General features: G+C 71.7%; 56 protein-coding genes, 1 rRNA gene and 1 riboswitch (1 of these 58 only partly in view). Of the genes, 23 read left to right on the top strand and 34 right to left on the bottom strand.

Annotation, left to right across the window (positions count from 1 at the left end):
• On the top strand, positions 1-144 hold the final stretch of the coding sequence (gene lnt, locus ACFWWU_RS06350) for an apolipoprotein N-acyltransferase (RefSeq protein WP_384139738.1). 1,590 nt of this gene lie to the left of the window's left edge; 144 of the gene's 1,734 nt are visible here — the last part of the coding sequence; its start codon lies off the left edge, out of view; the stop codon is at positions 142-144.
• Here the strand turns inward: lnt and ACFWWU_RS06345 are convergent.
• On the bottom strand, positions 68-973 hold the full coding sequence (locus ACFWWU_RS06345) for a Gfo/Idh/MocA family protein (RefSeq protein ID WP_384139735.1): 906 nt from the start codon (positions 971-973) through the stop codon (positions 68-70). The genes lnt and ACFWWU_RS06345 overlap by 77 nt on opposite strands.
• Before the next feature lie 68 nt (positions 974-1,041).
• A complete protein-coding gene (locus ACFWWU_RS06340; protein WP_384139732.1) occupies positions 1,042-2,229 on the bottom strand; it encodes an FAD-dependent monooxygenase in 1,188 nt (395 codons plus the stop codon).
• A gap of 100 nt (positions 2,230-2,329) precedes the next feature.
• Here ACFWWU_RS06340 and ACFWWU_RS06335 point away from each other — a divergent pair, with 100 nt between their 5' ends.
• From ACFWWU_RS06335 to ACFWWU_RS06325, 3 genes are all read left to right on the top strand, one after another.
• Entirely contained in the window at positions 2,330-3,022 is a 693-nt protein-coding gene (locus ACFWWU_RS06335) for a TetR/AcrR family transcriptional regulator (protein WP_384139730.1), read from the top strand.
• 74 nt (positions 3,023-3,096) lie between these two features.
• On the top strand, positions 3,097-3,624 hold the full coding sequence (locus tag ACFWWU_RS06330; RefSeq protein ID WP_384139727.1) for a DinB family protein: 528 nt from the start codon (positions 3,097-3,099) through the stop codon (positions 3,622-3,624).
• A 105-nt stretch (positions 3,625-3,729) separates the two neighbouring features.
• A complete protein-coding gene (locus tag ACFWWU_RS06325) occupies positions 3,730-4,248 on the top strand; it encodes a hypothetical protein (protein WP_384139724.1) in 519 nt (172 codons plus the stop codon).
• 109 nt (positions 4,249-4,357) lie between these two features.
• On the opposite strand, the gene ACFWWU_RS06320 is transcribed toward ACFWWU_RS06325, so the two are convergent.
• The 7 genes from ACFWWU_RS06320 to ACFWWU_RS06290 all read right to left on the bottom strand — a co-directional run bounded on the left by ACFWWU_RS06320 (position 4,358) and on the right by ACFWWU_RS06290 (position 10,378).
• Positions 4,358-4,831: a hypothetical protein gene (locus tag ACFWWU_RS06320; RefSeq protein ID WP_384139721.1), complete on the bottom strand. Its 474-nt coding sequence runs from the start codon at positions 4,829-4,831 to the stop codon at positions 4,358-4,360.
• A gap of 70 nt (positions 4,832-4,901) precedes the next feature.
• Positions 4,902-5,585 carry a uracil-DNA glycosylase gene (gene ung, locus ACFWWU_RS06315; RefSeq protein ID WP_384139719.1) on the bottom strand — a complete coding sequence of 228 codons (684 nt, stop codon included), beginning with the start codon at positions 5,583-5,585 and terminating at the stop codon, positions 4,902-4,904.
• An 80-nt stretch (positions 5,586-5,665) separates the two neighbouring features.
• Positions 5,666-7,243 (bottom strand): ABC transporter substrate-binding protein, encoded by a 1,578-nt coding sequence (locus ACFWWU_RS06310; RefSeq protein WP_384139716.1) that lies wholly within the window; start codon positions 7,241-7,243, stop codon positions 5,666-5,668.
• 148 nt (positions 7,244-7,391) lie between these two features.
• Positions 7,392-8,159, bottom strand: coding sequence for an SDR family oxidoreductase (locus ACFWWU_RS06305; RefSeq protein ID WP_384139713.1), 768 nt, complete (start codon positions 8,157-8,159; stop codon positions 7,392-7,394).
• Between the two features lie 29 nt (positions 8,160-8,188).
• The gene (fabG, locus tag ACFWWU_RS06300; protein WP_024760885.1) at positions 8,189-8,950 is read right to left on the bottom strand and encodes a 3-oxoacyl-ACP reductase FabG; all 762 of its coding nucleotides are present in this window, start codon (positions 8,948-8,950) and stop codon (positions 8,189-8,191) included.
• A gap of 202 nt (positions 8,951-9,152) precedes the next feature.
• On the bottom strand, positions 9,153-9,536 hold the full coding sequence (locus tag ACFWWU_RS06295; protein WP_317593663.1) for a DUF3037 domain-containing protein: 384 nt from the start codon (positions 9,534-9,536) through the stop codon (positions 9,153-9,155).
• Positions 9,533-10,378, bottom strand: coding sequence for a HipA family kinase (locus ACFWWU_RS06290; RefSeq protein ID WP_384139710.1), 846 nt, complete (start codon positions 10,376-10,378; stop codon positions 9,533-9,535). The genes ACFWWU_RS06295 and ACFWWU_RS06290 overlap by 4 nt, the downstream gene beginning before the upstream one ends.
• A 301-nt stretch (positions 10,379-10,679) precedes the next feature.
• Here ACFWWU_RS06290 and ACFWWU_RS06285 point away from each other — a divergent pair, with 301 nt between their 5' ends.
• From ACFWWU_RS06285 to ACFWWU_RS06275, 3 genes are read left to right on the top strand one after another with little or no spacing between them, the layout of a single operon-like run.
• Entirely contained in the window at positions 10,680-11,774 is a 1,095-nt protein-coding gene (locus ACFWWU_RS06285; RefSeq protein ID WP_384139707.1) for a chemotaxis protein, read from the top strand.
• A 37-nt stretch (positions 11,775-11,811) separates the two neighbouring features.
• Positions 11,812-12,453: an FxLYD domain-containing protein gene (locus ACFWWU_RS06280; protein WP_384139704.1), complete on the top strand. Its 642-nt coding sequence runs from the start codon at positions 11,812-11,814 to the stop codon at positions 12,451-12,453.
• A 47-nt stretch (positions 12,454-12,500) separates the two neighbouring features.
• Positions 12,501-13,007 (top strand): DUF1269 domain-containing protein, encoded by a 507-nt coding sequence (locus tag ACFWWU_RS06275; protein WP_384139701.1) that lies wholly within the window; start codon positions 12,501-12,503, stop codon positions 13,005-13,007.
• Between the two features lie 92 nt (positions 13,008-13,099).
• On the opposite strand, the gene ACFWWU_RS06270 is transcribed toward ACFWWU_RS06275, so the two are convergent.
• Positions 13,100-14,368 (bottom strand): arginine deiminase, encoded by a 1,269-nt coding sequence (locus ACFWWU_RS06270; protein WP_384139698.1) that lies wholly within the window; start codon positions 14,366-14,368, stop codon positions 13,100-13,102.
• Between the two features lie 60 nt (positions 14,369-14,428).
• Positions 14,429-15,889, bottom strand: a complete 1,461-nt coding sequence (locus tag ACFWWU_RS06265; RefSeq protein ID WP_384139695.1) for a basic amino acid/polyamine antiporter — start codon at positions 15,887-15,889, stop codon at positions 14,429-14,431.
• A 512-nt stretch (positions 15,890-16,401) separates the two neighbouring features.
• On the opposite strand from ACFWWU_RS06265, the gene ACFWWU_RS06260 reads away from it, so the two are divergent.
• Together ACFWWU_RS06260 and ACFWWU_RS06255 are read left to right on the top strand one after the other, a co-directional pair.
• Complete coding sequence (locus ACFWWU_RS06260) at positions 16,402-18,657, top strand: alpha-N-acetylglucosaminidase (RefSeq protein WP_384139692.1); 2,256 nt, start codon at positions 16,402-16,404, stop codon at positions 18,655-18,657.
• A 28-nt stretch (positions 18,658-18,685) separates the two neighbouring features.
• Complete coding sequence (locus ACFWWU_RS06255; RefSeq protein ID WP_384139689.1) at positions 18,686-19,405, top strand: adenosylcobinamide amidohydrolase; 720 nt, start codon at positions 18,686-18,688, stop codon at positions 19,403-19,405.
• 31 nt (positions 19,406-19,436) lie between these two features.
• On the opposite strand, the gene ACFWWU_RS06250 is transcribed toward ACFWWU_RS06255, so the two are convergent.
• Positions 19,437-20,093: an alpha/beta fold hydrolase gene (locus tag ACFWWU_RS06250; protein WP_384139686.1), complete on the bottom strand. Its 657-nt coding sequence runs from the start codon at positions 20,091-20,093 to the stop codon at positions 19,437-19,439.
• Positions 20,094-20,379: 286 nt separating this feature from the next.
• On the opposite strand from ACFWWU_RS06250, the gene ACFWWU_RS06245 reads away from it, so the two are divergent.
• From ACFWWU_RS06245 to ACFWWU_RS06235, 3 genes are all read left to right on the top strand, one after another.
• Positions 20,380-21,672, top strand: a complete 1,293-nt coding sequence (locus ACFWWU_RS06245; protein WP_384139684.1) for an NAD(P)/FAD-dependent oxidoreductase — start codon at positions 20,380-20,382, stop codon at positions 21,670-21,672.
• Positions 21,669-22,574: an RNA polymerase sigma-70 factor gene (locus ACFWWU_RS06240; protein WP_384139680.1), complete on the top strand. Its 906-nt coding sequence runs from the start codon at positions 21,669-21,671 to the stop codon at positions 22,572-22,574. The genes ACFWWU_RS06245 and ACFWWU_RS06240 overlap by 4 nt, the downstream gene beginning before the upstream one ends.
• 116 nt (positions 22,575-22,690) lie before the next feature.
• Positions 22,691-23,095 (top strand): Rieske (2Fe-2S) protein, encoded by a 405-nt coding sequence (locus tag ACFWWU_RS06235; RefSeq protein WP_384139677.1) that lies wholly within the window; start codon positions 22,691-22,693, stop codon positions 23,093-23,095.
• Here ACFWWU_RS06235 and ACFWWU_RS06230 read toward each other — a convergent pair.
• Positions 23,082-23,762: a cysteine hydrolase gene (locus tag ACFWWU_RS06230; RefSeq protein ID WP_384139675.1), complete on the bottom strand. Its 681-nt coding sequence runs from the start codon at positions 23,760-23,762 to the stop codon at positions 23,082-23,084. The two genes, ACFWWU_RS06235 and ACFWWU_RS06230, sit on opposite strands and share 14 nt — an antisense overlap.
• Before the next feature lie 76 nt (positions 23,763-23,838).
• On the opposite strand from ACFWWU_RS06230, the gene ACFWWU_RS06225 reads away from it, so the two are divergent.
• Entirely contained in the window at positions 23,839-24,297 is a 459-nt protein-coding gene (locus tag ACFWWU_RS06225; RefSeq protein WP_384139672.1) for a pyridoxamine 5'-phosphate oxidase family protein, read from the top strand.
• 29 nt (positions 24,298-24,326) lie between these two features.
• On the opposite strand, the gene ACFWWU_RS06220 is transcribed toward ACFWWU_RS06225, so the two are convergent.
• Positions 24,327-25,229 carry a LysR family transcriptional regulator gene (locus ACFWWU_RS06220; protein WP_384139669.1) on the bottom strand — a complete coding sequence of 301 codons (903 nt, stop codon included), beginning with the start codon at positions 25,227-25,229 and terminating at the stop codon, positions 24,327-24,329.
• A 73-nt stretch (positions 25,230-25,302) separates the two neighbouring features.
• On the opposite strand from ACFWWU_RS06220, the gene ACFWWU_RS06215 reads away from it, so the two are divergent.
• Entirely contained in the window at positions 25,303-26,391 is a 1,089-nt protein-coding gene (locus ACFWWU_RS06215; RefSeq protein WP_384139665.1) for a DMT family transporter, read from the top strand.
• A 67-nt stretch (positions 26,392-26,458) separates the two neighbouring features.
• On the opposite strand, the gene ACFWWU_RS06210 is transcribed toward ACFWWU_RS06215, so the two are convergent.
• Positions 26,459-27,793, bottom strand: a complete 1,335-nt coding sequence (locus ACFWWU_RS06210; RefSeq protein ID WP_384139662.1) for an aminotransferase class I/II-fold pyridoxal phosphate-dependent enzyme — start codon at positions 27,791-27,793, stop codon at positions 26,459-26,461.
• 35 nt (positions 27,794-27,828) lie between these two features.
• On the opposite strand from ACFWWU_RS06210, the gene ACFWWU_RS06205 reads away from it, so the two are divergent.
• The gene (locus ACFWWU_RS06205; protein WP_384139660.1) at positions 27,829-28,560 is read left to right on the top strand and encodes a pyridoxamine 5'-phosphate oxidase family protein; all 732 of its coding nucleotides are present in this window, start codon (positions 27,829-27,831) and stop codon (positions 28,558-28,560) included.
• Positions 28,561-28,577: 17 nt separating this feature from the next.
• Positions 28,578-29,222, top strand: coding sequence for an FMN-binding negative transcriptional regulator (locus tag ACFWWU_RS06200; RefSeq protein ID WP_384139657.1), 645 nt, complete (start codon positions 28,578-28,580; stop codon positions 29,220-29,222).
• Between the two features lie 18 nt (positions 29,223-29,240).
• Here ACFWWU_RS06200 and ACFWWU_RS06195 read toward each other — a convergent pair whose 3' ends face one another.
• The 3 genes from ACFWWU_RS06195 to ACFWWU_RS06185 all read right to left on the bottom strand — a co-directional run bounded on the left by ACFWWU_RS06195 (position 29,241) and on the right by ACFWWU_RS06185 (position 32,153).
• Complete coding sequence (locus ACFWWU_RS06195) at positions 29,241-30,233, bottom strand: DMT family transporter (RefSeq protein ID WP_384139654.1); 993 nt, start codon at positions 30,231-30,233, stop codon at positions 29,241-29,243.
• A 178-nt stretch (positions 30,234-30,411) separates the two neighbouring features.
• Positions 30,412-31,500, bottom strand: a complete 1,089-nt coding sequence (locus ACFWWU_RS06190) for a DMT family transporter (RefSeq protein ID WP_384139651.1) — start codon at positions 31,498-31,500, stop codon at positions 30,412-30,414.
• Positions 31,501-31,541: 41 nt separating this feature from the next.
• Positions 31,542-32,153, bottom strand: coding sequence for a Clp protease N-terminal domain-containing protein (locus tag ACFWWU_RS06185; protein ID WP_384139648.1), 612 nt, complete (start codon positions 32,151-32,153; stop codon positions 31,542-31,544).
• Between the two features lie 195 nt (positions 32,154-32,348).
• Here ACFWWU_RS06185 and ACFWWU_RS06180 point away from each other — a divergent pair, with 195 nt between their 5' ends.
• Together ACFWWU_RS06180 and ACFWWU_RS06175 are read left to right on the top strand one after the other, a co-directional pair.
• Entirely contained in the window at positions 32,349-32,573 is a 225-nt protein-coding gene (locus tag ACFWWU_RS06180; RefSeq protein WP_359680157.1) for a hypothetical protein, read from the top strand.
• A gap of 68 nt (positions 32,574-32,641) precedes the next feature.
• Entirely contained in the window at positions 32,642-33,070 is a 429-nt protein-coding gene (locus ACFWWU_RS06175) for an SRPBCC family protein (protein WP_384139645.1), read from the top strand.
• Between the two features lie 113 nt (positions 33,071-33,183).
• Here ACFWWU_RS06175 and ACFWWU_RS06170 read toward each other — a convergent pair whose 3' ends face one another.
• On the bottom strand, positions 33,184-33,810 hold the full coding sequence (locus ACFWWU_RS06170) for a PadR family transcriptional regulator (protein ID WP_384139642.1): 627 nt from the start codon (positions 33,808-33,810) through the stop codon (positions 33,184-33,186).
• A gap of 335 nt (positions 33,811-34,145) precedes the next feature.
• On the opposite strand from ACFWWU_RS06170, the gene ACFWWU_RS06165 reads away from it, so the two are divergent.
• The gene (locus ACFWWU_RS06165; protein ID WP_384139639.1) at positions 34,146-34,703 is read left to right on the top strand and encodes a GNAT family N-acetyltransferase; all 558 of its coding nucleotides are present in this window, start codon (positions 34,146-34,148) and stop codon (positions 34,701-34,703) included.
• Here the strand turns inward: ACFWWU_RS06165 and ACFWWU_RS06160 are convergent.
• Positions 34,681-35,055 (bottom strand): hypothetical protein, encoded by a 375-nt coding sequence (locus tag ACFWWU_RS06160; RefSeq protein WP_384139636.1) that lies wholly within the window; start codon positions 35,053-35,055, stop codon positions 34,681-34,683. The genes ACFWWU_RS06165 and ACFWWU_RS06160 overlap by 23 nt on opposite strands.
• 148 nt (positions 35,056-35,203) lie before the next feature.
• Here ACFWWU_RS06160 and ACFWWU_RS06155 point away from each other — a divergent pair, with 148 nt between their 5' ends.
• Positions 35,204-36,013: a PhzF family phenazine biosynthesis protein gene (locus ACFWWU_RS06155; protein WP_384139633.1), complete on the top strand. Its 810-nt coding sequence runs from the start codon at positions 35,204-35,206 to the stop codon at positions 36,011-36,013.
• 79 nt (positions 36,014-36,092) lie between these two features.
• On the opposite strand, the gene ACFWWU_RS06150 is transcribed toward ACFWWU_RS06155, so the two are convergent.
• Positions 36,093-36,875, bottom strand: a complete 783-nt coding sequence (locus ACFWWU_RS06150) for a CPBP family intramembrane glutamic endopeptidase (protein WP_384139630.1) — start codon at positions 36,873-36,875, stop codon at positions 36,093-36,095.
• A gap of 149 nt (positions 36,876-37,024) precedes the next feature.
• Positions 37,025-38,524, bottom strand: coding sequence for a glutamate--cysteine ligase (locus tag ACFWWU_RS06145; protein ID WP_384140622.1), 1,500 nt, complete (start codon positions 38,522-38,524; stop codon positions 37,025-37,027).
• 482 nt (positions 38,525-39,006) lie between these two features.
• On the opposite strand from ACFWWU_RS06145, the gene ACFWWU_RS06140 reads away from it, so the two are divergent.
• Both ACFWWU_RS06140 and ACFWWU_RS06135 read left to right on the top strand, forming a co-directional pair.
• Positions 39,007-39,597 (top strand): hypothetical protein, encoded by a 591-nt coding sequence (locus tag ACFWWU_RS06140; protein ID WP_384139628.1) that lies wholly within the window; start codon positions 39,007-39,009, stop codon positions 39,595-39,597.
• 333 nt (positions 39,598-39,930) lie between these two features.
• Positions 39,931-40,137, top strand: a complete 207-nt coding sequence (locus ACFWWU_RS06135) for a DUF5999 family protein (protein ID WP_384139625.1) — start codon at positions 39,931-39,933, stop codon at positions 40,135-40,137.
• A gap of 105 nt (positions 40,138-40,242) precedes the next feature.
• On the opposite strand, the gene gcvP is transcribed toward ACFWWU_RS06135, so the two are convergent.
• Positions 40,243-43,128 (bottom strand): aminomethyl-transferring glycine dehydrogenase, encoded by a 2,886-nt coding sequence (gene gcvP, locus ACFWWU_RS06130; protein ID WP_384139622.1) that lies wholly within the window; start codon positions 43,126-43,128, stop codon positions 40,243-40,245.
• A gap of 176 nt (positions 43,129-43,304) precedes the next feature.
• Positions 43,305-43,404, bottom strand: a riboswitch (glycine riboswitch).
• Positions 43,405-43,517: 113 nt separating this feature from the next.
• Here gcvP and ACFWWU_RS06125 point away from each other — a divergent pair.
• Positions 43,518-43,892 (top strand): PRC-barrel domain-containing protein, encoded by a 375-nt coding sequence (locus ACFWWU_RS06125; protein ID WP_384139620.1) that lies wholly within the window; start codon positions 43,518-43,520, stop codon positions 43,890-43,892.
• 162 nt (positions 43,893-44,054) lie between these two features.
• Here ACFWWU_RS06125 and ACFWWU_RS06120 read toward each other — a convergent pair whose 3' ends face one another.
• From ACFWWU_RS06120 to rrf, 11 genes are all read right to left on the bottom strand, one after another.
• Entirely contained in the window at positions 44,055-45,446 is a 1,392-nt protein-coding gene (locus ACFWWU_RS06120; protein WP_384139617.1) for a DNA polymerase IV, read from the bottom strand.
• A 165-nt stretch (positions 45,447-45,611) separates the two neighbouring features.
• Positions 45,612-46,229, bottom strand: a complete 618-nt coding sequence (locus tag ACFWWU_RS06115) for a MerR family transcriptional regulator (RefSeq protein WP_384139614.1) — start codon at positions 46,227-46,229, stop codon at positions 45,612-45,614.
• 211 nt (positions 46,230-46,440) lie between these two features.
• Positions 46,441-46,914 carry a bifunctional nuclease family protein gene (locus ACFWWU_RS06110; RefSeq protein WP_015032172.1) on the bottom strand — a complete coding sequence of 158 codons (474 nt, stop codon included), beginning with the start codon at positions 46,912-46,914 and terminating at the stop codon, positions 46,441-46,443.
• Between the two features lie 53 nt (positions 46,915-46,967).
• The gene (locus ACFWWU_RS06105; RefSeq protein ID WP_384139611.1) at positions 46,968-47,711 is read right to left on the bottom strand and encodes a MerR family transcriptional regulator; all 744 of its coding nucleotides are present in this window, start codon (positions 47,709-47,711) and stop codon (positions 46,968-46,970) included.
• A 29-nt stretch (positions 47,712-47,740) separates the two neighbouring features.
• On the bottom strand, positions 47,741-48,682 hold the full coding sequence (locus tag ACFWWU_RS06100) for an FHA domain-containing protein (RefSeq protein ID WP_384140619.1): 942 nt from the start codon (positions 48,680-48,682) through the stop codon (positions 47,741-47,743).
• An 81-nt stretch (positions 48,683-48,763) separates the two neighbouring features.
• Entirely contained in the window at positions 48,764-49,780 is a 1,017-nt protein-coding gene (locus tag ACFWWU_RS06095) for a DUF881 domain-containing protein (RefSeq protein ID WP_384139609.1), read from the bottom strand.
• A 23-nt stretch (positions 49,781-49,803) separates the two neighbouring features.
• Positions 49,804-50,136, bottom strand: a complete 333-nt coding sequence (locus ACFWWU_RS06090; protein WP_015032176.1) for a small basic family protein — start codon at positions 50,134-50,136, stop codon at positions 49,804-49,806.
• Entirely contained in the window at positions 50,133-51,062 is a 930-nt protein-coding gene (locus ACFWWU_RS06085) for a DUF881 domain-containing protein (RefSeq protein WP_384139605.1), read from the bottom strand. The genes ACFWWU_RS06090 and ACFWWU_RS06085 overlap by 4 nt, the downstream gene beginning before the upstream one ends.
• Before the next feature lie 101 nt (positions 51,063-51,163).
• Complete coding sequence (locus ACFWWU_RS06080) at positions 51,164-53,659, bottom strand: sugar phosphate nucleotidyltransferase (RefSeq protein ID WP_384139602.1); 2,496 nt, start codon at positions 53,657-53,659, stop codon at positions 51,164-51,166.
• A gap of 116 nt (positions 53,660-53,775) precedes the next feature.
• A complete protein-coding gene (locus ACFWWU_RS06075) occupies positions 53,776-54,384 on the bottom strand; it encodes a CDP-alcohol phosphatidyltransferase family protein (RefSeq protein WP_024756906.1) in 609 nt (202 codons plus the stop codon).
• A gap of 147 nt (positions 54,385-54,531) precedes the next feature.
• Positions 54,532-54,648 (bottom strand): 5S ribosomal RNA (rrf, locus tag ACFWWU_RS06070).
• Between the last annotated feature and the right edge of the window lie 147 nt (positions 54,649-54,795).

Genomic DNA, 54,795 nt, shown 5'->3' with positions numbered 1-54,795 from the left:
GACTGGCCGCTGTACGGGGCGCTGGCCGTGGTGGGCGCCCTGTGCGTCGCCGAGGGCGCGGGCACCCTCAGGAAGCCTGGAGCAGGGCCTCGCGGACCACTCGCTCGCACAGCTCGTGGGTCAGCAGGGCGTCGCGCGCGCTGAGCACCCGCCCCTCCCGTACGGAGTCGAGGAAGGCGAGCACGGCCTGCTCGATCCCGCGCTGGCGGGCCACCGGCACCCAGTCGCCGCGCCTGCGCACGGTGGGCTGGCCCTTGTGGTCGACGACGTCGGAGAGGTTGAGGACCTGGCGCTTGGTGTCCTGGCCCGAGACCTCCAGGATCTCCTCGGTGGAGCCGTTCATCCGGTTCATCATGCCGATGGCGGTGAAGCCGTCGCCGGAGAGCTGGAGCACGACGTGGTGCATGAGCCCGTCGCGGATCCGGGCGCGCACGTCGACGTGCTCGATCTCGCCGGGGAGGAGGAAGCGCAGGGTGTCGACGACGTGGATGAAGTCGTCGAGTACGAAGGTGCGGGGGTCCTCGGGCAGGCCGATGCGGTTCTTCTGCAGGAGGATCAGCTCGCGCGGGTGCTCGGCGCACTGGGCGTAGGAGGGCGCGAGGCGCCGGTTGAAGCCGACGGCGAGGCTGACCGAACGCTTCTCCGCGAGTTCCACGATCCGCTCGGAGTCCGCGTACTCGTAGGCGAGGGGCTTGTCGACGTACGTGGGGACGCCGGCCTCGACGAGGCGGCCGGCGATCTCGGCGTGGACGGCGGTCGGCGCGTGGACGAAGGCCGCGTCGAGTCCGGCCGCGAGCAGCGAGTCGAGGTCGCGGTGGCGCTGCGCGGCGGGCAGGTGGAGGGAGTCGGCGACCCGGTCCAGGGTGGCGGCGGTGCGGGTCTGGAGGTGGAGTTCGACCCCGGGGAGGGTGGCGAGGACGGGGAGGTACGCCTTCTGCGCGATGTCGCCGAGTCCGATGCAGCCAACCTTCACGGGGTCTCCCTTGTCGTGTCGCTCGTTTCCACCGGCCGCGCTCGCGCGGGCCGTTCGCGCCGGTCAGCTTACGCGGGCCGGGCGGGGGCCACCGGCGGGTGCCAGTCGGCGATGCCGTCGAAGCCGCGCAGGGCCAGACCCGGGCCGAGGCGGGAGACGGCGCCGACGAGCGCGGAGCGCAGGGCGACGGCGGGGCGGGCCGAGAGCATGGTCACCGCGCCGGTGCGGGCGGCCTTGCGGACGATGGCGGTGGTGCGCGGCAGCCGGTCGGCGGTGTACGCGGCGAGCGCGCGGCCGGGTGCGAAGTCGGGCGCGGAGCGGGCGTGGTGGGCGAGGACGACGGCGTCCTCGATGGCCTGGTTCCCGCCCTGGCCGAGGCTCGGCATCATCGCGTGCGCGGCGTCGCCGAGGAGCGCGACGCGGCCCCGGTGGAAGGCGGGCAGCGGGTCGGGGAGGTGGTGGACGTCGTGGCGCAGGACCTGGCCGGGGTCGACGGCGGCGAGGATCTCGGGGACGGGGTGGTGCCAGTCGCCGAAGAGACGCAGGAGTTCGGCCTTCTCGTCGTCGCGAGCACGGCCGCCCGCGGGGGCGGCGGCCATGGCGTACGCGTAGATCCTGCCGTCCTTGAGGGGCTGGGTGCCCCAGAGGCGTCCGGCGCCCCAGGTCTCGTGCGGGGCGAAAGGCCGGGCGGGGGCGGGGACGACGACCCGCCAGGTGGTGCAGCCGGAGTACCGGGGTCCGGGGTGCTCGGGGAAGAGCGCGTGGCGGGTCGCGGACCGGATGCCGTCGGCGGCGACGACGAGTTCGGCCTCGATCGCGCCCTCCGGGGTGGTCAGCCGGGCGGGGCGCAGGTCGTCGCCGGGGTCGGCGAGCGTGGCGGCCGCTCCGGTGCGGACCGTGCCCCCGGGGAGGGCCGAGGCGAGGATCTCGACGAGGGTGGCGCGGTGGAGGAGGACGAGCGGCCCGCCGAAGCGCGCGGCGGCGGCCTGGGCGTTCGTCCGGGCGAGCCAGCGGCCGTCGGGGGCGCGCATGCCGCCGTCGCCCTGCCAGGCGGCGAGGGCGCGGACGCGGTCGCCGAGACCGATGACGTCCAGGGCGCGCTGGGCGTTGGGTGCGAGGCCGATGCCGGCGCCGACGGGGGCGAGGTCGGCGGCGCGCTCCAGGACGGTGACCTGCCAGCCCTCGCGGTGGAGGGCGACGGCGGCGGTGAGGCCGCCGATTCCGGCTCCGACGACGACGGCGCGGTGCTGTTGCATGACTGCTCCCCGAGTACGTGCTACAGGTGTAGTGAGTCCGATGCCACGACCGTACTACAGGTGTAGTCAGGCAGGTAGTGGCCGGTAGTACGTTGTCCCCATGAGCGCACCGACCACACCCGTCCCGGACACCCCCGCCTCCCGCGCCTCCCCCGCTTCCCCTGCTTTCCCCGCCTCCCCCGCTTCCCGCGCTTCCCGCGCCGAGCGGATCGGCGACGCCGCCCTCGACCTCCTCGTCGAGCGCGGCATGCGGGGCCTGACGCACCGCGCCGTGGACGAACGGGCCGGACTGCCGCAGGGGTCGACCTCGAATCACGCCCGCACCCGCCAGGCGCTCCTGGAGACGGCCGTGCGCCGCCAGGTCCACTGGGAATCGCGCGTGCTCACACCGGACGAGCTGCCGGGCGGCGGCCCGGACACCCCGGGCGGCGCCGGCGCGCCCCCGACCGTCGACGCCCTCGTGGACGCGCTCGCCCTCGCGCTGCACCGCTATCTCACGGACCATCGCGCACTGCTCGTCTCCCGCTACGAACTGGCCCTTGAGGCCACCCGCCGCCCCGAGCTCCGCGCCTTCTTCGACGCCGCGGGCTCCGCCTTCCGCGGCCCGCTGGTCGCGATGATGACGGCGGCCGGCTCACCGGCGCCCGAGCGGCACGCGCTCTCCCTGATCGCTTGGTGCGAGGGCCTGATGTTCTCCTGCGCCGCCGGTTCCTTCCACGCCTCCGTGCCCAGCCGCGCGGAACTGCGCACCGGCTTCGACGAGTTGCTGCGGGGCATGCTCGGCACCCGCTAGGGGTGTCCTGTGGACCGAGGAGCACGGCGGGAAAGCGCTGGCGCGGCCCGTGACCATGCGGGACGATGCCGGGCATGACCATCGAACGCACCGAATCCGTCCCCCGCGTCGACCCGTCCACCACCTCGGGCGAGCGCGAGGCGCTGGAGCAGTGGCTCGACTTCCATCGCGCGACCCTCGCGAGGAAGTGCGAGGGGCTCGACGACGCCCAGCTGCGCACCCCCTCCGCTCCGCCGTCCGACCTCAACCTGCTGGGTCTCGTCCGGCACATGGCCGAGGTCGAGCGCGGCTGGTTCCGCCGCGTGCTGGCCGGCGAGGAGGCGGGCTGGATCTACTCGACCGGGGACGACCCGGACCGGGACATCCACGCCACGGACGAGGACACCTACGAGGAGGCCTACGCCACCTGGCAGGCCGAGATCGCCCACGCGCGCACGCTGGCCGCCCCGCACGGCCTCGACGACCTCGGCGCGGGCAAGCACCGCACCGGCCGGACCTTCAACCTCCGCTGGATCTACCTGCACATGATCGAGGAGTACGCGCGCCACAACGGCCACGCGGACCTCATCCGGGAGCGGCTCGACGGCGCCACCGGCGACTGAGGACCGCCCCGCGGGTCAAGGCCGGTCCCTCGGCGCCTCACCCGTGCGGGGCATTCCCGACCGGTAGGAGCGCGAAGATCGCCGCCGGAGCAGCAGAGTGGCGCGGTGCATGGAACCCGAACCACAGCGAAGATCCTGGTCGGGGCGGCGGTCGCCGCCCTGGCGGGCTGCGCCTCGGTGGACGCCCCGCCGACGGCGCCCGCCCCCGCGCCCGCCGCGGAGAGCTCCGTCCTCCCCGCCCAGGAACAGGACGTAGCACCGCAGATCGTCGAGGGCCCGGCCCGCGAGGCCCTCGAAGCGGCGCTCCCCGCTCCCCCGCCCTCCGACGCGCCCCCGCCGTCCGCCGCGCCCCGCGTGACGCCCTTACCCGCTGCCGTACCCGAGCGGCACCGGCGAACGGCCGCCCCGCCGAGCCCGTCGGCGCCGCGCCCCACCGCCGCACCCCGGCACCGTGAGGCGCGCCCGGAGCCCTGGCCCGCCGTTCCGGAGCTGCCGGGACTGGCGGAGCTGCCGAAGGAACCGCCGCGCTCCCGGGCGGACGTCTGCGATCTGGGCGAGCGGTACGGGGGCTGGGACGCCGGCAGCGATCAGGCCAGGATCTGCCACGGCACGTACGGCCGGTGAGCCGCCCGGACCACCACACCCCGGCGCACACGCCCTTCCACACAGGCGCCCGCACACCCGGTCACCCGCCCCGCGACGCACCGCGTCACGCGCCCGGCCATCCGACACCTCACATGGCCCGGAGCCGCAGCTCCAGACGCTCGATCGCGGCCCGTACCCCGTTCCCGTAGCCGTCGTCGTCGAGCGTGTCCGACGCCGCGCGGGCCCGGTCCAGATGGACACGCGCGGCGTCCGGCCGCTGGAGCTTGACGTAGTCGGCGGCGAGGTTGAGGTGGAGCGAGGGGTACAGCGCGCGCAGCGCCACGGCCGAGCCGTGCGCCGCGAGCCGCTCCTCCGCGAGTCCCTCGGCCGCGCTCAGCGCGCGCAGGTCCCAGGCCAGCTCGGCGTCGGGGTCGTCCTGGGCGTCGGCCATGTAGTGGGCGAGGGTGCAGCGGTGCAGTGGGTCCCCGTCGAGGCCGATCTGCTGCCACAGCACCCCGAAGCGGTTGCGGGCCTCCTCGCGGTCGCCACCGTGGAGCAGCATCATGGCCTGCCCGATCCTGGTCATGACCCCGTCGTCCGCCGTCTGCTGCTGCTCGGTCACGCCGACCTCCACCCGCTCGCCCAATGGGAGAGCCGACGCTAGTCGCACCCGGCCCCGATCCGGCCGAGGCTCAGCCGAGGTCCGGGATGCGCCAGTCGATCGGGTCGTGTCCCTGCGCCGCGACGGCCGCGTCGATCTGGCTGAAGGGCCGCGAGCCGAAGAACTTCTTCGCCGACAGGGGCGAAGGATGGGCCCCCTTCACGACGACGTGCCGCTCCTCGTCGATGAGCGGCAGCTTCTTCTGGGCGTAGTTGCCCCAGAGGACGAAGACGGCGGGGTCGGGCCGCGAGGCGACGGCGGTGATCACGGCGTCCGTGAACTTCTCCCAGCCCTTGCCCTTGTGCGAGTTCGCCTCGCCGGAGCGGACCGTCAGGACCGCGTTGAGCAGCAGGACGCCCTGCTCGGCCCACGGCATCAGATAGCCGTTGTCCGGGACTGGGTGGCCCAGCTCCTCCTGCATCTCCTTGTAGATGTTCCGCAGGGAGGGCGGGGTCTTCACACCGGGGCGGACGGAGAAGCAGAGGCCGTGTCCCTGCCCCTCGCCGTGGTACGGGTCCTGACCGAGGATCAGGACCTTGACCTTGTCGTACGGGGTGGCGTCGAGGGCGGCGAAGACCTCGTCCTTCGGCGGGAAGACCGGTCCCCTGGCGCGCTCCTCCTCGACGAACTCGGTGAGCTCCGCGAAGTACGGCTTGCGCAGCTCCTCGCCGAGGACACCCCGCCAGGACTCGGGCAGCATGCTGGTGTCGGTCACGGTCTACAACCTCCGGTGGACGTTCCTGTCTACGTCCGAGAACCTACCGGGGGCCACTGACAGTGGCCCCCACAGGCCTTCTACCAGCTGGCCCGGCGGTGCAGTTCCCACAGCTGCATGACCGTCTGCGGGTCGAGCGCGCGCTCGCCGCCGCCGATGTCCTCACCGGCCGCGATGTACAGCTTGCCCTGCCACAGGGGCAGCAGACGGACGTCCTGGACCATGATCTCCTGGGCCTCGACGAACTCGTCCGTGACGGTCCCGCGGTCGCTCTCGCGGCGGGACTTCGGGAGCAGTTCCCCGGTGATCCGCTCGCTCACGTAGGGCGTGCCGAGGACGTTCTCCTTGCCCAGGAAGGGGGCGACGAAGTTGTCCGGGTCCGGGAAGTCGGGGAACCAGCCGCGCCCGAAGACCGGGTACTCGCCCTTCTGGTAGCCCGCCTGGAACTCCTTCCAGGGCTTTCCGTGCAGCTCGACCTCGAAGAGCTTGGACTCCTCCAGCTGCCGCTTCAGCTCGGTGAACTCGGCGGCCGTCGAGGAGCCGTACCGGTCCGTCGTGTACCAGAAGTCCATCTTCACGGGCGTCTCGACGCCGGCGTCCTTGAGGATCTTCTTGGCCTTCGAGACGCTCGGCATGCCGTAGCGGTCGAAGAACTTGGTGGTGTGGGCGGCGATGCCCTTGGGAACCATCGAGTACAGGGGCTCGGCGGTGCCCTGGTAGACCTTGTTGACCAGTTCGTCGCGGTCGACGAGCTGGGCGATGGCCTTGCGGACGGCCGGCTTGGCGGCCGTGGGGTCCTGGGTGTTGAAGACCAGGTAGCGGATGTCGGCGCCGGTGGACTCGACGATCTGGAGGCCCTTGTTCTCGGGCTTGTCCTCCTGGAGCGCGACGACCTCCTCGGCGGTGAGGCCGCGGTAGGTGGCGTCGATCTCGTCCTTCCGGAGCGCGGCGACCATCGCCTCGGAGTCGTCGTAGTACTTGATCGTCACGCCGCCGTTCTTGCGGGCGGCGAACCCCTTGTAGGTGGCGTTCTTGGTCAGCTCGGCCGTCTTCCGCTCGTCGTACGAGTCGAGGACGTACGGTCCCGAGCCGACGAGCTTGCCGTCCGTGCGGAGCTTGTCCGCCGGGTACTCGGCCGGGTCCACGAGCGACATCGCGGGGGTCGCGAGGACGAACGGGAACGTGGCGTCCGACTTGTTCAGCCGGAAGACGATCGTGCGGTCGCCGACGGTCTCGATCTTGCCGAGCGAGCCGAGCATCCCGTTCGGGCCGCCCTTGTGGTTGATCGTGCGGATGCGCTCGATCGAGTGCCGCACAGCCTCGGCGTCCAGCTTGTGGCCGTTCGAGAACTTCAGCCCGTCCAGGAGCTTGCACTCGAAGACCCGGCTCGCCGTGTCGGTGAACTTGCAGTCGGCGGCGTCCGACTGCGGCGCCGTACTGCCTGTAGGGAAGCTCACCAGGGTCTGGAAGACATTCCGGAAGAGCTCCCAGGAATTGTCCCAGGCCGCGGCCGGATCGAGCGTGGTGGGAGAACTCATCGTACCGATGACGATTCTCTGATCCCCAGTGGATTCGCTGTCCGAAAATACACCGCATCCGGACACCAGGGATATGGACGCAAGGGCTGCAGCGGCCTGCAGACTGGTCCGGTTGAACACGTGCACGCTCCTCGTTCAGCCACGGGTCGGCCGACGATACCGCAGCACCCCGTCAGGTCAATCTTCGAGTCTGACGGGGCACTTGAGTCATTCGGCGTATAACCGGGTCCAATCCGGACACGAATTCCGGAAAGTGTCCGGATATCGGTCAGCCGACTCCGGCGTTCAGGAAAATCCCGCCGTCGACGACGAGGGTCTGGCCGGTGACCCACTCCGACTGCCCGGAGGTCAGGAAGGCGGCGGCGCCGCCGATGTCCTCGGGGAGGCCGAGCCGGCCGAGCGGATAGGCGGCGGCCGCCTCCGCCTCACGGCCCTCGTACAGCGCCTGGGCGAACTTGGTCTTCACCACGGCGGGGGCGATGGCGTTGACCCGCACGAGCGGAGCGAATTCGTGCGCCAGCTGGAGGGTCAGATTCACCATCGCGGCTTTGCTCATCCCGTACGCGCCGATGAACGGCGAGGCGGAGATGCCGGCGACCGAGGCGATGTTCACGATCGCACCGCCGTGATCCTTCTGCCAGGCGTGCCAGCTCCGCTGGGCGAAACCGAGCGCGGAGATCACATTGGTCTCGAAGACCTTGCGGGCCACTCCCAGGTCCAGATCGGCGATGGGGCCGAAGACCGGGTTCGTGCCGGCGTTGTTCACCAGGAAGTCCAGCCGGCCGAAGCCGTCCATGGCCGCCTCGACCGCGGCGGCCTGGTGGGCCAGGTCGTGGGCCTTGCCGGGGACACCGATCACCCGGTCGGCGCCGAGCCGCTCGGCGGCCTCCTTGAGGGCCTCCTCGCCGCGCCCGGTGATGACGACCCGGTCGCCGCGGGCGACGAGCGCCTCGGCGATGCCGTAGCCGATGCCCCGGCTCGCGCCGGTGACGAGGGCGACCTTGCCGGAGAGCTCCGGCCTTTCGTTCGCGGTCATGTCCGCCTCCTCTCGCTGCTGCCGGAACGTCAGTTGAGCGGGCCGCCGGCCACGTACATGACCTGGCCGGAGACAAAGCCGGCGTCGTCGCCCGCGAAGAAGGCGATCGCGTTCGCGACGTCCTCGGGGCGGCCGACGCGCTGGACCGGGATCATGGAGGCGGCGGCCGCCTGGAACTCCTCGAAGCCCATGCCGACGCGCTCGGCGGTCTGCGCGGTCATCTCGGTGACGATGAAGCCGGGGGCGACGGCGTTGGCGGTGATGCCGAACTTGCCGAGCTCCTTGGCGAGGGTCTTCGTGAGGCCCTGCAGACCGGCCTTGACGGCCGAGTAGTTGGCCTGGCCGCGGTTGCCGAGCGCCGAGGAGGAGGAGAGCGAGACGATCCGGCCGAAGCCCGCGTCCACCATGTGCTTCTGGCAGGCCTTCGCCATCAGGAAGGCACCCTTGAGGTGCACGTTCATGACGAGGTCCCAGTCCGACTCGGACATCTTGAACAGCAGGTTGTCGCGGAGCACGCCGGCGTTGTTGACGAGGATCGTCGGCGCGCCGAGCTCGGCGGCGATCCGCGCGACGGCGGCCTCCACCTGGGCGCCGTCGGAGACGTCGCAGCCCACCGCGAGGGCGGTGCCGCCCGCGGCCGTGATCTTCTCGACCGTGTCCTTGCAGGCCGCCTCGTCGAGGTCGAGTACGGCGACGGCGCGGCCCTCGGCCGCCAGGCGGAGCGCGGTGGCGGCGCCGATGCCGCGTGCGGCACCCGTGACGACGGCTACGCGCTGCTCGGTGGTGGACATGCTTGGTTCTCCTCGCCCTTGGATCGTCCCTGATCGCGGACGGACCGGCCGTCCCGCTCACGCGTCCCGCACATGAGCGACCGCTTAGTATCGTCCGCAGAACGAGACGCTAGAAGCGATGGCACCCGGTGTCAACGGCCCACCGGGTGCCCCAGGTCACTCCCCGTGGCGGAACGGCGACCGAGGCCCTTCACCGATGGCCTCAGCGCACCAGCAGGTCGAGGAGACGCTCCACCTCCGCCTCCGGGTCGGCGGTGAGCCCCGTGTGCACGGGTCCCGGCTGCACGACCGTGGAGCGCGGCGCGATCAGCCAGCGGAAGCGCCGGCCCGCGTCGTCGCGCGCGGCCTGCCCGGCGTCGTCGCCGCCCAGGCAGATCCCCTCGACGGCGCGCAGCGCGGCCCGGACGCCGGTGACGTCCGCCGCGGGGTCGAGGACCGCCAGCTTGGCCTCGTCCAGATGGGTGCGGGCGGCCACGTAGGACCGGGCGCGGCAGTAGACGACCACACCCGCGTTGAAGCACTCACCGCGCTCGACCCGCGGCACCACGCGCAGCAGCGCGTACTCGAAGACATCGCGCTCGGTCACGTGGTGCTGTCCTTCTCGGTGGAGTGCGTCCGGGGCGCGAGGCGCTCGGCCAGCCAGCCGGGCGGCTGCTGGGGCCGGTTCTCGGTACGGGGGCCGAGCGTGATCCGCTCGTGGATGGTGGCGGCGCGGGGCAGGAGCGCGTCGACGTAGGCCGCGCGCACCTCGTCCGTACGGGAGAAACCGGGCTCGTCGACGAGCCACTCGTCGGGCACGTCGGCGACGACCTCGGTGAGCAGCTCGCGGGTGACGAGCGGCGCGAGTTCGGCGGCCGCGGCGGCGACGTCCGGCGCGAAGGGCGCGAGCGCGTGGTCGGAGGCGTCGTACGGCTTGGCGGCGGAAGCCCGCGCGCCCGGCCAGTTGTGGTGCCAGATCATGGTGGCGCCGTGGTCGATGAGCCACAGGTCGCCGTGCCACACCAGCATGTTCGGGTTCCGCCAGGACCGGTCGACGTTGTTGATCACGGCGTCGAACCAGACGACCTTGCCGGCCTCCTTGGGGTCCACCTCGTACGCCAGCGGGTCGAAGCCCAGCGAGCCGGGGAGGAAGTCCATGCCCAGGTTGAGCCCGCCGCTCGCCTTGAGCAGCTCCTGGACCTCCTGGTCGGGCTCGGAGAGGCCGATGACCGGGTCGAGCTGGATGGCGACGAGCTCCGGCACGCGCAGCCCGAGCCTGCGCGCGAGCTGCCCGCAGACGACCTCGGCGACGAGGGTCTTGCGGCCCTGCCCCGCGCCCGTGAACTTCATGACGTACGTGCCGAGGTCGTCGGCCTCGACGATCCCGGGGAGCGAGCCGCCCTCACGCAGGGGTGTGACATAGCGGGTCGCTACGACCTCTTTCAACACTTTCCCAGGCCACCCATCTCTTCAGCCGTGCAATCCACGGTCGGCTTCTTGGGGGCTCAGTAGCGGGGCTCTCCGAGCGGTCCGTCGACGGCGCCGCGCCCCGTGCTGCCGCCCTCCGGCATGAAGTGAGCATAGTAACCGAGGGTGATCACGGTGCGCCGAGTATGGCGAACCCCGCACCGAAGCCACACCGACTCGCGAACCGGTGCAATACAGACAAACATGTCGATGTGTGGACATCAGTGCGTCCCGTGCGCCGCCGCCCGTACGGCTCTCGGAACACCCTACGAAAGGCACCCTCATGCACCCCGCTCTGAGCACCGACGTGCTCGCCACGTTGCGCCGGCCCCGCCCCTATCCGGCGGTGTCGCTCGTGATGCCCACCCACCGTCGCGAGCCGGACAACGCCCAGGACCCCGTACGGCTGCGCAACCTCCTGGCCAGGGCGGAGAAGGCCCTCCAGGACGACCCGGACGTGCCCCGGGAGCGCCGTGCGGACGTGCTCGCCCAGCTGGAGCGGGCCGTCGCCGAACTCGACCTCGCCCATGTGGAGGACGGGCTGGTGATCTACGCGGCGCAGGGCGAGCACCACGTCTGGACCGTGGCCCGGACGGTCCCGGAGCGGGTGGTCGTCGCCGACACGTTCCTCACGCGCAACCTCGTCGCCGCCCAGGCGGCCGAACAGCCCTACTGGGCCCTGGCCGTCGCGGCGGACCGGGTGTCGCTCTGGAGCGGCGGACCGGAGCGGGCCGTCGAGTTCACGGGCGACGGCTTCCCGCTGACCCGGAGCCTTGAGGACCCCGACGCGGAACGCAAGGAACGCATCGGCGACCTGCCGAGCACCTTCCGGGACGAGGACACCCGCACGTTCCTCCGCGAGGCCCATCAGGCGCTGCGTGCCGTCCTCGCCTCCGAGTCGCGTCCGCTGTACGTGCTCGGTGAGGCGCCGGCCCTCGCGGCGCTGGAGGACACGGGCCGACTGGACCCCGGCACGATGACCGTGCAGCGCGGGGGGCTCGCGGACGGCCCGGCCGAGGCGGTGCACCGTGCGGTCGAGCCGGTGCGGAGCGCACGGGAAGAGGCCGCGGTCACCACCGTGGCCGCGGAGCTGGACACGGCGCAGGGCCGGCGCGAGTTCGCGGCCGGCCTCGACGAGGTGTGGCGCGCCGCGAAGGACGGCCGGATCCGTCTGCTGGCCGTCGAGGACCACTACCGCGACGTCGTACGCGACCGCGGCGACCACCTGGAACCCGCCTCCGACTCGGAGCCGGACACGCGGGACGACATCGTGGACGAGATCGTCGAGCGTGCCCTGGAGACGGGCGCCGAGGTGCGGTTCGTACGGGACGACGCCCTGGTCGAATCCGCCCGCATCGCCGCCGTACTGCGCTACTGACGGCGACCGTACTCACCGTAGGAACGAGGAATCCCGCGTGAACACCTCTTCATCCCACCCGAGACGACCGGTCCGCGCCCGGGCGGCGGGCGCCGCCCTGGCCGTCGTCGTCACCGCGCTCGGCGCCGCCGCTCTCGTCTCCTGCGGCTCCGACGGCGACGACACCGGCGCCCCGACGTTCAGCGAACGCCCCACGGCACCCGACACCGCCGCGTTCTCGGGGGACCTGCCCTCCTCCGTCGCCTCCGCGGGGGAATCGGTGATCGAGTCCGCGCGCGCGGAAGCGTCGTCCGCGGCCGCGTCGGCCTCCGAGCGGGAGGCGTCGCGCAAGGCGTCGATCGGAGCCGAGGTCGAACGCTCCCGCCAGGCGGCCGAGGACGCGCTGGAGGACGTCGAGGGCAGGGGGAACGCCCTGAGCGAGATCGGGATGACCGGCAAGCCCCGCGCCGACACGGGCGGTCGGCTCACCGTCGTCGTGACCATCACGAACAAGACGAGCGAGCCGGCGTCCTACGCGGCCCAGGTCGACTTCCTCGACCCGTCGGGGAAGGTCGTCGAGACGCAGTTCGTCGGCGCCGAGGACCTCGCGCCGGGCGAGCGCGCACAGCCCCTGGTCATCAGCCGGCAACCCGCCGAGCCGGTCCTGACGCCGAGGCTCACCAAGGCACAGAGGTACTGACGTTCATGGTCCTCGGCGTCATGGGGGCCGCACCGAAGGAGAGACTCATGTCCGAACTCATCGTCATCGGCTACGCCGACCACGCGGTCGCGAGGGAGGCCTTCAAGACGGTCCAGAAGCTCCGCGACGACCACGTCCTCGACCTCAAGGGCCTCGCCGTGGTCAGGGTGGACGAGGACGGCGAGACCCATGTGGACACCCCGAAGAAGAGCGAGGAGGTCGCCCTCTCGGCCACGGCCGGCGCTCTCTGGGGGATGGTCTTCGGCATGCTCATCCTCACCCCGGGCATCGGGGTGGTGGGCGCGGCCCTCGGAGGCCTCATCGGCAAGCTGAACCAGATGGGCGTCGACGGCAGGTTCCGGAAGCAGGTCCAGGAGCTGCTGGAGCCGGGCTCGGCGGCCGTCGTCGTCATGGCCTCGAAGATCACCGAGGACCGGTTCGCCACGGCCATGGAACCCTTCGGGGGAACGGTGCTCAAGACCTCCCTCCCGGAGGAGAGCGAGCGCGAGCTCGCGGAGCAGCTCGCCGGCCCCGACGCCGAGACGGCGGCGTGAAGAGCCCCTGAACCACCGACGTCCGCCGCCCCCTCCCTGCTCAAGGGAGGGGGCGGCGGGCTGCCGCGACCTACTGCGGACTACGCCGAGACTCAGAAGGAGACCGCGTCGCGGATCAACGGGCAGGTCATGCAGTGGCCGCCGCCGCGCCCGCGGCCGAGTTCGGCGCCGACGATGGTGATGACCTCCACCCCCGCCTTCCGCAGCAGCGTGTTGGTCTGGGTGTTGCGGTCGTAGGTGAAGACGACCCCGGGTTCGAGCGCGACGGCGTTGTTCCCGCTGTCCCACTGCTGGCGCTCGGAGGCGTAGACGTCCCCGCCGGTCTCGATCACCTGGAGCCCGGGCAGGCCGAGGCCCTTGGCCACGACGTCCACGAACGGGGTGGTGCCCTCGTCGGTGATCTCCACGCCCGGGGCCCTGTCGGCGGGCCGTAGGGAGAAGGTGTGCACGGCGTCCATGATCGTCGGGTAGAGGGTGACGATGTCGCGGTCGGCGAAGGTGAAGACCGTGTCGAGGTGCATGGCAGCCCGCAGTTTCGGCATACCGGCGACGATCACGTGCTCGGCCGCGCCGTTGTCGAAGAGCGCGGCGGCCACCTGGGTGATCGCCTGGCGGGAGGTGCGCTCGCTCATGCCCATGAGGACGACGCCGTTGCCGACGGGCATGATGTCGCCGCCCTCGAACGTGGCCTGTCCCCAGTCCTGTTCGGGGTCGCCCCACCACACGGTCGAGCTCGTGAAGTCGGGGTGGAAGGCGTAGATCGCCTTCATGAGGAGGGTCTCGCCGTGGCGGGCGGGCCAGTACAGCGGGTTCAGGGTGACACCGCCGTAGAGCCAGCAGGTGGTGTCGCGGGTGTAGAGCGTGTTCGGCAGCGGCGGCATCAGGTACTCCCGCGCCCCCACGCCTTCCCGGGCCAGGGTCACGTACCCGGAGCGGAAGTCGTCCGGCAGGTCCGCGGTGGACAGTCCGCCGATGAGGAACTCCGCCAGCGCGCCGGGGGCGAGGGAGTCGAGGAAGGCCCGGGTGTCGTCGACCAGCCCGAGTCCGACCTCGTTGGGGACGATCTTCCGGTCGAGGAGCCAGTCCTTGGCCGCCGGGATCGCCATGGTCTCGGCGAGCAGTTCGTGCAGTTCGACGACCTCGACCCCCCGCTGGGTGAGTTTGTTGACGAAGTCCGCGTGGTCGCGCTGGGCGTTCTCCACCCACATGACGTCGTCGAAGAGCAGGTCGTCGGAGTTGGTCGGCGTCAACCGCCGGTGCGCGAGGCCGGGGGAACAGACGAGGACCTTGCGGAGGCGTCCGACTTCCGAATGGACACCGAAGGCGGACGGGGCGGCGGGACGGGCGTCAGCGGCGGTCATGGTCGGCCTTTCCGGTGGGGCGGTGGGGCGGTGGGACGGGTAGGGCGGTGGGACGGTAGGTCAGAGTTCGATCCAGCCGGCGGCGAGAGCGATGATCCCGACGACCGCTCCGGCGATGGAGACGGCGCAGATCACGGCCTCCTTCGGGGAGAAGAGGCGTCGGTTCTGCTCGCGGCGGGCCTTGACGAACAGGAACGTGGCCGGGGCGTAGAGGATGAAGGAGACGAGGACGAACTTGAGTCCGGCCGCGTAGAGCAGGAACGCGGTGTAGAGCGTGGCGAGGAGGGCGACGAAGAGTTCCCGCCGGGTGGTGCGGCCCTCCGCCTTCTCCTGTACGGGCCGCAGCGCGATCTTCACGGCGAAGCCGGCGGCCAGCAGGAAGGGGATCAGGCTCAGTGAGCTGGTGAGGTCGAGGGCGAAGTTGAACGCGTCGTCGGAGAACGCCGTGACGATCAGGACGACCTGACTGAGGGCCGTCGTCATGAGCAGTGCGGGTACGGGGACGTCGTCGCCGCTGGACCGGCCGAGGAAGCGCGGCATGTCGTCGTCCTTGGCGGCGACGAAGAGCACCTCGGCTGCCATCAGGGTCCAGGCCAGATAGGCGCCGAGGACCGAGATGATCAGGCCGATGCTGACGAACACCTTGCCCCAGGTGCCGACCGCCGCCTCCAGGACGCCCGCCATGGACGGCTGGCGGAGCTCGGCGATCTCGCTCATCGGCAGGATGCCGTACGACACGATGGTGACCGAGGCGAAGATCGCGAAGACGCTCAGGAACCCCAGGATGGTGGCCCGCCCCACGTCCTCCCGGCGTTTGGCGTGCCGGGAGTAGACGCTGGCGCCCTCCACACCGAGGAAGACGAACACCGTGGCCAGCATCGTGCCGCGGACCTGGTTGAAGAGGGATCCGGCGTAGTCCGCGCCGCCGAAGTTGTCGGCGAAGACGGACGGCTTGAAGCAGAACAGCGCCAGGATGATGAAGACGATGATGGGGACGAGCTTGGCGACGGTCACGATCCTGTTGATCGCCGTCGCCTCCTTGACCCCGCGGCGGATGAGGAGGAAGAAGCCCCAGAGGCCCGCGGAGGACAGGACGATCGCCAGGGCTGTGTCGCCGTCGCCGAGGGAGGGCGCGATCGCGCCGATCGTCGACATGATCAGCACCCAGTACGTGACGTTGCCGACGCAGGCGCTCGCCCAGTAGCCGAAGGCCGAGAAGAATCCGAGGTACTCGCCGAAGCCCGCCTTCGCGTACGCGTAGACGCCGGCGTCCAGATCGGGCCTCCGTACCGCGAGGGTCTGGAAGACGAAGGCGAGCATCAGCATGCCGACGCCCGCGACCGCCCAGGCGATCAGTGCGCCCGCGACGCCCGTCTCCTGGGCGAACCGTCGGGGAAGGGAGAACACGCCGGCGCCGACCATGGAGCCGACGACCATCGCGGTCAGCGTCAGCAGGGTCAGTTTGGCCACGGGTGGCGAGCCGACGGGGCTGGTCTCGGTACTGGTGTCACCAGGTTTCATCGCGTGCCTCGCAGACGTGCTCGATCGCCCCGACAGATTCCGGCCCCCGCACAAAGCGCCCAGGGCGAGGAGGATGCGGACCGAGCTCGTGGCCGACGGCAGCGCGTCGAGGTGGAAGAGGCCGAGCGACCCGGCCTCGAGGACCGATGGAACCGACGGAACCGTCGAAACCGCCGCGGGCGCGATCGCCTCCGGCGGGGGCGGTGCCCGCACACGCGGTCGGCCGGGAAGACGACGCGTCCTTCTCCACTGTGACCCCCGGTCGAGAAACGGGCAGACGCCGACACCTCGACGGCTCACTGGAAGGAAAATCTAATCCGGTACGCACCTTTTGTCCTGACGTACAGGGCATCTCCGGCGATCGCCCCCACGATCGGCGCGCGCCCGCGAGGATGAGCACCGGCCGGTCCGCCGCTGCGCCTGCGTCCCCGTGAGCGCGGGCCGACCGACACTGAGCGCACGCTTTCGTCGTCCTCCTCGGTCCGGGAGGCCTTCCCCGATCAGGGAGCCGGATGGCCAGTCGTCTGATCCTTCGATGCCGTCACGCCCTCGTCGTCGTGGCGCTCGCCACCCTGACGGCGGTCTCCCCCGCCGCCACGGCGCCCGCGCCCGCCGTGACGACGGCCGCGCCCGCTCCCGGAGCACTCGCTCCCGAACCGGCCGCGCCACCCGCCTTCGATCCGGCGCCCGCCCGGGCGAGTCTGGAGCGTCTGCTGCCTTCCGTGGCCGGGCAGTTCGACCTGGTCGCGGTCGAGGAGCCCGCCTCCGGCGACTACTTCTCGATCTCCGGGACGGCCGGGGCGATCCGGGTGCGCGGCACCTCGCCGGCCACGCTGCTCACCGGAGTGGGCTGGTACCTGGAGCGGATCGCGGGGGTCGACATCGGATGGCCGGGCGACAGCGTCGGCCGGCTGCCGTCCACGCTCCCGGCGGTCACCGGCAGTGTCACCCGCAGGGCGACCGTGCCTCACCGATACGCCCTGAACGACACCGACGAGGGCTACTCCGGCGCGTACCGCGACTTCGCCTCGTACCGGCACGAGATCGACCTGATGGCCCTGCACGGCGTGAACGAGGTCTTCGTGCCGACCGGGGCCGAGTACCCGTACTACCGCGCTCTCCAGCGGTTCGGCTACAGCGCGGCGGAGTTGCGCGAGTGGATCCCCGGCCCGGCCCATCAGGGCTGGTGGCTGCTGCAGAACATGTCGGGCTTCGGCGGCCCGGTCTCCGAGCAGCTGATCGAGGCCCGCGCGACGCTCGGGAGCAGGATCGCGGGACACCTGCGGGCGCTGGGGATGACCCCGGTGCTCCCGGGCTTCTTCGGCACGGTGCCGCCGGACTTCGCCGCCCGGAACCCGGGCGCGGTCACGGTCCCGCAGGGCAGGTGGGTGGGTTTCGCCCGGCCGGACTGGCTGGACCCGACCGGACCGGTCTTCGCGCGGCTGGCCGCGACGTACTACCGCTTGCAGGAGCGGCGGTTCGGTGACAGCGACATGTTCAAGATGGACCTCCTGCACGAGGGCGGCACCCCGGGTCCCGTCGACGTGGCGGGAGCGGCCGGGGCCGTCCAGCGGGCCCTGGACGCGGCGCACCCCGGCGCCACCTGGGTCATGCTCGGCTGGCAGCGGAACCCGTCGGCGGCTCTCCTGAGCGGTGTGGACCGCCGCCGGGTGCTCGTCGTCGACGGACTGTCCGACCGCTACGACGGCCTGGACCGCGCGGCCCAGTGGGGTGGCGCGCCCTACGCCTTCGGCGCGATCGGCAACTTCGGCGGCCACACCAGCCTGGGCGCCAACACCGGCGTCTGGGTCGAGCGGTTCCCCGCGTGGCTGAACACGCCGGGCAGCACGCTGAGCGGCATCGCCTATCTGCCGGAGGGCACCGGCGGGAACCCCGCCGCGTTCGATCTGTTCACCGATCTCGCCTGGCAGCCGGGCCCGATCGACCACCGGACCTGGTTCGCGGAGTACGCCGCCCGGCGCTACGGCGGACCCGACCCCCACGCCGCCGCCGCGTGGGAGCAGTTGCGCCGCGGCCCGTACAGCACGCGATCCGGTACATGGAGCGAGCCGCAGGACAGTCTCTTCGCCGCGCGGCCGAGTCTGGCGGCGACCAGGGCGGCACGCTGGAGCCCGACCGCCATGCGTTACGACGCGGCCACCGTGGAGCGCGCGCTCGCCGAGCTGCTCCGGGTGGCGCCCGGGCAGCGGACCACGGACGCCTACCGCTTCGACGTGGTGGACGTGGCACGACAGGCGCTCACCAACCGCGGCCGGGTCCTCCTGCCCCGTATCAGGACCGCGTACGAGGCCGAGGACCTCGCGGGCTTCCGGGAGCTGGTGGCGCAGTGGAACGCCCACCTGGAGCTGCTGGGGCGGCTGGTCGCCGCCGACCGGCGGTTCCTGCTCGGTCCGTGGCTCGCCGACGCCCGCGCCTGGGGGGCCGACCCCGCCGAACGCGACCGGCTGGAGTACGACGCCCGCTCGATCCTCACCACCTGGGGTGACCGGGGGCCGAGCGAGGCGGGCGGCCTGCACGACTACGCGAACCGCGAGTGGGCCGGGCTCGTCCGGGACGTGTACGCACCGCGCTGGGCCGCGTACTTCGCGAGTCTCGACAGCGCGCTGGTGAGCGATACGGTGCCGGTCGCCATCGACTGGTTCGCGAGGGACGACGCCTGGGCGCACGGCCACCAGAGGTACGCGACGAGGCCGACCGGAGACCCCGTCGCCCTGGCCGGCGAGGTGCTCGCGGCCCTGACGAGGTGATCCGCGACGGCGTCTCTACTCTGGTGAGGTGCTTCCCCGAACCCTCCTCGCGCGCCCGTCCCTCGCCGACGCCACCCTGCTCGCCCACACGGAACAGGGCCGTGCGTGGCCGCTCCTGGTGTGGGCCCCGGGGCCGGGCGTGCGGATGGTGTCGAGCGCCGTCCTCGGCGGGGGCATCGGGGAGCGGGCGTGGGTGCTGAACGCGCAGGTCCCGCCGGGCTACGACCGGCTCGATCCCGTCGCCCACCTCGGCGCGCTGGCCGCCGGAGCCGGGCTCGAAGGGCCCGGGGTGGGGCTCATGACGGCGGCCTCGGTCGAGAACCGGCGGCACGCGGCGGACAGTGGGGCCGAGGCCGTGGTCACCGCCGGGATCGGCGTACGGGGCTGGGCGGCCGTACCGGGGGCCGGCGGCGTCGCGGCCCCGCGCCCGGGGACGATCAACATCATCGTGTCGCTGCCCGTGCCGCTCACGGACGCCGCCCTCGTCAACGCGGTCGCCACCGCCACCGAGGCGAAGGTGCAGGCCCTCGTCGAACTCGGCGCGGACGCCTCGGGCACGCCGACGGACGCCGTCTGCGTGGCCGCTCCCTCGCCCACCGGCGGCGGCGCACGGGCATCGGTCGGCGAGCCGGGCGCCGAGCCGGGCGCCGAGGCGTTCGCCGGACCGCGGTCGCTCTGGGGGGCGCGGCTCGCGCGCGCCGTGCACCGCGCGACGTACGAGGCATGCGCCGGCCTCCTCACCCCCTGAGAGCCCTCCTGAGGACCGTCCTGAGAGGGCGTCAGCCGTGCGAGAGCAGCGCCGCCGTGAGCTCCGCCGCGCGCCGGTGCCAGAAGCCGGCGCCCCGGAGCATGGCGTGCCCGCCGGTCGGCATCGGGATCCCCGCCGCGTCCGCGCCCGCCGCCCGCGCCCTGCGGACGAAGTCCCAGGACTCGCGCGCCGAGGTGACGCTGTCGGCCTCGTCGTGCAGGAGGTAGAGGCGTCGGCCGCCGAGGTGGTCGACGGGCTCCCCGGTGGGACACCAGGGCGCGAGGGCGACGACACCGCGGACGGCCGGGTCGCCGGCGGCGCTGAGTGCGGCGCGGCCGCCCATGGAGTGGCCGAGGAGCACGACGGGTACGGGACCGACCCGGTCCCGTAGCCGGACGAGGGCGGCCTCCGCGTCCCGGGCGGCGTCGGCGCGGGGACCGTTCCAGCCGCGGTGACGGTAGCGCACCTCGGCGACCAGCACGTCCCGGCCTCGGACGGCGCGGGTCACGGCGGCGGTGAAGGGCCGCATGCGCAGCGCGGGCAGGTTGAGCGCGGGCGGCGGCTCCGGCCCGTCGGCGCGGCCTCCGTGGAGCAGCAGTACCGCGGCGGCGGGTGCCGCGGGCGAGCTGCGGACCAGGAGGGTGCCGGGCTCGGTCGGCTTCGCGCGGCAGCCGGTCCCCGGGGTCATCGGGGACCCGCGCCGCTCGTGCGGGCCACGTGACCGGGTCGCCGTGCCATGGGTGCCTCCAGAAGTCGCCTGCGGCTCCCCGCGACGGGCGCTCCGCTCACGCCGCGCGGGGAGACCACGTGAGGGCCGCAGTCTGCCATCACGGTGTCCCGGGCGTACCGACAGGCCCGGGTGGGGCGGGCGACACGACCGTCACACACCCTCGGAGTGACCTGCGTCACAACGTGTCACAGCTGCCGACCCCGCGGTGTCTTGTGCACGAACCGCTTGAATCGAAGGAGACACCATGACCGGGAACATCGCAGTGGTCGTGATCGGCGGCGGGTACGCCGGAGTGATGGCCGCGAACCGCCTGACGCAACGCGACGACGTGACCGTGACGCTGATCAACCCGCGCCCGGACTTCGTCGAGCGGATCCGCCTGCACCAGCTCGTCGGCGGGTCCGACGACGCGGTCGTCGCGTACACGGAGGTCCTGCACCCGGGCATCGGCCTGCTGGTCGACTCCGTGACACGGATCGACGCGGCCGGGCGCAGCGTGACACTGGCGACCGGCGGGACCGTCCGTTACGACTACCTGGTCTACGCGGTGGGCAGTGGCAGCGCCGACCCGCGGGTGCCCGGAGCCGCCGAGTTCGCGTACCCGATCGCCGATCTGGAGGAGGCGCAGCGGCTGCGGCCGGTCCTCGACGCCGCGCCCCTGACCGCCCCCGTGACGGTGGTCGGTGGTGGTCCGACCGGCATCGAGACCGCCGCCGAGCTCGCCGAGGCGGGCCGCGCCGTGACCCTGGTCTGCGGGCGGGTGCTCGGCCCGTACCTGCACCGGCGCGGCCGCCGCTCGGTCGCCGGGCGGCTGGCGGCTCTCGGGGTGACCGTGGTCGAGGGCCCCGGGGCGAAGGTGACGGCCGTGACGCGCGACGCCGTGCGGCTCGACGACGGGCGCGAGCTGCCGAGCGCGGTGACCATCTGGACCGCGGGCTTCGGCGTGCCGGACCTGGCCGCGCGCAGCGGGTTGAGCACCGACGCCCTGGGCCGTCTGCTCACGGACGAGACGCTGACGAGCGTGGACGACGACCGTGTCATCGCGGCCGGGGACTCGGCGGCACCGTCGAACCTGCCGGCGAGGATGAGCTGCCAGGCCGCAACGCCGATGGGCGCGCGGGCCGCCGACACGGTCCTCAGCCGGATCGCGGGGGAGACGCCCTCGTCGCTCAACCAGGTGTTCGCGGGCCAGTGCATCAGCCTGGGTCGGGGCGCCGGCATCTTCCAGTTCGCCCACCGGAACGACGTCGCGCTGTGGTTCCACATCGGCGGTCGCACGGGCGCGAAGGTCAAGGAGATCGTGTGCAAGGGCACCGTCAAGCACCTGGCCGCGGAGGCCGGCAAGCCCGGCGCGTACGGCCTGCACCGCGTCTCGGGAGGCGGCCAGCGCGAGAAGTTGCTGCGGGCCGAGCGTGACCGCGGCGCCCAGGTGGGTCATGATCTGACTCCCACCAACGAAAAGGATCTTGCTGTGGAAGCGTACGCGCGGGCCGAAGGCGACCTGGACCGGCCGCGAAGGAGCGGGGCGCAGGCATGAGCAACCACGCCACCGACGCGGCGACCGAGACGTTCGTCGCCCACCGCAATCTCCTCTTCACCGTCGCCTACGAGATGCTCGGATCGGCGGCCGACGCCGAGGACGTCCTTCAGGAGACCTGGCTGCGGTGGGTCGAGGTCGACCTGGAGCAGGTGAGCGACCGGCGCGCCTACCTGGTCCGGGTCACGACCCGTCAGGCGCTCAACCGGCTGCGCACCGCGAGCCGGCGCAGGGAGTCGTACGTGGGCCCCTGGCTGCCCGAGCCCATGCTCACCGCGCCGGACGTGGCCGAGGACGTGGAGCTCGCCGAGAGCGTGTCGATGGCGATGATGCTCGTCCTGGAGACGCTGGCGCCGACGGAGCGCGCCGTCTTCGTCCTGCGTGAGGCCTTCGGCTTCGAGTACGACGAGATCGCGGCCGCCGTCGACAAGACCCCGGCGGCCGTCCGGCAGATCGCGCACCGCGCGCGCCGGCACGTCGACGCCCGCCGTCCCCGCCGGACGGTCTCCGCGCGCGAGACCCGGGCGGCCCTGGAGTCGTTCCGGCGGGCGTTCGAGACCGGGGACGTCCAGGGCCTCCTCGACGTCCTCGCCCCGGAGGCCGTCTACATGGGTGACGGCGGCGGGATCAAGCACGCCGCCCTGCGGCCCGTTCTCGGGGCCGACAAGGTGGCCCGCCTCATGGCGACCTTCACCGGCAGGGCCGGCGCGGCCGGCATCGCGTTCACCCTCGGCCCCGCCGTGGTCAACGGCAGCCCGGCGCTCCTCGTCCGCATGGACGGCGAGATCGACGGCGTCATGGCGGTCCACGTCGAGGACGCCCGCATCGCCGGCGTCTACTTCGTCCGCAACCCGGAGAAGCTGTCCCACGTCGCCTCCGAGACTCCGCTCACCCTCCGCTGAACTCCCGCGCCCTGGCGCGTTCGTGCGCGAAGACGCGATCCTGTGAACGGGGCACAGGTCACACCCGTACCGTCGGGTGCCGACACACCAGTGCGCGAAGGAAAGAGGGGCAGCACATGAGCGGAGTGGCACGCAGGACGGTGGTCTCGGCGGCGGGCGCCGCGGGCCTGGCGGCGGCCCTCGCGGCCTGCGGTGGCGGCGGCACCGAGGACAAGGGAACGGAGGGGCAGGCGGGCGCCACCCTCGCGCGGACCGGGGACATTCCGGTGGGCGGCGGCAAGGTCATCGCCGGTCAGGGCCTGGTGATCACCCAGCCGAAGGCCGGCGAGTTCCACGCCTTCTCGTCGAAGTGCACCCACGCGGGCTGTGCCGTCAGCGGAGTCAAGGACGGCGTCATCGTGTGCCCGTGCCACCAGAGCCACTTCGACGTGTCGGACGGCAGCGTGAAGTCCGGCCCGGCGACCGCCCCGCTGCCGCCGGCGCCGATCCAGGTGGTGGGCGACGAGATCAGCCTCGGCTGACGGAGCCCCCGGCGGGCCGTGAACGCCTGGGCGCCTTCCAGCAGCCCAGCACCTCGTCCGTCGTCGTGATCGTGGCGACGAGCGCGAGGGTGTGGCGGATCATCGCGGGGGTGTAGTCGGCCGGCACCCCCGCGATCGCGTCCCCGGGCACGACGACCGTGTAGCCGAGGTTCACGGCGTCGAAGACCGCGTTGGGCACGGCCACGTTGGCGGAGACGCCGGTCACGATCAGCGTCCGGCAGCCGAGGTTGCGGAGGAGTGCGTCGACGTCCGTGCCCGCGAGCGGCGAGAGCCCGTGCAGGCGCCGGACCACGATGTCCTCCTCCGCGACCTCGATGGGTTCGGCGATCCGTACGGCCACGCTGCCGCTGTGCTGCTGCACGGGCAGCCGGGCGGCGGCCCGGAAGAGGCGCGCGTTGGTGTTGGCGGCGCGCCCGTCGGGGCGCCGCTCGGCGACGGCGTGGATCACCTGGACGTCGGCCTCGTGCGCGGCGGCCACGAGCCGCGCCACGTTCCGCAGGGCGCCCGACGCCCGTGCCGCGGCGGCGAGTTCGGGCAGCGCGCTCTCCGCGCCGACGACTCCCCGCTGGCACTCGACGGTGAGCAGCACGACCCCGCCGTCCGGACGGATCCACTCCCCGAGCCGGTCTCCGGCATTCTCACCCATGGTCTCCCCTTGCCTGCGCGCGAATGGCCCTCCATGCTTTCTGACGTCTCATCAGAAATCCAGAAGGGTGCGGACGATGACCGTCGCACAGCGCCGTGGACGCCGGATCATGATGACCCCGGCCGAGCTCGACTCCTTCCTCGCCGAACAGCGCACCTGCCGGGTGGCGACCGTGTCGGCCGACGGCCGCCCGCACGTGAGCGCGCTCTGGTTCGCCTGGGACGGCCGCTCGCTGTGGCTGTACTCACTGACGCGCAGCCGCCGTTGGGCGGAGATGCGCGCCGATCCGAGGATCGCGGTGGTGGTGGACGACGGCGAGGAGTACGGCGAGCTGCGGGGCGTGGAGCTGTCGGGCACGGTCGAATTCGTCGGCGAGGCCCCCCGTACCGGCGAGCCGTGCCCTGAACTCGAAGCGCCCGAACAGCTCTTCTCCGCCAAGAACTTCGGCCTGGCCACGATGCCGCACGACGGCCGCCACGCCTGGGCCAGACTAACCCCGGACGCCATCGCGTCCTGGGACTTCCGCAAGATCTAAGGGGGTCTCTCCGGAGGCCCCGGGGTCCGTCAGCTTCCGAGCGGCTGGGCCGCCGCCCGCAGCGCCCCGACGACCGCCCGCACGGAGGGGCGGCGGCCCGCGTCGGCGCGCCAGGTGGCGTAGATGTGGCGCCGCATCTTCTGCCGTACGGGAACGAACACGACGCCCTCCGGCAGCGGGCGGCCGAGGCGTGGCGTCACGCAGACACCGAGCCCTGCCGCGACGAGCGCCAGCTGCGTGTGGTGCTCGCCGGCGAGGTGACCGATGCGCGGCTCGATGCCCTGCGAGCGCAGCGTGAACATCAGCCAGTCGTGACAGAACTCGCCCTCGGGCCAGGACACCCACTCCTCGTCGGCGAACTCCTCCAGGTCCACCGCCTCCCGCCCGGCCAGCCGGTGTCCGGCGGGCAGCGCCACGTCGGCCGTGTCGTCCAGGAGGTGCACCCGCTCCAGGCCGCCCGGCACGGGCGCCCGCTTGTTGCTCCACTCCAGGACGATCGCGAGGTCCGCGTCACCGCGCAGCACCGCGCGCACACCCGGCTCGGGCTCCAACTCGGTCGTGCGCACTCGGAGTTCGGGATGGCCGGTGCGCAGGGAGGCGAGCGCGGCGGGAATGAGACCGCGGGCCGCCGTGGGGAAGGCGGCGAGCCGCACCTCGCCGACGACCCGGCCGCTCTGGGCCTCGATGTCGGCCTGGGCGACCTGGACCTGGGACAGGATCCGGGCGGCGTGCTCGGCGAGCAGCAGTCCCGCGTCGGTGAGCCGCACCCCCCGGCCGTTCTTGGCGAGCAGCTGCTGCCCCACCTCGCGCTCCAGCTTGGACAGCTGCTGGGAGACGGCCGAGGTGGTGACGTGCAGGCCGTCGGCCGCGCCGCTCACCGAACCATGCCGCGCGACGGCGTCGAGGGTCCGCAGGCGCTCCAGATTCAACATGTAAGCAATACTAAGGGAAGGGGTCGAAGAATTCTCGCTTGTTCTAAGAGGTCGGGGCCGTCACCCTGAGTGCATGAGCCCCACAGCCCCGCACTCCGCGTCACCCTCCCCCTCCGCATCACTTTCCCACTCCGCCTCCCCCGCCGGCTCCCCGCGCCCTTCGCGCGGCGCCCGGCTGCTCGACTGGCGCGTCCGCTTCGGCGCCCTGGCCCTCATATGGGGGTTCAGCTTCCTCTTCATCAAGGTCGGTACGGAGGGCTTCGCGCCCTTCCAGGTGACCTTCGGGCGCCTGCTGTTCGGTACGGCGGTGCTCGCCGTCGCCCTGGTCGTGAAGCGCGACCGGCTGCCGCGCGGCGCCCGGGTCTGGGGCCATCTGACGGTCGCGGCGTTCCTGCTCAACGCACTGCCGTTCTCGCTCTTCGCGTACGCGGAGCTGACGATCCCCTCGACCCTGGCGGGCATCTGCAACGCGACGACGCCGCTGTGGGGCATGCTGCTCTCGCTCGTCGCGCTCTCCGAGGACCGCCCGACCCGGGTCCGCGCCGCCGGCCTGGGCATCGGCTTCGTGGGAGTACTGACGGTGCTCGGCGCCTGGCAGGGCTTCTCCGGACTCGACGTGACCGGCACGGCGCTGGCCCTGCTGGCCTCCTTCAGCTACGCGGTGGGCTGGATCTACGTCCGCAGGACGCTGAGCGACACGGGCGTCTCGCACCTCTCGCTCGCCGGCTCGCAGGTGGGCCTCGCGACGCTCCAACTGGCCGTCGTCACCCCCCTGTTCACCTCGATGCCGGAGTCGGTGGAGGTCGTTCCGCTGCTCGCCGTGCTCGCGCTCGGCGCGCTCGGCACGGGGTACGCGATGCTGCTCCAGTACGGCGTCGTGGCGGAGGTCGGCCCGACGACGGCGTCCATGGTCACGTACTTCATCCCCGTCATCGCCACAGCGGCGGGCGTGGCCGTCCTGGACGAGCAGCTCACCTGGAACACACCGGTCGGCGCGGTGATCGTCCTCGCGGGAGCCGCCCTCACCCAGACCCGCGCCTCCCGCCGTAGGACTCCGCCGACGCCGGCCGCGGCCGCAGCCCCGACAGCGACGTCAGCCGCGTCCCCGGCAGCGACGTCAGCCCCGGCCCCGGCCCCGGCCCCGGCGGCACCCCGCCCCTGAGCGCGGTCACCCCCGCCACGACGCCAGACCCCGCAACCGGCCTCCCCTCCCCCTCACCCCTCACCCCTCACCCGTAACTCCGCGCGGGCGCCGGCCCCGCCGCCCGCGCGACGGCCTCGGCGAGGACCTCGACGTCCCCGACGGTGAGGCCGGAGACGGTGACCCGGACGGCCGGCCCGGCGTTCATCCGGAAGCGAGCGCCCGGTGCCACCGCCCATCCCTCGGCCACGAGCCGCGACACCGCGCCCGTCTCGTCAGCGACGGGCACCCAGACGTTCATGCCGCTGCGCCCGTGGGCCTCGATCCCCCGCCGGGCGAGCGCCCGCACCAGACCGTCGCGCCGCTTCCCGTACGAGCGGGCGACGACGGCCGGGTCGACCGCCTCCACGACCCAGAGGTGGGCGACGGTCCGCTGGAGCAGCCGGCTGACCCAGCCGGGGCCGAGCCGCTGGCGTCCGAGGACCCGGTCGACGGTCTCCGCGTCCCCGGTGAAGGCCGCGATCCGCAGGTCCGGCCCGTACGCCTTCGCGACCGAGCGCACCAGCGCCCAGCGGTCGGTGACCCCGGCGAGGGGATGAAGGGGCTGCGCGACGATCCCGTGCCCGTGGTCGTCCTCCACGAGCAGGACGTCGGGATGCGCGGCGAGGACCCGCCGCAGCTCCCGCGCCCGTTCCTCGGTCACGCACGCCCCGGTCGGGTTCTGCGCCCGGTCGGTCACGATCACCGCACGCGCCCCGTCGCGCCGGATCGCCCGCTCGACCTCCTCCGGCAGCGGCCCCTCGTCGTCGACCGCGACGGGCACCGGTCGCAGCCCGATCGCCGGTACGAGGTCGAGCAGACTGCCCCAGCCCGGGTCCTCGACGGCGACGGCGTCCCCGGGCCTGAGACGCGCGGCGAGCACCCGCTCGATGGCGTCGAGAGAGCCCGAGGCGACGCCGACCGGCCCGGCGGGCACGCCGTCCGTGTCGAAGGCGGCCCGTGCGAGCCGCCCGAACTCCTCGTCGACGGGGGCCTCTCCGTACATGCCGGGCCGCTCGGCGTACCGCCGGGCGACCTCGGCGAAAGCCTCGCCGAGCGGGGGCAGCAGCGCGGGGTCGGGGCTTCCGTTGCTCACGTCGCGGACCCCGGCGGGGGCGTCCACCCGGATCGACCCGCGCGCGGTCGTGGCGGGCCGTGGCCGCACCCGGCTGCCGCGCCGGCCGTCCGTCTCGATGACCCCGCGCTCGCGCAGGGTGCGGTAGGCGGCGGCGACCGTATTGGCGTTCACGCCCAGCGTCAGCGCCAATTCCCGCATGGGCGGCAGCAGTTGCCCGGGCTCCAGGGCACCCGTGCCGACCGCGCGCTCGACACTGGCGGCGATCTCCGATGCGCGACGACCTTCGATCCGATACTCTCCTAGCACAAACAGCATTATGCACTAGCGCAATGGAGTTAGCAATGACCGCCGCCGCCGACACCACCAAGACGACCGAGCCCACCGGAACCGAGCCCGAGCCCAAGACCGCGGCCCCCGAAACCTACGCGCCGACCGACCGGACCGTCCCCACCCGCAACCGCGACCGCGCGTCGTACGACAAGGCCCTCGTCCACTCGATACTCGACGAGACCGCCATCTGCCACCTCGGCTTCGTCCGCGACGGCGCGCCGGTCGTGCTCCCGACGCTCTACGGCCGCGTCGGCGACCGGCTCTACGTCCACGGCTCCACCGGCTCACGCCCCCTGCGCATGGCGGGCGACGGCGTGCGGGCCCCCGGCCTGCCCGTCTGCCTGACCGTGACCCACGTCGACGGCCTCGTGCTTGCGCGCTCCGCCTTCCATCACTCCCTCAACTACCGCTCGGTCGTCGTCCACGGCATCGCCCACCAGGTGACCGACCCCGAGGAGCTCCGCACCGCGCTCGACGCGCTGGTCGACCACGTCGTCCCGGGCCGCTCCCGCGACTCGCGCCCGGCGAACGCCAAGGAGCTCGCCGCCACCGCCGTGATCCGGCTCGACCTGGACGAGGTCTCGGCGAAGGTCCGCGCCGGCGGCCCCAACGACGACGCGGAGGACCTCGGCCTCCCCTACTGGACCGGCGTGGTCCCCGTACGCACGGTCCACGGCACCCCGGTCCCGGCCGACGACCTCGACCCGGCCGTCGCTCTGCCCGACTACCTCTCCGCGCTCTGAGGACGGAAGCACCCACGATGCTGATCCACCCCTGGGACGCGGCCCACGACGAGGGCGAGTGGCGCGGCTGGCTCTCCCGCCACGACTTCGGCCAGCTCGCCGTCAACGGCCTGCCCGGCGACCCGCCGTGGGTGCAGCCGATGCACTTCCGGTACGAGGACGGGCCCGGCCCGTACGGGCGCGTCCTCGCCCACCTGGCGCGGCCCAACCCCCTGTGGCGAGCTCTCGAAGCGCATCCGACGGTGCTCCTGAGCGTGGTCGACGACTACGTCTTCGCCCCGGGCCCCTGGACGGCACCCGACGGCACACCGCCCGAGCACGGGACCCCGACCTCGTACTACGCGGCCGTCCAACTGCGGTGCACGGCGCACGTGGTCGACGACCCCGCGGAGAAGGCCGTGCTCCTCAACCGCCAGGTCACCCACTTCCAGCCGGACGGCGCCACCGCCGCCGCGGCCCCTGGCGAGGCCCCGTTCGGCCGCCTCCTCTCGGGTATCCGCGTCCTGAACCTGGAGGTGACCGAGGTGCGTGCCAAGTTCAAGTACGCGGGCAACAAGCCGCAGGAGGTCCAGGACCGGATCGCGGACCGGCTGGCGGAGCGCGCGGGCCCCGGCGACCTCGCCGCCCGCGCCCACCAGCTGCGGCGGCGCACCGCGAGGTGACCGGGGGCCGGGCGGTCCCTACACGGCTACGGAGTCCACGGACCCCACGGACTCGACAGCCTCCTCCCGTCGCCGTACCGCCACCGTCCTCGCCTCGGCGAAGGCGAGGCCCATCACGGCGGCGAGCAGCAGCAGGGTGCCGAGGACGATCGCGGCCGTGAGCCGCTCGCCCAGCAGCGAGACGGCGATCAGAGCCGCGCTCACCGGCTCGAGGAGCATGATCACGGAGACGGTGGCAGCCCGGACGACGGCCGCCCCGGCGAAGTAGAGCGCGTACGCGAGGGCGGTCGGCACGGCCGCCACGTACACCAGCAGGAGCACGACCCGCATCGGCGATCCGGTGTGCGGTACGAGTCCCTCCGCGGCCGCCAGCGGCAGCAGGCCGACCGCTCCGATGGCGAAGGCCCACGTGGTGGTCGCCAGGGCGTCCGTGGCTCCGCCGTCGCGCCCGAGCCACCGGGTGAGCAGGGTGATCGCGGCGTACCCGGCCGCCGAGACGACCGCGAGGATCACACCGAGCGGCCGTACCTCCGCGGACCCGCCGCCCAGGACGAGGACGGCCAGCCCCGCGAGCGCGCCGGTGGCGGCGAGGAGCCCGCCGCGGCCGAGGCGTTCGCCCATGGTCAGCCGGGCGCCGACGGCGATGAGGACGGGTCCCGCGCCCAGGGTGACGACGGTCCCGACGGCGAGGCCGGTGTCCTGGACGGCCGCGAAGTAGGCGCTCTGGAAGACGGTGAGCCCGATCCCCGTACCGAGGATGCGGGCCGTCCGCCTGCCGCGCGATTCCCCTGCCGTACGGGCGACGGCGCGGCGGGGCCGCAGGGCGAGCGCGCCGAGCAGCAGGACGAGCCCGCCGACGCAGCGCCAGAAGGACAGCGCCAGCGGGCCCATGTCGCTGACCCGGAAGATCAGGGAGGCGGCGGCTCCGGCCGTGCCCCAGGCGATCCCGGCGACGATCAGATAGAGGAGGCTCCGCCCGACGGGCAGGGCGGATTCCGAGGAGTTCGGCACGTGACTTCTCCGAGGAGGAAGAGGGAAGGGTGGTCGCTCGGCTCCGCGCGCGGACAGCGACGAACCGGCCGGGGGCGGAGATCCGCCCAGCCCAGCCGGGTCCTCGTCAGGAGATGTCGCCGCGCGCTAGGCGGTGGGCGGCGGCGGCGAGAGTGCGATCACGTGCATGAGCGGCAGGCTAGGGCGCGCTCCGCCCGGCCGACAACTCCTTTTCGCCCGACCCCTTCCGACCCGCTCCTTGGCCCGACCCCTTCCGATCCGCTCCTTCGCCCGACTCCTTCTCGTCCCGCCCGGCGGTTCCCGCCCCGGCGTCGCCCCCCGCGTCGCCCCCGGAGGCCGCGACGGGATCGGACGGCGGCGCCTTCGGCGTCGAGGACTGCGCGATGAAGGCCCCGACCAGGACCAGCGCCCCGCCGAGGATCTGCGGCGCGTCCAGGTGCTCACCGAGCAGCACCCAGGCCAGGACGGTCGCGACGACGGCCTCCAGGCAGGCCACGACCCCCGCGACCTGCGGAGAGAGCCGACGCACCGAGATGACGCCGGTGACGTACGCGAGGACCGTGGCGATCAGCACGATCCAGCCGAGCAGCAGCCACGCGGGGACGCTGCTGCCGTCCATGTCGGCGCTGCCGCCGAGGATCGCCCAGTCCATGCCCCACGGCCGGGCCACGACGGTGAGGACGAGCGCGCCGATGAGCAGCCCGTACGCGATGACGCCGAGCGGATCGGCCTGTTCGGCCTCGTCGGACCCCTGGTCGGAGAGGACGAAGTAGCCGACCTGGCAGCAGGCGGCGGCGAGCGCCAGGAGCAGGCCGACGACGTCGAAGGTCAGCCCGGACCAGACCTGGACGACGCAGGAGAGGCCGCCGACGGCCAGGACGACGCCGAGGGCGGCGGCGCGGGTGACGGGCCGGCGCTGGACGAAGCGGACCCAGCCGAGGACGAGGGCCGGGGCGAGGTACTCGATGAGCAGCGCGACACCGACGGGGATGCGGGAGATCGAGGCGAAGTAGAAGGCCTGGACACCGGCGACGGCGAGCAGGCCGAAGCCCACGAGGAGGGCGGGTTTGCGGCGCAGGAGGTCCCGGTGGCGCCAGGCCACCGGGAGCATGACGAGCGCGGCGCCGGCGACCCGGAGCCACACCACGTGGAGCGGGTCGAGTCCCGCCTCGATGAGCGGCTTGGCCGCCACTCCTGAACCACCGAATGCGAAGGCCGAGGCCAGGGCAAGTCCCAGGCCGGCGCTTCTCCCCTGAGACGCGTGCATCGGGCCATCATGACAGGACGCGGTCAGGTGCGTAACCCCCGTTACACCTGTTGAGACGGCTCCTCGCCGAAGGCGTCGATCCGACCACCGGTACCGGGGTCGACGCGCGCGACCAGCGCGACCGGATCGACCCCGGCCCGCCGCAGCACCTCGACGGCCCGGCTCTCGGGGTCGACGGCGACGCCGACGAGCAGATCGAGCCCGCGCGCGCGTTCGTCCCCGCGCCCGGCGGCCCGCCGGAAGGCACGCTCCAGGGCGGCGGCGGCAGCGGGCGACCAACCGGAGGCCCGGCCGTCGCCGTCCCGTGGCTCGGCCTCGCGCACGGCGGGCAGGAGGCGGCGGACGCCCGAGTCCTCGACCGAGCGCTGCCAGCGCAGGCCGTAGCCGATGGACCGCTGGGCGAGGTAGCCGAGCACGCGGGCGAGCTGGTGGCCGCTCTCGAAGACGGCGCCGACGTCCGGGTCGGACTCGACCAGCGAGTGCAGGAGGTGCGCGGTGTCGATCTGCCGGTCCCCGTCCCGGAGGGCTCTGCGGCGCGCGCCCGTCACGACGGTCGCGAGCGACGGCGTCAGGAAGGACGTGAGCGACGTGAGCTCGGCGCGCGGGGCGACGGGCTGCCCGAGCGACTGGGGGAGGGAAACGGGATGGTGCACCCTTCCACCTCATCAGGCCGGGGCGGCCGGAACATCACCAGGGAGAAGCATGTCCGCATCCCACCGGAGTTGGGTACAGGCGCACGGTTCCTCCTCCTTACGGAGGACATTGTCCGCGTTCGCCTCGGGGGCGCGCGCCGCCTTGCATTGCGCCCCCGTTGCAACCGCAGGCCCGTTGCCGTTCGTCCTCCGATCGTGTTCTGGATGGTGGCTCTGCTCGCGCGCGACGGACGGCAGTACGTCTACCGGGTGTACGCACCCCGGGAGGCACTGCCCGCCGACCTGTTCTGGGCCGCGTTCCACTGCCACGAGGAGGACGGTGCACCGCGCGCCTCCGACTGCTTCGACTCGGCCGAGATCTGGTGGATCGGCGACGGTGCGGGACCGACCGCCGCAGAACTGACGGTTCATCAGTATTGAATGTTCACGCCCACCCGGCTACGTTCCGCGACACCGGAACCAGTTGGCACGCCTGAAGGGGTGGTCGCATGGCCGAAGTCAGCGCGGAGGCACGGATCGAGGCGCCGGCCGGAAAGGTCTGGGCGCGCCTCACGGACTTCTCCTCGTACGGCGAGTGGAACGCCACGCACACCAGCTTCCCGAGCGGCGGCCCGGCACCTCTGGAGACGGGCGCCACCTTCACCGAGAACATGAAGCTGATGGGCTTCCCCGCCGAGGTGCTCTGGACGGTCGAGGAGCTGGAGACCGAGCGGGCGCTCACGATCAAGGGCAAGGGCCCGATGGGCGTGATCGTCACCACGCGCTACTCGCTCGCCTCCGACGGGGACGCGACGACGATACGGATCGACGGCGGGTTCACGGGCGCGGCGGTCTCCCTCATGGCGGGGAAGCTCAAGGACTCGGCGACGGCGGCCCTGACGGAGTCGCTCCGCAAGCTCTCGGGCCTGGTCACCTGACCCGGAAACACAGGGAAGGGCCCTGCGGCGTACGACCGCGGGGCCCTTCGACCTACTCGACCTCTGGCCTCACTCGGCCTCAACCCTCGCTCAGCCTCAGTCCTCGCTCAGCGTCAGTCCTCGTCGGCAAGGATGAGGTACAGCTTCTTGCGAGCTTCGTTGATCACGCCGACCGCCTTCTGCCGTTGCTCGGCACTGCCGGTCTTCCAGACCTGCCCGAACGCCTCCATCAGCCCGAAGCCGGCCTGCCGGATCTCGTTCACGGCGTCCCAGTCGACGCCGCGCCCGGCCTCCTCCCACGGGGCCTCAGGCCCTTCCTCGGCCTCGGCGCGCCCGGTGTCGGTGAGCGTGAACAGCTTCTTGCCGCCCTCGCTCGCGCTGGTGATCAGCCCCTCGTCCTCCAGCATCTGGAGGGTGGGGTAGACCGAGCCGGGGCTGGGCTTCCAGGCCCCGTCGCTGCGCTCGCCGATCTCCCGGATCATCTCGTAGCCGTGCATGGGGCGGTCCTTCAGGAGCGCGAGGATCGACGCGCGCACGTCGCCGCGCCGCGCCCTTCCCCGGCCGCCGCCACCGCGGCCACGACCGCCGAACCCGCCCCCGAAGGGGCCACCGCCACCGAAGCCGGGCCCGAACGGCCCGAACGCGGCCCGCCGCCCCTCGAAGTCCCCACGAGGTCCGGGGCCGCAGGCCCCACGACCGGCTCCGTGTCCGTTTCCGTACTCGTGTCCATGTGAACGCATCGCAACGCTCCTTCCATCGGGTTCCATCGTTGAACTGTCGCGATACCTCAACGATATATCGGAACTGTTCGTCGAGCAAGAAGCGATGCCCGCGTCGGGGTCCGCTCGCTCCACGACGGCATGGTCCGGATCACCCCTACGTGGGTGAAGCTGATCGACTTCGAGACGACCCTCCCGAGCGCGGTCGAGGAGCTGGTCCGACAGCGCGAGGAACGCCGACTCGCCTGACCCCCGGAGCACTGCGGGAACCCACCCCACCCGCGCCCCCGGGCCCCCCGGCCGGGCGGTCGCAGCCGCGCAGGGGCTCCCCCGGGACTCCTGCCATGATCACGACCATGACGATGGCCATGACCGGCGACGACGCCCTTCGCTACACACAGCTCTCCGCCCCCGATGCCGCCACCGACGCACTCGTCACGGCTCTCGTCGCGTGCTGGACCGAAGTGAGCGACGCGGGCGGCGCCGCCGGGTTCCCCTTCCCGCCGGTCGATCCCTCCGAGGTCGCCGCCGCGGTCGACCGGATCGTCGCCGGCCTCGACCCGGCGAGCAGCCGCCTCGTCGTCGCGACCCTCGACGGCTCCCTCGCGGGCTGGCTGAACCTCCGCCGCGACCCGCATCGCCTGGTCGCGCACTGGGGCACGCTGCACCACGTCCAGACCCGCCTCCAGGTACGGGGACGGGGCGTCGGAGCGGGTCTGGTGCGGCAGGCCCGGGTGATCGCCCGCGACGAGATGGGCCTGGAGCAGCTGCGGCTCGCGGCACGCGGCGGCGTCGGCCTGGAAGAGTTCTACGGCCGCCTCGGCTGGCAGGAGGTCGGCCGCTGGCCGGGCGCCCTCCGCCTGGCCCCCGGCGACGACCGCGACGAGGTCCTCATGGTCCTTGCGCCCCTGTGACCGCGCCCGCGGCTTCCCGCCGCCGCGCCCGTACCGCCCGTACGACCCGAACCGCCCGCGTGATCCCCCACCCCAGCAGCCACGGCAGCACCGTGATGCCGAGGACGTACACGAGGAGATGGCCCACGAGGTCGTCGGTACGGATCGACTTGCCCAGTGGCATCACCATGGCGATCGCGGAGACCGCCACCGGCACCAGCGGCAGCAGCACCGACCACAGCCGCGCCCGCAGGCCGGGCCGGAACGCGCACCACACCCCCATCCCGCCCATGACGAACGGCCCGAACGGCACCCACAGCACCACCGGAACGAAGAACAGCGCCCACCAGTCGTCCCCGTACCCGAACATCATCGAAGCCCCCCGAGGTCCGCGGTCCGAAATCCGCCGACGGTCCCCCTCGGGGGACGCCGGACAGCCCGGTCCAGTTCTCCCTGAGCAGGTCCACTTCTCCGCGATTGGCCTTGGTCCGCACGTTTCCGCACCTTGTACGGTCAGCGGCATGCGGATCCGAATCGTCGACGCCTTCACCGACCAGCCCTTCTCCGGAAACCCGGCCGGAGTCCTCCTCCTCGACTCCTTCCCCGAGGACGCCTGGCTCCAGAAGGTCGCAGCCGAGGTCAACCTCTCCGAGACGGCCTTCGCCCACCCCCTGCCCGCCGGCGGCGAGGCGGACTGGGCCCTGCGCTGGTTCACCCCGACCACCGAGGTCGACATGTGCGGCCACGCCACGCTCGCCACGGCGCACGTCCTGCACACCACCGGCACCGCGAGCGGCGCCGTCCGCTTCGCCACCCGGTCGGGCGTCCTGGGCGCCACCGCCGCCGCGGACGGCACGATCACGATGGACTTCCCGACCTCCTCCCTCACCCCCGTCCCCGTCCCCGACGGCCTGGAGAAGGCGCTCGGCGCCGAGGTCGTCGCCGTCCACGACACGGCCGCGCACGTCGGCGACCTCCTCGTCGAGCTCCGCGACGAGGCCACCGTGCGCTCCCTCACGCCGGACTCCGCCGCCCTCCTGGGTCTCGCCAGGCGGGGAGTCATCGCCACCGCCGCCGCGGACGACCCCGAGCGCGGCTACGACTTCGCCTCCCGCTGTTTCTTCCCCGCCGTCGGCATCGACGAGGACCCGGTGACCGGCAGCGCCCACACCGCGCTCGCCCCCTACTGGTCGGCCCGCTTCGGCCGCGACGAGCTCACCGGCTTGCAGGGCGGCGCCCGCACCGGCCTCGTCCGCACCCACCTGCGCGGCGAGCGCACCCTGCTGACCGGCCACGCCGTGACGGTCATCGAGGGCGACCTGCACGCCTGACGAAGGGAACGGAAAGGATGAGGGGCGTACGGCTCACGCCGCACGCCCCTCATGCCTCACCGCCCACATCTCCGCCCCGTCACACGGTAGGCAACCAGCCCACCTTGCCCGCCAGCAGCCCGTATCCGACGAACGCCACGATGTCGAGCAGCGCGTGCGCCACGACCAGCGGCCCGACCCGCCCCCAGCGCCGGTACAGCAGGACGAAGACCACGCCCATCACCACGTTGCCGAGGAATCCGCCGATCCCCTGGTAGAGGTGGTAGGAGCCGCGCAGTACCGAACTCGCGACGAGGGCCGCCATCGGCGTCCACCCCAACTGCCCGAGTCTGCGCAGCAGATAGCCGACGACGATGACCTCTTCGAGGACGGAGTTCTGCACCGCCGAGAGGATCAGCACCGGATACTTCCACCACACCTCCGGCAAGGACTCCGGCACTACCGTCAGGTTGAACCCGGACGCCCGCGCCGCGAGGTAGAAGGCGAGCCCCGCGCTCCCGATCCCGGCAGCGACGAGCGCCCCTCGCCCCAGGTCGGGCCAGGGCCGGGTCCGGTCGAAGCCGATGGCCCGGAGGCCGACGCCCTCCCGCAGCAGCAGATGGGCGACGAGGACGACCGGCACGAGCGCCGAGGCGATACCGAAGAGCTGCCAGGACAGGTCGAGCCACGGCCGCCCCGGCGCGTACGAGCCGTTGAGCGTCGCCGCCTGCTCCTTCAGCGACCCGGGCCTGGTCAGTGAGCCGATGAAACTGATGAGCGACGACAACGCGCTCGCTCCGAGCGACAGCGCGAGCACGATCAGGGTCTCGGAGCGCAGCACTCTCCGCGGCAGGCCTCCGGGGGGCAGGGAAGCGTCCCTCACGTCTTGCTCCGACACCACACCTGTCTCCACTTCCCGGTCGTGGGCCCATGCCGTTCCGGCAGTCGCGTCCCGCCGCTACTACCTTGACATGATCAGCCATGCCCGGGGCGGCCGCCCCGGACCGACGCCCGGAGCGAGCGGGGCAGGCGTCAGCCGATCCCCACGGGCCAGGTGTGCACCGGCTCGCCCTCGTGCATCAGCGTCCGGTAGCGGCGGGTGGTCGCGGCGAGCGCCGCCTCCCGGTCGAGGCCCGAATCCAGCGCCTGGTGGAAGGTGTCGGCCTGCCAGGAGGCCCCGTTCACCTTCCGCAGACAGCGCTGCTCGATCACCCCGAGGTAGAAGTCCCGGTCCGCCGGCTCGATGTGCCAGGCGTCCAGTCCGGCCGCGGCGAGCGGCAGCAGCTCGTCGAGGACGAGACGTACCGCCGGCAGGGTCGCGACGCCGCCGGCGCGGCCCGGGCGGGGCCAGCGCAGCTCCGCCTCGATGCCGTGGCGGCAGGCCGTGTCGAAGTTGGCCTCCGCGTCCTCGAAGGCCATCCGCTTCCAGACCGGCCGCGGTTCGTCCGCGAGCGAGCGCACGAGCCCGTAGTAGAAGGCCGCGTTCGCGATCACGTCGGTCACGGTCGGCCCGGCGGGCAGTACCCGGTTCTCCACGCGCAGGTGCGGGACCCCGTCGACCCAGCCGTACACGGGCCTGTTCCAGCGGTAGACCGTGCCGTTGTGCAGGACGAGTTCCTGGAGTTTCGGCACCCCGCCCTCGTCGAGGACGAGGAGCGGGTCCTCCTCGTCGCAGATGGGGAGGAGGGCCGGGAAGTAGCGGAGGTTCTCCTCGAAGAGGTCGTACACCGAGTCCACCCACCGCTCCCCGAACCAGGTGCGCGGCCGGACGCCCTGGGACTGCAGCTCGGGCGGCCTGGTGTCGGTGGCCTGCTGGAACAGCGGCGGCCGGGACTCGCGCCACACCTCACGGCCGAAGACGAAGGGCGCGTTCGCACCGAGGGCGATCTGGACGCCCGCCACCGCCTGCGCCGCGTTCCATACGGCGGCGAACCTGGCCGGCGTGACCTGGAGGTGCAGCTGCACGGAGGTGCAGGCGGCCTCCGGCACGATCGACTCCGAGGTGCACGTGAGCCGTTCGACTCCGTGGATGTCGAGGGTGAAGTCCTCGCCCCTGGCCGCGAGGATCTGGTTGTTGAGGAGCGCGTAGCGGTCGGCGGCCGACAGGTTCTCGAAGACCAGGTCGCTCTGGGCGAGCGTGGGGAGTATGCCGATCATGACGACGCCGGCGTCGAGTTCCGCGGCCTTGCGGTCGGCATATCCGAGTCCGGTGCCGATCTCTTCGGCGAGCCGGTCGAATACCCTGCCGCCGAGCCGGTGGGGAGCGATGTTCACTTCCAGGTTGAACAATCCGAGTTCCGTCTGGAAATCGGAGCTCGCGATCCTTTCCAGAACCGGTGCGTTGAGCATCCGGGGCAGCCCGTCGGCACCGGCGAGATTGAGTTCGATCTCCAGACCCATGAGATTGCGGGGCCGGTCGAACCTCTTCTCCGCCAGCAGCCTCGCGAGCCCCGCGAGACACTGCTGGAGCTTTCTCCGGTACTGCTGTCGGTCGGCCGGGCCGAACCCGTCCGCGTCGACCTTCTCCCCCATCGAAGCCGTCCCTCCCACCGTGGGCAGCCGCGACGACGGCCGCGCGTCACGGACCATGATGCCCACCTCGCTGATCCACAACGCCTGCGGAACGGGGCCGCCGGAGGATAGGCTGGAAGGAGCTCTCCACGGGCACATTCCGAAGGCATGACGCGGTCGACATATACCAATGTCCTATTGTCCCGTGACGGGGGATCATAATTCAGCCGTCCGGCTCGGCGAGGAATACGCAGGTGAGCGCCGCCCGGCCGTCATGATTCCGCTTGAACAGCCTCCGGAATAAGGCCTGATGAGGCCTTGCCAGGAATATCGGCGACGTCTAGCGGAAACACTCTGAGAACACGTGTCGTATAAACTCCGCGGACGAGGCAGAGTGTTGGTGCCCGGTCATGGCCCCATGGCCCCTCTCTGGCCGCGCCGCCGACAGCGCCGTCGTACCTGCCCACGCATCACCGTGTCTCCTGAGTGAGAGGCGACCCACCATGCTCCGACCCTCTCCGGCCCCCGCGCCGGCCCTCCGCAGTGTTCTCGCGGCCCTCGGCTCACCGACCGCCGTCCGCGAGGCCCGAACTCCCGCCCTGCGGGCCGCGCAGGGACCGCTGAGCCCCGAACTCCCGTTGCCCGTACACGTCCTCGGCGTCACGGGAGCACCTGGACGGCCGCCCCTCACCCGGCTCACCGGCTGGCGGTTCCTGATCCGGAACGGGGAGCGGGCGATCGCCGCCGCGGACACCATGCTCACCCCGGACGGCTGGACGTTCTCGCACTTCTTCGAGGGGCCGTACGTCACCGCGACGGAACGGGCCCTGCTCCAGGCCGAGGCGCTGCCCACCCCGTACCAGCCCCGGCTGCTCTCCGTACCCGAGCTCTACATGCTGACGCTCTGGCTGCACGCCGAACCGGAGGCGGACGGCACGACCGACGCCCCGGCCGCGGCCGATCTCCTGGTACCCCTGGCCCCCGCGCCGCCGGGGATCGCGGCCTACCGGCCCTACCAGGTCGCCGACCTCCTGCCCGTGCTCAGTACGCGTCTCGCGCCGCCGCCCCTCCTGGGCTCGGCCGCGCCCGCCTGATCCACCCCTCCTACGGCTCCCGCCCCGTGGCCCGCCCGGGTCACGGGGCGCACTGCTGTCCGAGGACCGGGCCCGAACGGCCCTACCGAACGCCGCTCCCGTACGGACTAGCCCGCTCGGACCACCCCGAACCACCCGAAGAGACGGTGCTCTTGACCTGAACCGCCCCTGCGGGTGATGCGTCTTCCCCGGAGAGGACGAGCTGCCGCGAAATACCTGCGGAAGACCGTCCATGGGGCAAGACTGGGACCGGAACCGAACCGACCGACGGGGGCGGCGATGAGCGCGAAGAGCCGCAGGACATCCACCACGACGCAGCGAAAGAACCCACCCATGTGCCAGCACCAGCCTGCCTGTCCCACCGCCGACTCCAACGACCGGGAGGCGGCCCGCCTGATGGCACACCATCCGGAACAGGGCTGGAGCCTGCTGTGCAACGGCGTCCTGCTCTTCGAGGACACCGGTGAACTGCTGCCGGACGGGCAGATCATCGCCCCGCACCGGCCACTGACGGCGGGACGGGTGACGACCGCGGCCTGAGCACGCGGAGATCACCGTACGAGGGAGAAACGCCGAGGGCCGGCCCGGAGGAGATCCTCCGAACCGGCCCTCTGCTCGTGCTCAGCTACTCACCGCCTCAGCGGATCAGGCGTCGTACTCGTCCATCGGCGGGCAGGAGCAGACCAGGTTCCGGTCGCCGAAGGCGCCGTCGATGCGACGGACCGGCGGCCAGTACTTGTCGGCGGCCGAGACACCGGCCGGGAAGACCGCCTCGTCACGGGTGTACGGGTGGCTCCACTCGCCGCCCAGCGCGGCCGCGGTGTGCGGGGCGTTGTGCAGCGGGTTGTCGTCGGCGGGCCACACGCCCGAGGCGACCTTCTCGATCTCCGCGCGGATCGCGATCATCGTGTCGCAGAAGCGGTCGAGCTCGGTGATGTCCTCGGACTCGGTGGGCTCGATCATCAGCGTGCCGGCCACCGGGAAGGACATCGTCGGCGCGTGGAAGCCGTAGTCGATCAGACGCTTGGCGATGTCGTCGACCGTGACGCCCGTCTCCTTCGAGAGCGGACGCAGGTCCACGATGCACTCGTGGGCGACCAGACCGGCCGGACCGGTGTAGAGCACCGGGAAGTGCGGCTCCAGGCGCTTGGCGATGTAGTTCGCCGCGAGCACGGCGACCTGCGTGGCGCGCTTGAGGCCCTCGCCGCCCATCAGGCGCACGTACGACCAGGAGATCGGCAGGATGCCGGCGGAGCCCCACGGGGCCGCCGAGATCGGGCCGACGCCGGTCTCCGGGCCCGCCGTGGGCTGGAGCGGGTGGTTCGGCAGGTACGGGGCGAGGTGCGCACGCACACCGACCGGACCGACACCGGGGCCACCGCCACCGTGCGGGATGCAGAAGGTCTTGTGCAGATTGAGGTGCGAGACGTCGCCACCGAACTTGCCCGGCTTCGCGAGCCCGACCAGCGCGTTGAGGTTGGCACCGTCGACGTACACCTGACCGCCGGCCTCGTGGACCTCGGCGCAGATGTCGGCGACGTGCTCCTCGAAGACGCCGTGCGTGGACGGGTAGGTGATCATGAGCACGGACAGCTCGTCGCGGTACTGCTCGATCTTGGCGCGCAGGTCCGCGATGTCGACCTCGCCGTCGTCGGCGGTCTTGACGACGACGACCTTCATGCCGGCCATCACCGCGGAGGCGGCGTTGGTGCCGTGCGCGGAGGACGGGATGAGGCAGACGGTGCGCTGGAGGTCGCCGTTGGCGCGGTGGTAGGCGCGGACGGCCAGCAGGCCGGCCAGCTCGCCCTGCGAACCGGCGTTGGGCTGGATCGACACCTTGTCGTATCCGGTGACCTCGGCGAGGCGCTCTTCCAGCTCGGTGATGAGCGTGACGTAGCCCTGCGCCTGGTCGACCGGGGCGAAGGGGTGGATCTGGCCGAACTCGGGCCAGGTCACCGGCTCCATCTCGGTCGTCGCGTTCAGCTTCATCGTGCAGGAGCCGAGCGGGATCATGCCGCGGTCGAGCGCGTAGTCGCGGTCGGCGAGCTTGCGCAGGTAGCGCAGCATCGACGTCTCGGAGCGGTGCGCGTGGAAGACCGGGTGGGTCAGGTACGCGTCGGAGCGCAGCAGCCCGGCGGGCAGCGTGTCCTCGGCGGTGGCGTCCAGGGCCTCGACGTCGCCGTCGACACCGAAGGCGCCCCAGACGGCGGCGAGCTGCTCGCGTCCGGTGGTCTCGTCACAGGAGATCGAGACGAGATCGGCGTCGACGCGGTAGAGGTTCACCCCGGCGTCGCGGGCGGCGGCGACGACCTCGTCGGCCTTGCCGGGCACCCGGACGGTGAGGGTGTCGAAGTACGAGCCGTGCACGACCTCGACCCCACCGGCGGTGAGACCCGCGGCGAGGATCGTGGCGTACCGGTGGGTCCGCTGCGCGATCCCCTTCAGCCCGTCCGGCCCGTGGTAGACGGCGTACATGCCGGCCATGACGGCGAGCAGCACCTGAGCCGTACAGATGTTGCTGGTGGCCTTCTCGCGGCGGATGTGCTGCTCGCGGGTCTGCAGGGCGAGGCGGTACGCGCGGTTCCCGTCGGCGTCGACGGACACACCCACCAGGCGACCGGGCAGCGAGCGGGCGTGCTTGTCCTGGACGGCCATGTAACCGGCGTGGGGACCGCCGAAGCCCATGGGCACGCCGAAGCGCTGCGTCGTACCGACGGCGATGTCCGCGCCCAGCTCGCCGGGCGAGGTGAGCAGGGTCAGCGCGAGCAGGTCGGCGGCGACGGTGACGATGGCGCCGAGCTCGTGGGCCTGGTCGACGGTGGCCTTGATGTCCCGCACGGCACCGGAGGCGCCCGGGTACTGGATCAGCACACCGAAGACACCACGCGCGGCGATCTCGGAGGGAATCCCGTCACTGAGATCCGCGACGACGACCTCGACACCGGTCGGCTCGGCGCGGGTCTCGATGACGGCGATCGTCTGCGGCAGGGCATCGGCGTCGACGAGGAAGACGCCGTTCTTGACCTTGCCAACGCGCCGGGACAGGGACATGGCCTCGGCGGCGGCGGTGCCCTCGTCGAGGAGGGAGGCGCCCGAGGTGGGCAGACCGGTCAGGTCGGCGACCATGGTCTGGAAGTTGAGCAGCGCCTCCAGACGCCCCTGCGAGATCTCGGGCTGGTACGGCGTGTAGGCGGTGTACCAGGCCGGGTTCTCCATGACGTTCCGAAGAATGACCGGAGGCGTGAAGGTCCCGTAGTACCCGAGGCCGATCATCGGGGCGAGGACCTGGTTGCTGTCGGCGAGCGTGCGGAGCTCGGCCAGCACCTGGGCCTCGGTGCGCGCGGCCGGCAGGCCCAGCGCCTCGGCGTTCTTGATCACGTCCGGCACCGCGGCGGCGGTGAGCTCGTCGAGCGAGCCGTAACCGACCTGAGCGAGCATCTTGGCCCGCGCCTCGGCGTCGGGCCCGATGTGCCGCTGCTCGAACGGGATGCCCTGTTCGAGCTCGGAGAGCGGAATGCGGTTGGCAGTCATGTACGGAGGCCTCCTGGTCGTCACGACCTGCGAGGGGCACCACGGCGCGGGTACCCGGACGGCCTCCCCCTCTGTCATCTCAACCTGAGAGTTTCACCGGCACGCCTCGCGGCACGCCGGCTTTCACCGTCGGTGAGAGCGCATGCCGTGGACACCGCTCTGCTTTCCAGAGTGACCTCGTCCGCGCGGTACAGGGGCCTGAGAGATTCCGGGGAGGATTTGCTCCTTCGGCGCCCTCCGGAAGGTTTCTCCGGGGGACTCTCCCGCACAGGGTCGACAGCCACAGCCAGCCTACCAGCGAGGTTGCGGCTCCCATCGCTCAAGTGGCCGACATCCCAGATGTGCACTTTCGTAGGGGTGTAGAGCAGTTGCGACCAGTTGGAGGGACCGTGCAGACCGACATCGATCCGCGCAGCCTGATCGGCCGCAAGGCGTTCGACCGGAACGGACACAAGATCGGAACCGTGGACGAGGTGTACCTGGACGACGCGACCGGCATCCCGGAATGGGCCGCGGTCCGCACCGGCCTGTTCAGCCGGGACGCCTTCGTCCCCCTGGAGCCGAGCGACCTCCTGGACGACGGCCTCCACATCCCGTTCGAACGCGCGCTCATCAAGGACGCCCCGGACTTCGGCGTGGGCCGCCACCTCTCCCCCGAGCAGGAGCTCCAGCTCTACCGCCACTACGACCTCACGCTCCCACCCCCGCCCCAGAACCCCCAGGACACCGACTTCGGCCACCTGGCAGGCCAAGAGGGTCCCTGACCCCGAGGCGCGCCTCCCGAGCAAACCCACAGCCGCCAAGGCGCGAACCCCCACGGGAAACCCGCACCTCCGCCCACCCCACCGCACGAGCGGCGCGGTCGGTAACCCCAGCCCGGCCGCGAGGCCGGGCGCACACCCCACCCCCGACACCCGACAACCGAGTCACGTCCCCGCCGGACACTCCCCCCGCACCAAGGGCAACGGCTCCGAAGGCTCCAGTTCCGGATCGTCCACCGAGAACGTCCGCACCCGCCCCGGCGCCGACCACGGCTCCTCGAACCGCACCGTGACCCGCCCGACCCCGCTCCCCTGCACCCACCCCGCCCCGTGCACCGCGTGCCGTACGTCGTGCCCGGGCGCCCACCGCCGCTCGACGGCGGCGGCAACGGCCCCGGCGGACTCGCGCGCGTCCGCCACACCATCGGCACCCGCACCGCCCCCCGCCGACTCCACGGCCGCCACCGCGACCGCCGCACGCTCCTCCTCGGCCTGGGCGAAGAGATCCTCCTGCGTGTAGTCCGCGAGCCCGCTCACGCCCACCCCGAGCAGCCGCACGCCCCCGGTCGTGTCGACCGCCTCCAGGAGCCGCCCGGCGGCCTCCCGCACGACCACCGGGTCGTCCGTCGGCCCCCGCAGCGTCTCGGACCGGGTCAGCGTCGAGAAGTCGTACCGCCGCACCTTGAGGACGATGGTCCGTCCCGAGTGCCCCGAGGCCCGCAACCGCGCCACGCACCGCTCGGCGAGCCGCTCCACCTCGGTCCTGATCCGCACCCGGTCGTGCAGGTCGACGTCGAAGGTGTCCTCGACCGACACCGATTTGGCGTCCCGCTCGGCCACCACGGCCCGGTCGTCGTGCCCCTGGGCCATCCGGTACAGCGAGGCCCCGTGCGCCCGCCCCAGCAGCCGTACGAGCTCGTCCTCGCCCGCCTCGGCCAGGTCGGAGACCGTGGTCATCCCGGCACGCCGCAGATGCTCCCCGGTCGCGGGCCCGACGCCGGGCAGGATCCGCACCGACCGGGGCCCGAGCAGCTCCCTCTCGGTCCCCGGCACGATGAGGACCAGCCCGTCGGGCTTGGCCTCCTCGGAAGCGATCTTCGCGATCATCTTCGACCCCGCGAGCCCCACCGACCCCGTCAGCCCCGTCGTCGCCAGGATGTCGGCCCGCAGCCGCTCGCCGACGACCCGCGCGCCGGCGCTGTCGTCGGCGAGGCCCCCGGCCTCCAGGTCCACGAAGGCCTCGTCGAGGCTGAGCGGCTCCACGAGCGGCGAGAGCCGCCCGAGGAGCTCCATGACCTGCTCACTGATCGACCGGTAGAAGGCGAAACGCGGGACGAGATACGCGGCGTTCGGCGCGAGCCGTCGCGCCTGGCCCATCGGCATGGCCGAGTGCACCCCGAAACGGCGTGCCTCGTACGAGGCGGTGGCGACGACTCCGCGCGGCCCGAGGCCCCCGACGACCACGGGTTTTCCGCGCAGGCTGGGCTTCGCCGCCTGCTCGGCGGCGGCGAAGAACGCATCCATGTCGAGATGCAGGATCGTCGGCGCGGCTCTCACACTTCCGATGCTGCCCCATGCCACTGACAACGGGGCGGCAACCACCCGGGGCCGCCGCCACCGAAAGCGCCACAGGAACAACACCCAGAACGGCCAAGGGCCCCCAGGGGGTACTGCCCGCCACCAAGGGCGGCCCCTCGCAGGGGCGCCCCCTGACAGAGCCGCTCAGACCGCCTTGTCGCGCCGCCGCCTGGCGAGCTCGTCACCCGGGTTGTGCCCGACGAGCGTCTCGCCCGTGTCGACCCGCTCCCCGTGCAGCTGCGAGAGCGCGGCCTCCACGTCCCGCCAGACGACCCCGACGGCGATCCCGAAGATGCCCTGACCGCCCTGGAGGAGGTCGACGACCTCGTCGGGCGAGGAGCACTCGTAGACCGTGGCACCGTCGCTCATGAGCGTCATCCGCTCCAGATCGCGGAAGCCACGGGCGCGCAGGTGCTGCACCGCCGCCCGGATGTTCTGGAGGGCCACCCCGGTGTCGAGGAAGCGCTTGACGATCTTCAGGACGACGACGTCGCGGAAGCTGTAGAGCCGCTGGGTCCCCGAACCGTACGCGGGCCGCACGCTCGGCTCCACGAGTCCGGTGCGCGCCCAGTAGTCCAGCTGCCGATAGGTGATGCCGGCGGCCGCGCAGGCCGTGGGGCCGCGGTAGCCGACCGCGTCACCCGCCGGGCCCGTACTCTCGTCCGCCCCGAAGTCGCCCACACTCCCGTGAAGCGGATACGGACCGGACTCCCCGGACACGCGTCCGAGCGAGCTCCCTGCCGTACCGTCCGCGCTGCTCATCACGCCGACCCTCCGTCCTTGACCTGCCCACACGAAGGTAGGCAGTCACTAGGGGTGCGTCAACGATCGCCACACTCGGCACGCCGAGTGATAATCACCCTGAGAGTGGTTTGCCGTGTCTCTCCCCGGGGAAAGGCTACTCGAATGCTCTGACGGCACCCCGCGAACGGCCCGCACGACCGGCCTCGCAAGCGGCCTCCGGCCGCACGTCTCACTGACTGTTGGTCCCGAAGTCCTCCGGTGAGATCTGGTCGAGAAACTCGCGGAACTTCTCCACCTCGTCCTCCTGCTCGTCCGGGATCGCGATGCCGGCGTCGTCCAGCACACCGTCACTGCCGTAGATCGGCGTTCCGGTCCGCAGGGCCAGTGCTATCGCGTCGGACGGCCGGGCGCTCACCTCGACGCCGCTGGCGAAGACCAGCTCGGCGTAGAAGACCCCGTCACGCAGATCCGTGATGCGGACTTCGGTGAGCTCCTGCCCCACGGCCTCCAGCACGTCCTTGAACAGGTCGTGCGTCAGCGGCCGCGGAGGGGCCATCCCCTGCTGGGCGAAGGCGATCGCGGTCGCCTCACCCGGTCCGATCCAGATGGGGAGGTACCGATCGCCTCCCACTTCCCGTAGGAGCACGATCGGCTGGTTGGAGGGCATTTCCACTCGGACACCCACAACGTCGAGCTCGTTCACACAGCAACCCTAGGACGTGCCCGACCGGTTTGGATAGTCGGGCCCGTCCAAGATCACTGGAGCCGGATGCCCAGAGCGGTCTGCACGAACGCCGCGTGCAGCCTCACGGAGAGCTCGGCGAGCTCCTTCGCGGTGGCCTCCGCATGTGCTCTGGTCTGCGGATTACGGTGCCGGCGCAGCGGCGCGACCAACTGTTCGAGGAGTCCGGCCTCGCGGTCGGCGGCCGCCTTGACGCCCCGCAGGTGCCGGGGCTCGAGACCGAATCTCCCCAGATCCGCGACAAGTCTGGCGATGGTGACGGCTTCCGCGTCGTAGCCGCCATCGCGCACCTCGGCAAGGAGACCGAACGACTCCCACTCGGCGAGCTCGGCCTCGGTGACCTCCGCGGCGGCGAGCAGCTCGGCCCGGCCGATCCGCGTGGCGGTGGGCCGCTCCCCGTCCTGTTCCCAGGGCCCGTCGAGCAGCTCTCCCCGGCGCCCGGGCGCCGGGAGACTGACCTGCTCGCCCCGGGCGAGAGCGTCGAGATGCTCACGGATGACCTTCAGCGGAAGATAGTGGTCCCGCTGCATCCGCAGGATCTGAGCGAGCCGCTCCACGTCCTGCGGGCTGAACTTCCGGTACCCGGACGCCGTCCGCCGGGGCTCCACGAGCCCCTCGGCCTCCAGGAACCGGATCTTGGAGATCGTCACTTCGGGAAATTCGTCGCGCAGCTGGTTCAGCACCGTGCCGATGCTCACCAGCCGGTCGCCCGCGGTGGCGGTGCCGTTTCCGGCACCGCCCGTCGGTGTTCGCAGCATGGACCTTCCCTGAAGGCTTCTCCGAGGCGTCACACGCCCCGCTGGCTCGAATGGAAGACCAGCCGGTACTTGCCGATCTGCACCTCGTCACCGTTGGACAGCACGACCGATTCGATCGGCTCACGGTTGACGTACGTGCCGTTGAGGCTGCCGACATCGGCGACGGTGAAGCTGCCGTCCTGCCCCCGCCGGAACTCGACATGGCGCCGGGAGACGGTGAAGTCGTCCAGGAAGATGTCGCTCTGCGGGTGACGGCCGGCCGTCGTCAGCTCTCCGTCGAGCAGGAACCGGCTGCCGGAGTTCGGCCCCCGGCGCACCACGAGGAGCGCGGACCCCAGAGGCAGGGCCTCCACGGCCGCGAGCGCCTCGGGAGACAGCGACGGCATCTGGGTCTGGCCGGTGACCTCCGCGTCGTACGCCTCGAGCCCCGAGATGGAGATCGTCGACGTCGTCTCGGACGGACGCTCGGCGGCGACCCCGCCCCGCAGCGGCGTGCCACAGTGAGAGCAGAAGCGGCTGTCGGCCGCGTTGCGGTGACCGCACCTCGTACACACCGGCATGGACGCATCCTCCTGCCGCGGCAGCCCCGCGGAGGTCTGTGTCGCGTACGGGTCGGGGGTAAACCCTCCACCCGTACTTGAGGTTGATGGTTCCCCGAAACCTATGCGTCCGGCCCCGGCGGGGTCAACAGAAGACGCGCCCTGCGCGCCCGAAATGTCACCGCCCTGACCGTCGACCTCATCGCGGAAGAGCGGGCGCTCGCCACCCTGCTCCTCGCTCTGGGCGTGGCGCGGCGCGCGGTGCCTGGCGTTGCCGCCGTCCTCGCGTGCGCTCTTGCCGAACAACTTCGCAAACAACTTCACGGGCGATTCCCCTTGACCGAAACAGACCCGCCCGTGGGGCAGGACGAACCGAGATCCATCACACCTGCCGACCCGGACACCTTCACAACGTCCGTATCCTCCGGACAGTTTCCACCACGCACCACCGTTGTGGTGCGCCGACCCCCCGCAACGTCATGCCCTTGTCGCGGGACCCCCTCGTCCCTCGCCTCACTGCGAGGACGACTGAGCGTAGTCAGGCCGCTTCGCGGGTCGCAAGGCGTCGACGACGATCTTCGCCGCCCGCTCCACCGTGGCCGTGGCCTGCTCCTTCTCGAGGGTCTGCACGACACCGCCGGGGATGTTGAGCGCGGGCTCGAGATCCTCCGGCTTGCCGATGACCTTGAAGACGTACGGAGCGGCCACCTTCGTTCCATCGATTCGCATGTCGTCACCGCTACCGGTGAAATAACTGTCCGCGACCACGCGCACACCGTTGACCTGGATCGCCTCGGCACCCGCCGCGCGCAGCTCCTGGATGGCGTCGAGCAGCATGTCGGACTCGACGGCCCCGGTGGGATCGCCGACGGCCAGAGTGATCCCCGGCCCCTCGGCGGCTACCGTGCCGGCCAGGATCCCGAGCTGACGCTCCTTCTCCTGGGTCTGCTTGCGGGCCTCCTCGGCCTGGTCCGAGCTGGACTCGAGCTCGGAGCGCTGCTTCTCGAGCCGCGCCCTCTCGTCCTCCAGGCGCTGCGTGCGGTCGTCGAGCTCGTCGAGGATCCGCACGAGGTCCTCCTGCCGCGCCCCGCGCAGCGCGCTGTTCTCGCTGGTCGAGGAGACCTGGATGGCAAGCCCCAGACCGAGGACGAACAGCAGCAGGGCGACGATGAGCTGGGCCCGGGTGACCCGCGGCGGCCACAGAGCGGCGGCGAGCCTGCGCCGCCCACTCGGCTCGGCCCCGCCGGGAGCGACGGGCGCCTCCACGGCCTGGGCAGCCTCGGCCGCCTCCGCACTCCGGGACCCCCCGGGCTGCTCCGCCGTCCCGCCCGGCTCGGGGCTCGGCGAACTCGGCGAGCTCTTCGGCTCCCGCGAGCTCTGCGGACCCTGAGACCCCTGAGGCCTCTGCGGACCCTGAGGAGTCTGAGGGCCCTGCGGGCTCTGCGGGCTCTGCGGCTCCTGAGGCTTCTTAGGGCTCTGCGGCTCCTGAGGCTCCTGAGGGCTCTGCGGCTTGTCGGGGTTCTCGGGCATCTGAGGGTCCTCGCTCATCGGCCTCACGCCCGGAACACGTGGCGCCGGATGGCGGCCGCGTTGGAGAAGATCCGGATACCGAGCACGACGACTACACCGGTCGACAGCTGCGCGCCCACGCCCAGCTTGTCGCCGAGGAAGACGATCAGCGCGGCCACGACCACGTTCGAGAGGAACGACACCACGAAGACCTTGTCGACGAAGATCCCGTCGAGCATGGCCCGCAGGCCGCCGAAGACCGCGTCCAGGGCGGCGACCACGGCGATCGGAAGATAGGGCTCGACCACCGCCGGCACCTCGGGCCGGACCAACAGTCCGACCACGACTCCGACGATCAGGCCAAGTACGGCGATCACGATGTGCCCTTCCCTGTGTCGGCCGTGGCCCGACCGGACGGCGACGCCGCCCCGGCCCCCCTCGGCTCTGCTGTACGTACGGTCAGGCTCGGCGCGGCCGGCAGGCGTACGTCGCCCTCGGCCGAGATGCTGCTCCTGATCCCGAAGTTCTCCACCAGCGCGTGCAGATACTGTCCGTCGGCGCTGTCCTGGAACGCTGTGCTCAGCCGTTGTCCGTCCCCGATCGCGAGGACGGTGTACGGCGGCACCAGCGGCTTGTTGTCGACCAGTATGGCGTCGCCGGCGGCCCTGATCGCGGACAGCGACGTCAGCCGCTGTCCGTTGATCGAGACGGCCTCGGCCCCGGACTCCCACAGTCCGTTCACCACCCGCTGCATGTCCCGGTCGCGGACCCGGCCCGTGTCGGAGAATCCGCTGCTCTCCCGCGGTCCCCCGCCACCGGTGTCGGTGCCCTTGGCGTCGTCGACGACCAGCTTCACTCCGGGTCCGTGCACCGGCGTCGCGCCCGAAAGCAGGGCGACGAGCTCGGCCTGGTCCCCGCCGTGCTGCTCCAGCGCCTGCCGCTGCCGCTCCCCGACCTCGGTCCGGATCCGCTCGACGTCACGCTCCAGCTGATCGGCCGCCGCGGTCTCCCCGTCGATCCGGTCGATCAGGTCCAGTCGTTCCTTGGCGACCACAGGCGCCGAGATCCGCGCCTCGGCCGCGCCCACCGTCACCACGGCCGCGGCGAGCACGAGGCCCGCGGCGACGCCGAGCTTGGCACGCAGGCTACGGGGCAGCCCACCGCCCTCGGCCTCGCGCCGGGCCGTGGCCTCGGCGTAGCCGTCGTCGAGCGCGTGGTCGATCACGTTGTTCAGCAGCGACATCGACGCGTCCGGACGCGGCGGCGGTGATCCGGTACTCCGAACGGGGGGCTGCTGCGACATGCCGCACATCGTCGCACGTCGGACGGCCCACCACCGAATGGCCCCCGCGACGGGCCGGGAGGCACCCCTGCGGGTGCCTCCCGGCCGTACGGTCCGCCCCGTCAGCGACCTGCGCTGTCGACCACCTCGGTCCACTCGTCGAGCAGGGCCTGCGCGGAGGCGTCGTCGGGACCCTCCGCCCACAGATGGGTGACGGCCTCCGCGGGGTCGGGCAACACCATCACCCACCGCCCGTCGGCCTCGACGACCCGCACACCGTCGGTGGTGTCCACGGACCGGCTGCCCGCCGCCTCCACCACCCGACGCATGACCAGCCCCTTCACGGCCCACGGGGTCGCGATGTCCTTCTTCAGGACGTGGGCACGCGGAATCCGCGCGTCGATCTGGCTCAGCGTGAGCTGCGTCCGCGCCACCAGACCGATGAGCCGCACAAAGGCGGCCGCCCCGTCGAAGACGCTGCTGAACTCGGGCACGATGAACCCACCGCGCCCGTCGCCACCGAAGATCGTCGATTCCTCACGGCCCACTCGCGTGAGGTCGTCGGGCGAGGTCGTCGTCCACTCCACCTGCGTGCCGTGGTACGCGGCGACCTGCTCGGCGATCCTCGTGGTCGTGACGGGCAGCGCGACCCGCCCCGAACGCCGCTCGGCCGCCACCAGGTCCAGCATCACCAGGAGCGCCCGGTCGTCCTCGATGATCCGCCCCCGCTCGTCGACGAGCGAGAGCCGTTCGCCGACGGGGTCGAACCGCACCCCGAACGCCGCCCGCGCCGAGGCCACGATCTCTCCCAGCCGTACGAGCCCGGCCCGCCGGCTCTCGACCGACTCGGTGGGCCGGGACTCGTCGAGCCCCGGATTGATCGTCAGCGAATCGACCTGGAGCCGGCCGAGCAGGCTAGGCAGGACGAGCCCCGCACTGCCGTTGGAAGCGTCCACGACGACCTTCAGCCCCGCCTCCGCGATGCCGGTGGTGTCGACGTTCCGCAACAGCGACCCGGTGTACGAGTCGAAGACACTCGCCGGGAAGGAGAGGTCACCGATCTCTCCAGGGAAGGCCCGCCGGTACTCCTGCCGTGCGAACACCCGGTCGAGCTTCCGCTGCCCGGCCTGCGAGAGGTCCGCCCCGCGCTCGTCGAAGAACATGATGTCCACGGAGTCCGGCACACCGGGCGACGTCCGCACCATGATCCCGCCGGCACTCCCCCGCGCGGTCTGCTGCCGGGCCACGGGCAGCGGCACGTTCTCCAGGTCCCGTACGTCGATGGCGCTGGCCTGCAACGCCGAGATCACCGCCCGCTTCAGCGCGCGGGCACCTCGGGAGTGGTCACGAGCCGTGGTGACGGTCGCACCCTTCTTGAGAGTCGTGGCATAGGCACCGGCGAGACGTACGGCCAGCTCCGGCGTGATCTCCACGTTGAGGATGCCGGACACCCCGCGCGCCCCGAAGAGGTGAGCCTGCCCCCGGGACTCCCAGATGACCGAGGTGTTGACGAAGGCACCGGCCTCGATCGTCTTGAACGGATAGACCCTTACGTTCCCCTGCACGATCGATTCTTCGCCGACCAGGCACTCGTCCCCGATCACGGCGCCGTCTTCGATCCGGGCGGCCCGCATGATGTCGGTGTTCTTGCCGATCACACAGCCGCGCAGATTGCTCTGCTGGCCGATGTAGACGTTGTCGTGCACGACGGCCCTGTGCAGGAAGGCCCCGCTCTTGATCACCACGTTCGAACCGATGACGGTGTGCTCACGGATCTCGGCACCCGCCTCGACCTTGGCGTAGTCCCCGATGTACAGGGGCCCGCGAAGCACGGCGTCCGGATGCACCTCGGCGCCTTCGGCGACCCAGACGCCGGGTGAGATCTCGAAGCCGTCGATGTCGACCTGGACCTTGCCCTCGAGGACATCCGCCTGGGCTTTCACGTAGCTCTCGTGCGTGCCGACGTCCTCCCAGTAGCCCTCGGCGACATAACCGTAGATCGGCTTGCCCTCCTTCATGAGCTGAGGGAAGACGTCACCCGACCAGTCCACCGAAACGTCGGCCGCGACGTAGTCGAAGACCTCGGGCTCCATCACGTAGATGCCCGTGTTCACCGTGTCCGAGAAGACCTGTCCCCAGGTGGGCTTCTCCAGGAAACGTTCGACCTTTCCCTCTTCGTCCACGATGGTGATCCCGAATTCCAAGGGATTCGGGACCCTGGCGAGACAGACGGTGACGAGGGCACCCTTCTCTTTGTGGAAGGCGATGAGATCGGTCAGATCGAAATCTGTGAGCGCGTCCCCCGAGATGACGAGAAAAGCGTCGTCCTTCAACGCTTCTTCGGCATTCTTCACGCTGCCTGCTGTACCGAGTGGTTTCTCCTCGTTGGCGTACGTGAGCTCCATCCCGAGCTCTTCGCCGTCACCGAAGTAGTTCCTGACGAGCGAGGCGAGAAACTGCACGGTGACGACGGTCTCATTGAGACCGTGCCTCTTGAGCAGTCGTAGGACGTGCTCCATGATCGGCCGGTTTGCCACCGGCAGAAGAGGCTTGGGCATGCTCGAGGTCATGGGGCGAAGTCGAGTTCCTTCGCCACCGGCCATCACGACGGCCTTCATGTCGGAAGCGTCCTCCTTGAAGAGACGACGGTCCTGCCGACTTCACCTGTCCGCTCGGTGGCCCTCGGGCGTCCTCGTTCCTGCCGGCGACGTTGCTCGGCACGGGACGGACGGGCTCAATCGGCCGCGGTATCCGCCTTCACGAGTCGACGGACCTGGACCACGTAGAGGATCCCTGCCCACCAATACAGAGTTGTACCCCATCCGGCGAAGGCCCACCCGAAAACTTCGGCGAGTGACGAAAGCCAGCCCGTTCCGTCACTGAGAAGCAGCAACGGGAACGCGTACATCAAGTTGAATGTCGCAGCTTTCCCGAGGAAGTTCACCTGCGGCGGCGGGTAGCCGTGCCGTCGGAGGATTCCCACCATGACCAGCAGCATCGCCTCGCGCGCCAGCAGGGCGGCGGTCAGCCACAGAGGCAGGATCTCGCGCCAGGTGAGCCCCACGAGCGTGGACAGGATGTACAGCCGGTCGGCGGCCGGGTCGAGCAGCCGGCCGAGGTTGCTGATCTGGTTCCAGCGCCGGGCGAGCTTGCCGTCGAGATAGTCGCTGACACCGCTGAGCATCAGGACGAGCAGCGCCCACCCGTCGCTGTTGGGTCCACCGAACTCGGGACGGAGAATGAGCCACAGAAACAGCGGCACGCCGAGAAGACGCGCCATGCTGAGAATGTTGGGGATGGTGAGGACCCGGTCGGTCTGAACGCGAGTCTCCTGGACCTCCACCCGGGGGCCTCCTGCTGGGATGGTGCCGACGTTGCCCCCTGACCCTACCCGCAGCCACGACACGGCGGCGCACAGGGTCCCGGCTGCCGGCAGAACGCAAAAATGCCTCAACCCCCGGACAGAGTCCGGGGGTTGAGGCTAAAAATTGTTCGGCGGCGTCCTACTCTCCCACAGGGTCCCCCCTGCAGTACCATCGGCGCTGAAAGGCTTAGCTTCCGGGTTCGGAATGTAACCGGGCGTTTCCCTAACGCTATGACCACCGAAACTCTATGAAGATATGAACCGCCGCACCACCCAAAGGGGGGCGTGTTCGTTACTTCAGAACTAACACAGTGGACGCGAGCAACTGAGGACAAGCCCTCGGCCTATTAGTACCGGTCAGCTCCACCCATTACTGGGCTTCCACATCCG

This window comes from Streptomyces sp. NPDC058650, from assembly GCF_042717315.1.
GTDB lineage: Bacteria > Actinomycetota > Actinomycetes > Streptomycetales > Streptomycetaceae > Streptomyces.
This window is presented reverse-complemented; position numbering and strand designations above follow the sequence as displayed.

Excerpts from the sequence above, each read along its gene's own strand:
- ACFWWU_RS06340 (WP_384139732.1), bottom strand. The coding sequence starts at position 2,229 with ATGCAACAGCACCGCGCCGTCGTCGTCGGAGCCGGAATCGGCGGCCTC.
- ACFWWU_RS06335 (WP_384139730.1), top strand. The coding sequence starts at position 2,330 with ATGAGCGCACCGACCACACCCGTCCCGGACACCCCCGCCTCCCGCGCC.
- ACFWWU_RS06330 (WP_384139727.1), top strand. The coding sequence starts at position 3,097 with ATGACCATCGAACGCACCGAATCCGTCCCCCGCGTCGACCCGTCCACC.
- ACFWWU_RS06305 (WP_384139713.1), bottom strand. The coding sequence starts at position 8,159 with ATGACCGCGAACGAAAGGCCGGAGCTCTCCGGCAAGGTCGCCCTCGTC.
- fabG (WP_024760885.1), bottom strand. The coding sequence starts at position 8,950 with ATGTCCACCACCGAGCAGCGCGTAGCCGTCGTCACGGGTGCCGCACGC.
- ACFWWU_RS06285 (WP_384139707.1), top strand. The coding sequence starts at position 10,680 with ATGCACCCCGCTCTGAGCACCGACGTGCTCGCCACGTTGCGCCGGCCC.
- ACFWWU_RS06275 (WP_384139701.1), top strand. The coding sequence starts at position 12,501 with ATGTCCGAACTCATCGTCATCGGCTACGCCGACCACGCGGTCGCGAGG.
- ACFWWU_RS06270 (WP_384139698.1), bottom strand. The coding sequence starts at position 14,368 with ATGACCGCCGCTGACGCCCGTCCCGCCGCCCCGTCCGCCTTCGGTGTC.
- ACFWWU_RS06265 (WP_384139695.1), bottom strand. The coding sequence starts at position 15,889 with ATGAAACCTGGTGACACCAGTACCGAGACCAGCCCCGTCGGCTCGCCA.
- ACFWWU_RS06260 (WP_384139692.1), top strand. The coding sequence starts at position 16,402 with ATGGCCAGTCGTCTGATCCTTCGATGCCGTCACGCCCTCGTCGTCGTG.
- ACFWWU_RS06250 (WP_384139686.1), bottom strand. The coding sequence starts at position 20,093 with ATGACCCCGGGGACCGGCTGCCGCGCGAAGCCGACCGAGCCCGGCACC.
- ACFWWU_RS06245 (WP_384139684.1), top strand. The coding sequence starts at position 20,380 with ATGACCGGGAACATCGCAGTGGTCGTGATCGGCGGCGGGTACGCCGGA.
- ACFWWU_RS06240 (WP_384139680.1), top strand. The coding sequence starts at position 21,669 with ATGAGCAACCACGCCACCGACGCGGCGACCGAGACGTTCGTCGCCCAC.
- ACFWWU_RS06235 (WP_384139677.1), top strand. The coding sequence starts at position 22,691 with ATGAGCGGAGTGGCACGCAGGACGGTGGTCTCGGCGGCGGGCGCCGCG.
- ACFWWU_RS06230 (WP_384139675.1), bottom strand. The coding sequence starts at position 23,762 with ATGGGTGAGAATGCCGGAGACCGGCTCGGGGAGTGGATCCGTCCGGAC.
- ACFWWU_RS06225 (WP_384139672.1), top strand. The coding sequence starts at position 23,839 with ATGACCGTCGCACAGCGCCGTGGACGCCGGATCATGATGACCCCGGCC.
- ACFWWU_RS06220 (WP_384139669.1), bottom strand. The coding sequence starts at position 25,229 with ATGTTGAATCTGGAGCGCCTGCGGACCCTCGACGCCGTCGCGCGGCAT.
- ACFWWU_RS06215 (WP_384139665.1), top strand. The coding sequence starts at position 25,303 with ATGAGCCCCACAGCCCCGCACTCCGCGTCACCCTCCCCCTCCGCATCA.
- ACFWWU_RS06205 (WP_384139660.1), top strand. The coding sequence starts at position 27,829 with ATGACCGCCGCCGCCGACACCACCAAGACGACCGAGCCCACCGGAACC.
- ACFWWU_RS06200 (WP_384139657.1), top strand. The coding sequence starts at position 28,578 with ATGCTGATCCACCCCTGGGACGCGGCCCACGACGAGGGCGAGTGGCGC.
- ACFWWU_RS06190 (WP_384139651.1), bottom strand. The coding sequence starts at position 31,500 with ATGCACGCGTCTCAGGGGAGAAGCGCCGGCCTGGGACTTGCCCTGGCC.
- ACFWWU_RS06175 (WP_384139645.1), top strand. The coding sequence starts at position 32,642 with ATGGCCGAAGTCAGCGCGGAGGCACGGATCGAGGCGCCGGCCGGAAAG.
- ACFWWU_RS06170 (WP_384139642.1), bottom strand. The coding sequence starts at position 33,810 with ATGCGTTCACATGGACACGAGTACGGAAACGGACACGGAGCCGGTCGT.
- ACFWWU_RS06165 (WP_384139639.1), top strand. The coding sequence starts at position 34,146 with ATGACGATGGCCATGACCGGCGACGACGCCCTTCGCTACACACAGCTC.
- ACFWWU_RS06160 (WP_384139636.1), bottom strand. The coding sequence starts at position 35,055 with ATGATGTTCGGGTACGGGGACGACTGGTGGGCGCTGTTCTTCGTTCCG.
- ACFWWU_RS06155 (WP_384139633.1), top strand. The coding sequence starts at position 35,204 with ATGCGGATCCGAATCGTCGACGCCTTCACCGACCAGCCCTTCTCCGGA.
- ACFWWU_RS06145 (WP_384140622.1), bottom strand. The coding sequence starts at position 38,524 with ATGGGGGAGAAGGTCGACGCGGACGGGTTCGGCCCGGCCGACCGACAG.
- ACFWWU_RS06140 (WP_384139628.1), top strand. The coding sequence starts at position 39,007 with ATGCTCCGACCCTCTCCGGCCCCCGCGCCGGCCCTCCGCAGTGTTCTC.
- ACFWWU_RS06135 (WP_384139625.1), top strand. The coding sequence starts at position 39,931 with ATGTGCCAGCACCAGCCTGCCTGTCCCACCGCCGACTCCAACGACCGG.
- gcvP (WP_384139622.1), bottom strand. The coding sequence starts at position 43,128 with ATGACTGCCAACCGCATTCCGCTCTCCGAGCTCGAACAGGGCATCCCG.
- ACFWWU_RS06115 (WP_384139614.1), bottom strand. The coding sequence starts at position 46,229 with ATGAGCAGCGCGGACGGTACGGCAGGGAGCTCGCTCGGACGCGTGTCC.
- ACFWWU_RS06105 (WP_384139611.1), bottom strand. The coding sequence starts at position 47,711 with ATGCTGCGAACACCGACGGGCGGTGCCGGAAACGGCACCGCCACCGCG.
- ACFWWU_RS06095 (WP_384139609.1), bottom strand. The coding sequence starts at position 49,780 with ATGCCCGAGAACCCCGACAAGCCGCAGAGCCCTCAGGAGCCTCAGGAG.
- ACFWWU_RS06085 (WP_384139605.1), bottom strand. The coding sequence starts at position 51,062 with ATGTCGCAGCAGCCCCCCGTTCGGAGTACCGGATCACCGCCGCCGCGT.
- ACFWWU_RS06080 (WP_384139602.1), bottom strand. The coding sequence starts at position 53,659 with ATGAAGGCCGTCGTGATGGCCGGTGGCGAAGGAACTCGACTTCGCCCC.